Annotated in this window: 61 protein-coding genes and 1 pseudogene (1 of these 62 running past the window's edge); 32 read left to right on the top strand and 30 right to left on the bottom strand. The window is 67.9% G+C overall.

Annotated features, from left to right (window positions below):
* Window positions 1–205: 205 nt before the first annotated feature.
* From ACZK5N_RS04745 to ACZK5N_RS04715, 7 genes are all read right to left on the bottom strand, one after another.
* On the bottom strand, window positions 206–1,114 hold the full coding sequence (locus ACZK5N_RS04745; protein ID WP_463624623.1) for a metallophosphoesterase family protein: 909 nt from the start codon (window positions 1,112–1,114) through the stop codon (window positions 206–208).
* A gap of 219 nt (window positions 1,115–1,333) precedes the next feature.
* Window positions 1,334–2,668: a transaldolase family protein gene (locus ACZK5N_RS04740; protein ID WP_463624622.1), complete on the bottom strand. Its 1,335-nt coding sequence runs from the start codon at window positions 2,666–2,668 to the stop codon at window positions 1,334–1,336.
* A 118-nt stretch (window positions 2,669–2,786) separates the two neighbouring features.
* Window positions 2,787–3,782, bottom strand: a complete 996-nt coding sequence (dhaK, locus tag ACZK5N_RS04735; RefSeq protein ID WP_459019459.1) for a dihydroxyacetone kinase subunit DhaK — start codon at window positions 3,780–3,782, stop codon at window positions 2,787–2,789.
* Window positions 3,783–3,828: 46 nt separating this feature from the next.
* Window positions 3,829–4,464 (bottom strand): dihydroxyacetone kinase subunit DhaL, encoded by a 636-nt coding sequence (gene dhaL / locus ACZK5N_RS04730; RefSeq protein ID WP_459019460.1) that lies wholly within the window; start codon window positions 4,462–4,464, stop codon window positions 3,829–3,831.
* Between the two features lie 2 nt (window positions 4,465–4,466).
* The gene (locus ACZK5N_RS04725; protein ID WP_459019461.1) at window positions 4,467–5,240 is read right to left on the bottom strand and encodes an HAD-IA family hydrolase; all 774 of its coding nucleotides are present in this window, start codon (window positions 5,238–5,240) and stop codon (window positions 4,467–4,469) included.
* Window positions 5,241–5,243: 3 nt separating this feature from the next.
* Window positions 5,244–6,101 (bottom strand): class II fructose-bisphosphate aldolase, encoded by an 858-nt coding sequence (locus ACZK5N_RS04720; RefSeq protein WP_459019462.1) that lies wholly within the window; start codon window positions 6,099–6,101, stop codon window positions 5,244–5,246.
* A gap of 101 nt (window positions 6,102–6,202) precedes the next feature.
* On the bottom strand, window positions 6,203–7,966 hold the full coding sequence (locus ACZK5N_RS04715; RefSeq protein ID WP_459019463.1) for a hybrid sensor histidine kinase/response regulator: 1,764 nt from the start codon (window positions 7,964–7,966) through the stop codon (window positions 6,203–6,205).
* A 286-nt stretch (window positions 7,967–8,252) separates the two neighbouring features.
* Between ACZK5N_RS04715 and ACZK5N_RS04710 the strand changes: the two genes are divergently transcribed.
* Window positions 8,253–8,483 carry a ribbon-helix-helix protein, CopG family gene (locus tag ACZK5N_RS04710; protein WP_077342021.1) on the top strand — a complete coding sequence of 77 codons (231 nt, stop codon included), beginning with the start codon at window positions 8,253–8,255 and terminating at the stop codon, window positions 8,481–8,483.
* A 68-nt stretch (window positions 8,484–8,551) separates the two neighbouring features.
* Here the strand turns inward: ACZK5N_RS04710 and ACZK5N_RS04705 are convergent, their stop codons facing one another.
* Window positions 8,552–8,680, bottom strand: coding sequence for a hypothetical protein (locus tag ACZK5N_RS04705; RefSeq protein WP_459019464.1), 129 nt, complete (start codon window positions 8,678–8,680; stop codon window positions 8,552–8,554).
* Between the two features lie 137 nt (window positions 8,681–8,817).
* On the opposite strand from ACZK5N_RS04705, the pseudogene ACZK5N_RS04700 reads away from it, so the two are divergent.
* The 3 genes and pseudogenes from ACZK5N_RS04700 to ACZK5N_RS04690 form a co-directional block, all read left to right on the top strand.
* Window positions 8,818–9,297: pseudogene (locus ACZK5N_RS04700) on the top strand (helicase); the annotation flags it as partial.
* Window positions 9,298–9,347: 50 nt separating this feature from the next.
* Window positions 9,348–11,183 (top strand): DNA/RNA helicase domain-containing protein, encoded by a 1,836-nt coding sequence (locus ACZK5N_RS04695; RefSeq protein ID WP_459019465.1) that lies wholly within the window; start codon window positions 9,348–9,350, stop codon window positions 11,181–11,183.
* A 17-nt stretch (window positions 11,184–11,200) separates the two neighbouring features.
* The gene (locus tag ACZK5N_RS04690; RefSeq protein WP_459019466.1) at window positions 11,201–11,557 is read left to right on the top strand and encodes a nucleotide pyrophosphohydrolase; all 357 of its coding nucleotides are present in this window, start codon (window positions 11,201–11,203) and stop codon (window positions 11,555–11,557) included.
* Window positions 11,558–11,790: 233 nt separating this feature from the next.
* Here ACZK5N_RS04690 and ACZK5N_RS04685 read toward each other — a convergent pair whose 3' ends face one another.
* The 3 genes from ACZK5N_RS04685 to ACZK5N_RS04675 all read right to left on the bottom strand — a co-directional run bounded on the left by ACZK5N_RS04685 (window position 11,791) and on the right by ACZK5N_RS04675 (window position 13,697).
* Window positions 11,791–12,300, bottom strand: a complete 510-nt coding sequence (locus tag ACZK5N_RS04685) for a hypothetical protein (RefSeq protein WP_459019467.1) — start codon at window positions 12,298–12,300, stop codon at window positions 11,791–11,793.
* 274 nt (window positions 12,301–12,574) lie between these two features.
* Window positions 12,575–12,877 (bottom strand): HigA family addiction module antitoxin, encoded by a 303-nt coding sequence (locus tag ACZK5N_RS04680; protein WP_459019468.1) that lies wholly within the window; start codon window positions 12,875–12,877, stop codon window positions 12,575–12,577.
* Between the two features lie 184 nt (window positions 12,878–13,061).
* The gene (locus ACZK5N_RS04675; RefSeq protein ID WP_459019469.1) at window positions 13,062–13,697 is read right to left on the bottom strand and encodes an isochorismatase family protein; all 636 of its coding nucleotides are present in this window, start codon (window positions 13,695–13,697) and stop codon (window positions 13,062–13,064) included.
* Window positions 13,698–13,801: 104 nt separating this feature from the next.
* Here ACZK5N_RS04675 and ACZK5N_RS04670 point away from each other — a divergent pair, with 104 nt between their 5' ends.
* Together ACZK5N_RS04670 and ACZK5N_RS04665 are read left to right on the top strand one after the other, a co-directional pair.
* A complete protein-coding gene (locus ACZK5N_RS04670; RefSeq protein WP_459019470.1) occupies window positions 13,802–14,755 on the top strand; it encodes a GlxA family transcriptional regulator in 954 nt (317 codons plus the stop codon).
* A gap of 60 nt (window positions 14,756–14,815) precedes the next feature.
* Window positions 14,816–15,409: a hypothetical protein gene (locus tag ACZK5N_RS04665; protein WP_459019471.1), complete on the top strand. Its 594-nt coding sequence runs from the start codon at window positions 14,816–14,818 to the stop codon at window positions 15,407–15,409.
* A 29-nt stretch (window positions 15,410–15,438) separates the two neighbouring features.
* Here ACZK5N_RS04665 and ACZK5N_RS04660 read toward each other — a convergent pair whose 3' ends face one another.
* Both ACZK5N_RS04660 and ACZK5N_RS04655 read right to left on the bottom strand, forming a co-directional pair.
* Window positions 15,439–15,666, bottom strand: coding sequence for a hypothetical protein (locus ACZK5N_RS04660; RefSeq protein WP_459019472.1), 228 nt, complete (start codon window positions 15,664–15,666; stop codon window positions 15,439–15,441).
* A 357-nt stretch (window positions 15,667–16,023) separates the two neighbouring features.
* Complete coding sequence (locus ACZK5N_RS04655; protein WP_459019473.1) at window positions 16,024–16,563, bottom strand: DUF1697 domain-containing protein; 540 nt, start codon at window positions 16,561–16,563, stop codon at window positions 16,024–16,026.
* A 114-nt stretch (window positions 16,564–16,677) separates the two neighbouring features.
* Here ACZK5N_RS04655 and ACZK5N_RS04650 point away from each other — a divergent pair, with 114 nt between their 5' ends.
* Complete coding sequence (locus tag ACZK5N_RS04650) at window positions 16,678–17,247, top strand: P-loop NTPase family protein (protein ID WP_459019474.1); 570 nt, start codon at window positions 16,678–16,680, stop codon at window positions 17,245–17,247.
* A 70-nt stretch (window positions 17,248–17,317) separates the two neighbouring features.
* Here ACZK5N_RS04650 and ACZK5N_RS04645 read toward each other — a convergent pair whose 3' ends face one another.
* From ACZK5N_RS04645 to ACZK5N_RS04635, 3 genes are all read right to left on the bottom strand, one after another.
* The gene (locus ACZK5N_RS04645) at window positions 17,318–17,713 is read right to left on the bottom strand and encodes a hypothetical protein (protein WP_459019475.1); all 396 of its coding nucleotides are present in this window, start codon (window positions 17,711–17,713) and stop codon (window positions 17,318–17,320) included.
* 40 nt (window positions 17,714–17,753) lie between these two features.
* The gene (locus tag ACZK5N_RS04640) at window positions 17,754–17,888 is read right to left on the bottom strand and encodes a hypothetical protein (RefSeq protein ID WP_459019476.1); all 135 of its coding nucleotides are present in this window, start codon (window positions 17,886–17,888) and stop codon (window positions 17,754–17,756) included.
* A 383-nt stretch (window positions 17,889–18,271) separates the two neighbouring features.
* Complete coding sequence (locus ACZK5N_RS04635; RefSeq protein ID WP_459019477.1) at window positions 18,272–19,384, bottom strand: LacI family DNA-binding transcriptional regulator; 1,113 nt, start codon at window positions 19,382–19,384, stop codon at window positions 18,272–18,274.
* Between the two features lie 171 nt (window positions 19,385–19,555).
* On the opposite strand from ACZK5N_RS04635, the gene ACZK5N_RS04630 reads away from it, so the two are divergent.
* From ACZK5N_RS04630 to ACZK5N_RS04605, 6 genes are all read left to right on the top strand, one after another.
* Window positions 19,556–20,611, top strand: a complete 1,056-nt coding sequence (locus ACZK5N_RS04630; RefSeq protein ID WP_459019478.1) for a Gfo/Idh/MocA family oxidoreductase — start codon at window positions 19,556–19,558, stop codon at window positions 20,609–20,611.
* On the top strand, window positions 20,608–21,381 hold the full coding sequence (locus ACZK5N_RS04625) for a TIM barrel protein (protein ID WP_459019479.1): 774 nt from the start codon (window positions 20,608–20,610) through the stop codon (window positions 21,379–21,381). The genes ACZK5N_RS04630 and ACZK5N_RS04625 overlap by 4 nt, the downstream gene beginning before the upstream one ends.
* A 223-nt stretch (window positions 21,382–21,604) precedes the next feature.
* Window positions 21,605–23,173, top strand: coding sequence for a sugar ABC transporter ATP-binding protein (locus tag ACZK5N_RS04620; protein ID WP_459019480.1), 1,569 nt, complete (start codon window positions 21,605–21,607; stop codon window positions 23,171–23,173).
* A 3-nt stretch (window positions 23,174–23,176) separates the two neighbouring features.
* Window positions 23,177–24,199, top strand: coding sequence for an ABC transporter permease (locus tag ACZK5N_RS04615; protein WP_459019481.1), 1,023 nt, complete (start codon window positions 23,177–23,179; stop codon window positions 24,197–24,199).
* Window positions 24,200–24,280: 81 nt separating this feature from the next.
* Window positions 24,281–25,255 carry a substrate-binding domain-containing protein gene (locus ACZK5N_RS04610; RefSeq protein WP_459019482.1) on the top strand — a complete coding sequence of 325 codons (975 nt, stop codon included), beginning with the start codon at window positions 24,281–24,283 and terminating at the stop codon, window positions 25,253–25,255.
* 106 nt (window positions 25,256–25,361) lie between these two features.
* Window positions 25,362–26,180, top strand: coding sequence for a GntR family transcriptional regulator (locus ACZK5N_RS04605; RefSeq protein WP_459019483.1), 819 nt, complete (start codon window positions 25,362–25,364; stop codon window positions 26,178–26,180).
* Between the two features lie 53 nt (window positions 26,181–26,233).
* Here ACZK5N_RS04605 and ACZK5N_RS04600 read toward each other — a convergent pair whose 3' ends face one another.
* From ACZK5N_RS04600 to ACZK5N_RS04590, 3 genes are all read right to left on the bottom strand, one after another.
* The gene (locus tag ACZK5N_RS04600; protein ID WP_459019484.1) at window positions 26,234–26,638 is read right to left on the bottom strand and encodes a type II toxin-antitoxin system VapC family toxin; all 405 of its coding nucleotides are present in this window, start codon (window positions 26,636–26,638) and stop codon (window positions 26,234–26,236) included.
* A complete protein-coding gene (locus ACZK5N_RS04595; RefSeq protein ID WP_459019485.1) occupies window positions 26,635–26,880 on the bottom strand; it encodes a type II toxin-antitoxin system Phd/YefM family antitoxin in 246 nt (81 codons plus the stop codon). Before ACZK5N_RS04595 ends, ACZK5N_RS04600 begins: the two co-directional genes overlap by 4 nt.
* Before the next feature lie 114 nt (window positions 26,881–26,994).
* On the bottom strand, window positions 26,995–27,759 hold the full coding sequence (locus ACZK5N_RS04590) for an SDR family oxidoreductase (RefSeq protein WP_459019486.1): 765 nt from the start codon (window positions 27,757–27,759) through the stop codon (window positions 26,995–26,997).
* A gap of 210 nt (window positions 27,760–27,969) precedes the next feature.
* Between ACZK5N_RS04590 and ACZK5N_RS04585 the strand changes: the two genes are divergently transcribed.
* A complete protein-coding gene (locus ACZK5N_RS04585) occupies window positions 27,970–28,569 on the top strand; it encodes a malonic semialdehyde reductase (RefSeq protein WP_459019487.1) in 600 nt (199 codons plus the stop codon).
* 451 nt (window positions 28,570–29,020) lie between these two features.
* Here ACZK5N_RS04585 and ACZK5N_RS04580 read toward each other — a convergent pair whose 3' ends face one another.
* Complete coding sequence (locus ACZK5N_RS04580) at window positions 29,021–29,440, bottom strand: winged helix-turn-helix transcriptional regulator (protein WP_459019488.1); 420 nt, start codon at window positions 29,438–29,440, stop codon at window positions 29,021–29,023.
* Between the two features lie 99 nt (window positions 29,441–29,539).
* Here ACZK5N_RS04580 and ACZK5N_RS04575 point away from each other — a divergent pair, with 99 nt between their 5' ends.
* The 3 genes from ACZK5N_RS04575 (at window position 29,540) to ACZK5N_RS04565 (ending at window position 32,134) form a co-directional block, all read left to right on the top strand.
* On the top strand, window positions 29,540–30,544 hold the full coding sequence (locus ACZK5N_RS04575; protein ID WP_459019489.1) for an NADP-dependent oxidoreductase: 1,005 nt from the start codon (window positions 29,540–29,542) through the stop codon (window positions 30,542–30,544).
* 85 nt (window positions 30,545–30,629) lie between these two features.
* Complete coding sequence (locus tag ACZK5N_RS04570; RefSeq protein ID WP_463624621.1) at window positions 30,630–31,280, top strand: GNAT family N-acetyltransferase; 651 nt, start codon at window positions 30,630–30,632, stop codon at window positions 31,278–31,280.
* A 218-nt stretch (window positions 31,281–31,498) separates the two neighbouring features.
* Complete coding sequence (locus tag ACZK5N_RS04565) at window positions 31,499–32,134, top strand: dihydrofolate reductase family protein (protein WP_463624620.1); 636 nt, start codon at window positions 31,499–31,501, stop codon at window positions 32,132–32,134.
* Between the two features lie 20 nt (window positions 32,135–32,154).
* Here the strand turns inward: ACZK5N_RS04565 and ACZK5N_RS04560 are convergent, their stop codons facing one another.
* From ACZK5N_RS04560 to ACZK5N_RS04535, 6 genes are all read right to left on the bottom strand, one after another.
* The gene (locus tag ACZK5N_RS04560) at window positions 32,155–32,841 is read right to left on the bottom strand and encodes a class I SAM-dependent methyltransferase (RefSeq protein ID WP_459019493.1); all 687 of its coding nucleotides are present in this window, start codon (window positions 32,839–32,841) and stop codon (window positions 32,155–32,157) included.
* A gap of 326 nt (window positions 32,842–33,167) precedes the next feature.
* Complete coding sequence (locus tag ACZK5N_RS04555) at window positions 33,168–33,983, bottom strand: aldo/keto reductase (RefSeq protein WP_463624700.1); 816 nt, start codon at window positions 33,981–33,983, stop codon at window positions 33,168–33,170.
* 154 nt (window positions 33,984–34,137) lie between these two features.
* Window positions 34,138–35,034 carry an alpha/beta hydrolase fold domain-containing protein gene (locus ACZK5N_RS04550; RefSeq protein WP_463624619.1) on the bottom strand — a complete coding sequence of 299 codons (897 nt, stop codon included), beginning with the start codon at window positions 35,032–35,034 and terminating at the stop codon, window positions 34,138–34,140.
* 134 nt (window positions 35,035–35,168) lie between these two features.
* The gene (locus tag ACZK5N_RS04545; protein ID WP_463624618.1) at window positions 35,169–35,516 is read right to left on the bottom strand and encodes a type II toxin-antitoxin system PemK/MazF family toxin; all 348 of its coding nucleotides are present in this window, start codon (window positions 35,514–35,516) and stop codon (window positions 35,169–35,171) included.
* Window positions 35,503–35,742 (bottom strand): ribbon-helix-helix protein, CopG family, encoded by a 240-nt coding sequence (locus tag ACZK5N_RS04540; RefSeq protein WP_459019497.1) that lies wholly within the window; start codon window positions 35,740–35,742, stop codon window positions 35,503–35,505. Before ACZK5N_RS04540 ends, ACZK5N_RS04545 begins: the two co-directional genes overlap by 14 nt.
* Window positions 35,743–35,775: 33 nt before the next feature.
* Window positions 35,776–36,306 (bottom strand): dihydrofolate reductase family protein, encoded by a 531-nt coding sequence (locus tag ACZK5N_RS04535; protein WP_463624617.1) that lies wholly within the window; start codon window positions 36,304–36,306, stop codon window positions 35,776–35,778.
* Between the two features lie 138 nt (window positions 36,307–36,444).
* Between ACZK5N_RS04535 and ACZK5N_RS04530 the strand changes: the two genes are divergently transcribed.
* Entirely contained in the window at window positions 36,445–36,780 is a 336-nt protein-coding gene (locus ACZK5N_RS04530) for a YnfA family protein (RefSeq protein ID WP_459019499.1), read from the top strand.
* Between the two features lie 32 nt (window positions 36,781–36,812).
* Here the strand turns inward: ACZK5N_RS04530 and ACZK5N_RS04525 are convergent, their stop codons facing one another.
* A complete protein-coding gene (locus ACZK5N_RS04525) occupies window positions 36,813–37,985 on the bottom strand; it encodes a cysteine desulfurase family protein (protein ID WP_463624616.1) in 1,173 nt (390 codons plus the stop codon).
* 4 nt (window positions 37,986–37,989) lie between these two features.
* Window positions 37,990–38,340 carry a DsrE/DsrF/TusD sulfur relay family protein gene (locus ACZK5N_RS04520; protein WP_459019501.1) on the bottom strand — a complete coding sequence of 117 codons (351 nt, stop codon included), beginning with the start codon at window positions 38,338–38,340 and terminating at the stop codon, window positions 37,990–37,992.
* A 109-nt stretch (window positions 38,341–38,449) separates the two neighbouring features.
* Here ACZK5N_RS04520 and ACZK5N_RS04515 point away from each other — a divergent pair, with 109 nt between their 5' ends.
* Window positions 38,450–39,106, top strand: coding sequence for a metalloregulator ArsR/SmtB family transcription factor (locus ACZK5N_RS04515; protein WP_459019502.1), 657 nt, complete (start codon window positions 38,450–38,452; stop codon window positions 39,104–39,106).
* On the opposite strand, the gene ACZK5N_RS04510 is transcribed toward ACZK5N_RS04515, so the two are convergent.
* Window positions 39,103–39,489 (bottom strand): YchJ family protein, encoded by a 387-nt coding sequence (locus tag ACZK5N_RS04510; protein WP_459019503.1) that lies wholly within the window; start codon window positions 39,487–39,489, stop codon window positions 39,103–39,105. The two genes, ACZK5N_RS04515 and ACZK5N_RS04510, sit on opposite strands and share 4 nt — an antisense overlap.
* 425 nt (window positions 39,490–39,914) lie before the next feature.
* Between ACZK5N_RS04510 and ACZK5N_RS04505 the strand changes: the two genes are divergently transcribed.
* The 9 genes from ACZK5N_RS04505 (at window position 39,915) to ACZK5N_RS04465 (ending at window position 49,517) form a co-directional block, all read left to right on the top strand.
* Window positions 39,915–41,129, top strand: a complete 1,215-nt coding sequence (locus ACZK5N_RS04505; RefSeq protein WP_459019504.1) for a cytochrome P450 — start codon at window positions 39,915–39,917, stop codon at window positions 41,127–41,129.
* Between the two features lie 26 nt (window positions 41,130–41,155).
* Window positions 41,156–41,950 (top strand): lysophospholipid acyltransferase family protein, encoded by a 795-nt coding sequence (locus ACZK5N_RS04500; protein ID WP_459019505.1) that lies wholly within the window; start codon window positions 41,156–41,158, stop codon window positions 41,948–41,950.
* A gap of 31 nt (window positions 41,951–41,981) precedes the next feature.
* Complete coding sequence (locus ACZK5N_RS04495) at window positions 41,982–43,097, top strand: D-alanine--D-alanine ligase family protein (protein ID WP_459019506.1); 1,116 nt, start codon at window positions 41,982–41,984, stop codon at window positions 43,095–43,097.
* 1 nt (window position 43,098) lies between these two features.
* Complete coding sequence (locus ACZK5N_RS04490) at window positions 43,099–44,022, top strand: thiamine-phosphate kinase (protein ID WP_459019507.1); 924 nt, start codon at window positions 43,099–43,101, stop codon at window positions 44,020–44,022.
* A gap of 66 nt (window positions 44,023–44,088) precedes the next feature.
* The gene (locus ACZK5N_RS04485) at window positions 44,089–46,599 is read left to right on the top strand and encodes an FtsK/SpoIIIE family DNA translocase (protein WP_459019508.1); all 2,511 of its coding nucleotides are present in this window, start codon (window positions 44,089–44,091) and stop codon (window positions 46,597–46,599) included.
* Between the two features lie 16 nt (window positions 46,600–46,615).
* Window positions 46,616–48,031, top strand: a complete 1,416-nt coding sequence (rimO, locus tag ACZK5N_RS04480) for a 30S ribosomal protein S12 methylthiotransferase RimO (RefSeq protein WP_459019509.1) — start codon at window positions 46,616–46,618, stop codon at window positions 48,029–48,031.
* Entirely contained in the window at window positions 48,028–48,645 is a 618-nt protein-coding gene (gene pgsA / locus ACZK5N_RS04475; RefSeq protein WP_459019510.1) for a CDP-diacylglycerol--glycerol-3-phosphate 3-phosphatidyltransferase, read from the top strand. The genes rimO and pgsA overlap by 4 nt, the downstream gene beginning before the upstream one ends.
* A 29-nt stretch (window positions 48,646–48,674) precedes the next feature.
* Entirely contained in the window at window positions 48,675–49,154 is a 480-nt protein-coding gene (locus tag ACZK5N_RS04470) for a CinA family protein (protein ID WP_459019511.1), read from the top strand.
* 87 nt (window positions 49,155–49,241) lie between these two features.
* Window positions 49,242–49,517: a helix-turn-helix domain-containing protein gene (locus ACZK5N_RS04465; protein WP_459019512.1), complete on the top strand. Its 276-nt coding sequence runs from the start codon at window positions 49,242–49,244 to the stop codon at window positions 49,515–49,517.
* A 29-nt stretch (window positions 49,518–49,546) separates the two neighbouring features.
* Here ACZK5N_RS04465 and ACZK5N_RS04460 read toward each other — a convergent pair whose 3' ends face one another.
* Window positions 49,547–50,305 (bottom strand): DeoR/GlpR family DNA-binding transcription regulator, encoded by a 759-nt coding sequence (locus ACZK5N_RS04460; RefSeq protein WP_459020376.1) that lies wholly within the window; start codon window positions 50,303–50,305, stop codon window positions 49,547–49,549.
* 164 nt (window positions 50,306–50,469) lie between these two features.
* Here ACZK5N_RS04460 and ACZK5N_RS04455 point away from each other — a divergent pair, with 164 nt between their 5' ends.
* The 4 genes from ACZK5N_RS04455 to rny all read left to right on the top strand — a co-directional run.
* Window positions 50,470–50,664: a DUF3046 domain-containing protein gene (locus tag ACZK5N_RS04455; protein WP_459019513.1), complete on the top strand. Its 195-nt coding sequence runs from the start codon at window positions 50,470–50,472 to the stop codon at window positions 50,662–50,664.
* 157 nt (window positions 50,665–50,821) lie between these two features.
* Window positions 50,822–51,865 (top strand): recombinase RecA, encoded by a 1,044-nt coding sequence (gene recA / locus ACZK5N_RS04450; RefSeq protein ID WP_459019514.1) that lies wholly within the window; start codon window positions 50,822–50,824, stop codon window positions 51,863–51,865.
* On the top strand, window positions 51,849–52,373 hold the full coding sequence (locus ACZK5N_RS04445) for a regulatory protein RecX (RefSeq protein WP_459019515.1): 525 nt from the start codon (window positions 51,849–51,851) through the stop codon (window positions 52,371–52,373). Before recA ends, ACZK5N_RS04445 begins: the two co-directional genes overlap by 17 nt.
* A 252-nt stretch (window positions 52,374–52,625) precedes the next feature.
* Window positions 52,626–53,686, top strand: the 5' portion of a protein-coding gene (gene rny / locus ACZK5N_RS04440; protein ID WP_459019516.1) for a ribonuclease Y. The gene runs 547 nt beyond the window's last position; only the first 1,061 of its 1,608 coding nucleotides appear in the window; its start codon is at window positions 52,626–52,628; the stop codon falls past the right edge of the window.

Raw genomic sequence — 53,686 nt, 5'->3', positions numbered from 1 at the left:
CCCGGGAAGGGCGTCCTCGGGCCATCGTCTCTCCTGACTTTGTTCACTCGAATGAACAGCAAAATGAACTAAACAAAGTCGAGCCTCCAGGCACCTTGTTCAGCGGTTGCCGCGGCGAATAGAACTAAACGTTCTCGTGGTCGGCGACGTTCGGTATCAAGCCGTGCCGTCGGAGCAGTCGAGCGCGTAGCGAATAAGTACCGGGTCAGTGGCTCGTCGACGAGCGGCGAAGATCGTATGTGGACAGCGGCTCCGGTCCCGCCATCACTCGGCGGGTGACCTGCAGGATCGCGTCCTCGTTGGGGTCGACACGCCATCGGACGAGAGAGATGGCGCCGTTCTCGATCTCCAGTGCGGTGATGTGCGACGGGTAGACGCAGCTGCCGGAGTTGAAGTAGGGCATCTGGTTGGCGCGCGGGAACTTCTCGCGGTGGGTGTGGCCGCAGATCAGTGCGATGCCGTTGTTGCGGATCCACTTCACGTAGTTGCGCTCCACCTTGTGCCGCTTGTCGGAGTTGGCCACGGGGCTCGTGGGGCTGTGGAACCCGAACGCGTGCGCATACCTCCAGAACGCGCGCATCATGAACCGGCTGAACCTCCAGGCCTGGTCGTTGGGGAAGTCGCCCTGGTGCCCGTGCACGAGCAGGATGTCCTGCCCGGTCTTCCGGTGCCGGAACACGACCGCCTCCACCGCCTCCAATCCGTGGAAGAACGGCTCGATCTCGCCGGTCACCGCGTCCTTCGCGGTCCACAGGTGCTCACGGACGTACCCGGGCTCTCTCAAGACCAGGTCATGGTTGCCCCACATCCGGATCAGTCTGCCCGCGTGGTGGAACTGGAGCAGCTGCTCCCACACGGCGCGGTTGGCCCTGATGATGTGCTTGTAGTCGTGCTCCCAGAGCTCGTCGCCGTCGCCGGCCTCCACGTAGGTGAAGCCGTTCTTCCAGTAGTAGTTCATCGCGGCCGTGAACGAGTTCTTGTTCTTGAGGAACTCGTCGGACTTGGAGCCGTCCCCGCGATGGCAGTCGCTCATGATGACGTAGCGGGAGGTGTCGTCGATGAGCTCGACGCGGGCGTCCCTGTAGGCCTCCGTCAGCCGTGTCATCGTCTTCACAGCAATCACCGCCATGCTCGGTCGTGTGCCTCCGATCATAGGTCGGTGGCGACGGGGGCGTCCGCCAATCGCCGAGGTGGCTGCGAGCCGCGACTCCTGGACTCCCGCGCCCCCCACGATGAGTAGCACCGACACCTTCGCACCCGGCAACGTCAGACCAGACCGCAACGCGCAGGGCCTCGGCCGCTGGTGGAGGCCGGCGGCCCGCGTCGCGTCGGGTCAACCGGTGGGCGCGCTTCGGGCGGCCTTCATGAAGCGGCGCTGGTAACTGACCACCAGGCTCGCGGAGGCGAAGCGGGCGAGGTAGCGGGGCTCCGCAGTGACCACCACCTGCCCGGTCATGTCGGTGAACTCCGGTTCGGTGAGTAGGCGGTCAATGTCGGGGTACATCGAATCGCCCTCCATCGAGCAGATGATCAGCCTGGTCTCAGGCAGGTTGGCAGCGCGCAGCACCCGCAGGTTGTGTCGGACACAGTCCAGGCCGTCGGAGCCCTCAGGCTCGCGGTAGCGGCGGTAACGGACGAGCCACTCGGCGCGTTCCCGCACCTTCGACAGCTCGAACCCGTCGTCCCCCTCGGCGAGCATGTCGCTGGCGATCATGTAGTCGCGGAGCTGCTCCAGCATCGACTCGTCGCCGGAGTTGGAGTGCTCCTCCAGCAGGGCCGCCATCCGCTGCGTCTGAATCAGCCGGTGGCGCACGAAGGAATTGATGAACGCCGGCTTCGCCTGCAAGGCGAGCAGGGCCTGATGGGGTTCGAACATGAGCGTGAAGTTCACCCGGAAGCCGTGGTCGCGGAGCCTGAGCGCCAGATCGTGACCTAGGAAGGCATCCCTGGTAGCGGGCTCCCACCAGCGCTGGGTGAGCCTCGTCGAACCACCCAGAAGTTGCTCGACGTTGGCCCCGTTGACCGGGCCGGTGTGCGGGACCTTGATGACCACCCGCCAGCGTGACAGGACCTCCCGCATCGCCTCGGCCTCCGCCAACACCCGTTCGAAATCGGGATCGAAGGGATTGTTCAGCTCCACGCTGATGTCGGCGCCGGGGCCGAGGATCCTGCCGAGTTCGCCCATCACCTCGTCGCGCGTGTGGAACTTGTGTCCGACGTTGGCCGATTCGTTGTTGATGAACAGGTCGTAGATGATGCCGGGGTTGCAGGTGAGGTTGGCCACCAGAGGGGCGATCGGCGCCAGCTCGTAGGGGTTGGCCGTGTCGGCGGAGAGCAGGACCTTCGTCGGGCGCGGGACGCCGTCGACGTCTCGCGAGATGTCGCGGACCAGGTCCGCCCGCAGGACGCCGGCGGCGTGCCGCTCCAACTCCACCCGGAAGCCTGCGGGCGTGTGTCCAGCGGGGGTCCCGAAGTGGTCCACCACGGCCCGGAACTCGTCGGTGACGCCCACGTGATTGACCGTGCCGGCGAGTTCGCGGTACAGCGCCGCATCGATGGGCATGCGCGCCACGCGTGCGACGTACTCATCCTCCCCCCGCACCGGAGGTGCCCCCAGCGCCTCCAGCGTCGACCTCAGTGATGGCCTCCCGATGGCCGGGGCAGTCATGGTGGTGCTCCTGTTCTGTGAGGAGATGGCGACGTCGGGACGCCCGTTCCTCGCGTGGCTGCCTTGCTGGGCAGCCCGCGAGGAACGAGCGGCGGGTAGAGGCGCTGAGCCGAGGGGATCAGAAGATGCGGTTCACAATCTCCGCTGGTGCCTCGAGCAGGCGCTCGATCTCATCGTCGAGCTTCACCAGGGTGATCGATGCGCCGGCCATCTCCAGCGAGGTGCAGTACTCGCCGACGTAGCTGCGGGCAATGGTCAAGCCCTTGGCCTGGAGCTTCTCCGCGGCGATGCCGTAGAGCAGGTACAGCTCGCTGATCGGGGTGCCGCCCAGGCCGTTGACCATCAACGCGACGCGGTCGCCGGACTCGTAGGGCAGGTCGGGCACGATCGCATCCAGCATCTCCTCGACGATCTCATCGGCAGAGACCATCTTCGCGCGACGACGGCCCGGCTCGCCGTGGATGCCGACGCCGAGTTCCATCTCGTCGTCTCCGAGCTGGAAGAGCGGCTCACCCTTGGCCGGCGGGGTGCACGCGGTGAGCGCCACGCCCATGGTGCGTGCCACGGAGTTGACCTTCTCGCCGATCGCCTTGACCTCGGCCAGGCTCGCGCCCTCCTCGGCCAGCGCGCCGCACGCCTTCATGACGAAGAAGTTGCCGGCCACGCCGCGGCGTCCGACGGTGTAGAGCGAGTCCTGCACGGCGACGTCGTCGTCGATGAACAGGGTGTCGCAGGTCACGCCGTCGGCCTCGGCCATTTCCTGGGCCATCTCGAACGCCATCCGGTCACCGGTGTAGTTGTTGACCAGCAGCAGGACGCCCTTGTCAGAGGCGACGAGCTTGGCGGTCTCGTAGACGTAGTCCGCCGGTGGGGCGGAGAACACGTCACCGGGGCACGCGGCGTCGAGCATTCCCTTGCCCACCACCATCACGTGTGCGGGCTCGTGGCCGGAGCCGGAGCCCTGGACGATGCTGACCTTGTTGTTGTTGGGCGCATCAGCGCGCATGATCAGGTTGTACTCGGGTACGTACTTGATCGTGTCCGGGTTGGCGAGCGCGATTCCCTTGAGCATCTCGGGAACGAACTGCTTCGGATCGTTGACGAACTTCTTCATTGTCTCCCCTTTGCTGGTGGCTGCTGGTGGTGGTGTGGGTTCTGGGTCAGTCGGTGGGCCAGGTGTCGGCGAGCCGCTCGGCGAGGACGGCGATAGCCATCGCCCCCGCATCCACCGATCCGATGCTGCGTTCGCCGGTGTAGCTGGCGCGGCCACGGCGGGCCTGCAGTTGCGCGGTGGCCTCGGCCTCGCGTCGTGCGGTGTCGGCGAAGGCTCGCATCGCCGCGGCGGCCGTGGACCCCTTCTCGATCTCGGCCTCCAACGTGTCGATCGCGGGGCACAGAGCGTCGAGGAGGGTCTTCTCCCCGAGCTCGGCGTGGCCTCTGGCCTTGATCCCTTCGACGGCGGCGCGCAGCCCGCGCACCACGTCGGCGGCGGTGAACTCGTCGGAGCCCTTGAGTGCGCTTCCCATCCGGAGGAAGGCGGTACCCCAGATCGGCCCGGAGGTGCCCCCGACACGCGCCGAGAATGCCATCGCGACCTTGGTGATGAGCACTCCGGGGTCGGTGCGGTCGAACTCGTCCCACTTCTCCAGGACGATCTCGAATCCGCGGGCCAGTGAGTAGCCGAAGTCGCCGTCGCCGACGACCGCGTCCAGTTCACCGAAGTACTTCTCGTTCTCACAGATGGCTTCCGCGAGTGTGTGGACGACGCGTTCGACGTCGGCGATGTTTCCCGGCATTGCTACTCCTTCTCGGTGGTGGGGATGAGGCGGACGATGTCGGAGAGCTCGACGATGCGCCCCCCGAGATCGCCCGCCAAGTCGGTGGAGGGGACCGGGTTACCCGGATCCCCAAGGTGCTCCACCACGCGGACCGCTCCGGTGAAGTCGTCGTTGTGGGTGTAGGTGCTGACGGTGACCAACGTGGTGAGGCCGGCGGCGAGGGCCGACGCGCAGCCGATGCCGCTGTCCTCGACCACCAGGCAGTCGGCCGGGTCAAGCCCCAGGTCATCGAGGACCTTCAGGTAGATGTCCGGCGCCGGCTTCTTGTGAGCGACGATGTCGCCGGCAAAGACGTGACACTTCGCAGCTGCCTCCGCGCCGACGGCGTGCTCCAGCACGGCACGCACCGACGGCTCCGCGGAGGTGGAGGCGACGGCGACCGTCCAGCCCTCGGCGAGGGCTTCCGTGATGATGCGGTGGATCCCGGGCCGGGCGGGCAGCTCACCCGCGCGCGCCCGTTCCTGGAAGAGGGCCGACTTGCGCTTGTGGAGCTGACCGATCAGCTCAGCGCGGGCCTCCTCGTCAGCGCGGCCGTGTTCCGCGGCGAACTCGGGGGTGATCTCGCTGGCCATGCGTTCCTTGCCGCCGCCGATCTCGAGGAGTTCGCCGTAACGCTCCTGGGACCAGGTGATCGGGAGGCCGAACTCCCGGAAGGTCTGGTTGAACGCGGGTAGGTGGCCGTCGCGCTCGGTGTCGGCGAGCACGCCGTCGCAGTCGAAGATGAGGGCGGTCATCGCTCAGGCCTTCCCTGCGCTTCCGAAGATGGTGGCCATGTCGATGGCGAGCCTGCGCATGGCGTCGGCCTGCACGTCGAACAGCTTGACGGGTTCCCACTTGTCCTTGCTCTCGCACTCCTTCAGGTACTCCAGGCCGGACTTCATGAAGGCCTGCTTCAGAGCGGTGGAGATGTTCACCTTCGCGCACCCGCGCGCGATCATCTCCCGGAACTGATCATCGGAGAGCCCGCTGCCGCCGTGCAGCGCGATCGGCACCGGGTGGGCTTCGACGATGGCGCTGACGCGTTCGAAGTCCAGGACCGGGGCCGTCTTGTAGGCGCCGTGCGCATTCCCCAGCGCGGGCGCGAACACGTCCACGCCCGTCGCCTCGAGGTAGCGCAACTGCACGTCAAGGGTCTGACGTTCGCTGGGGGCGTCGCTGCCGAGCCCGTCCTCGACGCCCATGATGGCCTCGATCTCGCCTTCGACGGCGGCCCCGTGGCGCCGCGCCTCGGCCACCACCTCGATCGTCTGGCGCTGGTTCTCCTCCACCGGCAACTCGTGCGCGTCGAACAGCACCGCGTCCCAGCCCGTCTCCAGGCACTCGGTGATCACCGCGCGGTCCGGGCAGTGGTCCAGGTGCAGCGCCACCGGGATGTCGATGTTCCTGGTCAGCGACTCCCAGATCGCGAACAACACCGGCGCGCCGACCTGTTTGACCGTCTTGACCGACGTCTGCACGATCAGCGGGGAACGCGCTTCCACCGCACCGGCCAGCACGCTGGCCATGCTCAGCTCGTTGAACACGTTGATGGCGGGCACGCCGTAGCGCTCCTTGAAGGCCGGCGCGAGGATCTCCGGTAGAGGAGTGGTGGGCATCGTTGCTCCTGGGTAGAACCTGCGGTCCTTCCACCCTAGGCAGCGGCGCGGCTAGGCGATATGGGGAATTCCCCCACCCCTGTATGGGGGGCCTGGTGGGGTCAGGCCTGCACCAGCAGCTCGGTGCGGCTGTGCACGCCGTTCTTGCGCAGCACCGAACCGACGTGTTTCTCCACGGTCTTCACCGAGATCTGCAGCCGAGTGGCGATCTGCTTGTCCGCGAGACCTTCGCGCAGCAACTCCAACATCTCGTGCTCCCGCGCGGTCAGGTGGTTGGGCCTCGCCGGAGTGGGCCGCTGGTCCAGTTGCTCGAGGATGCCGCTGAACACCAGCACGTCGCCCTGCGCGGCGGCCACGACGGCCCTGCCCAGCGCGGTGCCGTCCGCGTCGCGAGGCACTATGCACTTCACCCCGACGGCGCTGAACTCGCGCATTGCCTGGTCTCCGTCGTCGTCGAGCAGCACCACCACCGGAAGTTCGGGGTCCACCTGGCGCAGCTCCGTGATCAGCCCCGCGCCGTCGGTGCGGCAGACACGGCTCCCGGCCAGCACGACGTCGGGTGCCAGCAACCTCACCGCATCCGCCGCGGCGCGGGACTCGGCGATCTCCGCCACCACTTGAACACCGGGCTCGCCGAGGTCCAGAAGCCGCACGACCCCGGCCCGGAGCGCCGGCTGGTCATGGACCACCACCACCCGCAACCTGGCGGCATCGGCTACCTCGGGGGTGGCGCGGTAGGGCAGGTCCGCCCGGACGCGGGTGCCCCAGCCGGGCGTCGAGTCCAGGTGCACGCGCCCGCCCATCTGGGTGGCCCGGGAGGCCAGCCCGGACAGGCCCATGCCGGTGGCGCTGCGGTCATTGAGGTCGAACCCCCGGCCGTCGTCCTCGACGATCACGGCCACTCCCTCGCTCAGGTAGACCAGCCCGAGCCGGACGGTGCGCGCATCGGCGTGCTGGGCGACGTTGGTGAGGCTCTCCTTGACGATCCGCACCAGCTGAGTGGCCACCTCCGGGCGCAGCGGCTGCGGGTCGCCGAAGGTGCGGAACGACGTCGCCACCCCGGCGATAGCCTCGGTCCACTCCAGCTCCAGCGCCAACGCCTCCTCGACCGAGCGGCCGTCGAACGAATCCGGCAGCCCCCAGACCGCGCGCCGACCGTCGCGCAGCACCCACTCCACCTCTCGCCGCACCGCCTTCAGGGCGGCGCCCACCGGTTGATCCGCGAGGGCCAGCTCTTCCGCGTGGGCCAATTCCAGCAGCACCGTGGCGAGCCCGCGCCCGAGGGCGTCGTGGACGTCGAGCATCGAGCGCTCCCGCTCGGCCCACACCGCGGCCGCCTTCGCGCGGTCCGCCGCCTCGGCGTGCAGCCGGGCATTGGCCATGGCGATGGCCGCGTGGGTGGCGAAGCGTTGCAGGAGCTGCGCGTCGGCTTCGCCGAAGCAGTGCTCAGCATCTGGGGCGAAGACGACGAGGGAGCCGAGCAGGTCCGATTTGAGGCGGATGGGGACGCCGATCACCGCCCTGGTGTACAGCGGGCTGTCGGGGGAGACGTGGCCCCCGGGTACGTCGGCGTAGTGGCGGAAGATGATCGGCCGTCCCGCGCGAGCGACGGCGCCCGTCACGCCCTCGTCGAGCGGGAACACCCGCCCCGCCTGGCATCCCGCCTGCATGTCGATCTGCTTGCGGTAGGTGTGGGTGTGCGGCTCCACAAGGCAGAGGGAGCCGCTCTCACATCCCAACAGCGTGACCGAACTGCGCAGGATGAGTTCCAGCAGTGGCTCCAGCCGGAACTCGCCCGCCAGGTCGTTGGCGACGCGGCTGAGGGTATCCAGCGACGCAAGGTCACGCTGCTCCGGCTGCCTCATTGCGCTCCTGGTGATCAGGGGATCGTCTCAGTCTACGCGGGCACGCTGCGCGTAGGGGCGTTCGCCAACCGGTCCTCAATCGTGGAGGCGAAATCTGTCGTCGCATGACACCAGTCGTCCGAGAGGTCGCGGCATGCCGGGCTACCCGTAGTGGTAGCGGCAAGCGGCGTGCTCAGTGGCTCGCCGACGGTAGACGCAGCTGCCGGAGTTGAAGTAGGGCATGTCGGTGGGGCGCGCGCACTTCTCCCCCTGGGCCGGATGGTAGTTTCGTCATACACTATTGCGCATGAGTGACGAGCAGATCCAGAAGTGGGCCGACGAGGCTGAGCGCGGCTACGACGTCGATCAGCTCAAGCGACGCGGGCGAGGTCGCCCTGGGCGGGGAGCGGAGCCAATGCAGGTTGTCGCGGTCAGACTGACGAGCGAGGAACTGGAGGCCTTGGATGCTGCTGCTGCCAAGAGTCACATGACTCGGTCCGAGGCCATCCGCTTTGCGCTCACCCACTTCGCCGCGTGAAGGTCCACACGAGCCCTCTGAAGCACGGAGTCTCGGCGGAGGACGCAGTCCAGGCGGCAGAGTGGGCACTATGGATTGAGCCGCTTGCCGACGACGAACCTCCCTACCGAGAGCTCCGGTTGGGGTTCGATACCCGTGCGCGCCTGCTCGAGACGGTTGTCCTCGTCCTCGTTGGCGGTGACGAGTTGGTCATCCATGCGATGCCTGCCAGGAAGCAGTACCTCGACCTCCTGCCCTAGATCGCCGACCGTCAGGCATCTCACGTGGGTGACGCCCAGACTCCTGGACTCCCGCGACCAACGTGACCAGCCCAGCCGATAGGCTCCATCTCACGATGAGTAGCACCGACACCTTCGCACCCGGCAACGTCGTCGTGGTGCGCGACGAGGACTGGCTGATCACCTCGGTGGACGAGTCGTCCGACGGACCCGTCCTCAACGCCCAGGGCCTCTCCGACCTGGTCCGCGGCCAGGACGCCGTCTTCTACCCTTCGCTGGACCAGATCAGGCTCAACGACCCCCGCGACACTCAAGTCCGCGCCGACGACTCACCCAAGTACCGACGCTCCCGCCTCTGGGTGGAGTCCACGCTCCGCAAGACCGCCGTCCCCCTCAGCGACGACTCGCTCACCGTCTCGCCCCGCATGCTCGCCCGGCAGCTCGGCTACCAGCACAAGGCCGTCGCCAAGGCCCTCGACCCCGCGACGCTGCGGCCCCGCATCCTCCTGGCCGACGCCGTCGGCCTCGGCAAGACGCTCGAGATCGGCATGATCCTCTCCGAACTCATCCGCCGCAGCCGAGGCGAACGCGCCCTCGCCTGGCACACCGCCCGAGCCCAGGTCAGCTAGAGCCCGGAGCAGTAGCCATGCCCGAATCAGATCCCCTCGGCTCCGAGTCTCCCTTTTCGCGCGCCGAGACAGCTGCCGCTTCCTCTGAGCCAAGGGTCGCTTTGGGCAGCGATACCAGGATCGAGATTCTCAGCTTCGCTCCCGACGGTGTGGGCGGATGGAAGGACATGCAGGGGCGTCACCGGAATTGGCCTGTCGTCTACACTCTCAACAACAACAAGAACGTGTATGTGGGCGAGTCGCTCAACGCTGTGGGGCGTCTCAACCAGCATCTAGAGTCCGAAGCCAAGCGCGGCCTCGAGGTGGCTCGGGTCGTAATCGACGACACATTTAACAAGTCCGCTTGCTTGGATCTTGAGTCTTTTCTCATCCGTATGTTTTCCGGTGACGGCCGCTATGAGGTCCTCAACAGGAACGACGGGGTCACGAATGCCGAATACTACCAACGAGACCGGTACCAATCCAAGTTCAGTGAGATTTTCACACGACTGCGCCAACATGGACTCTTCAACAAGAGCATTCCGGAGATCCAGAATTCGGACCTTTTCAAGCTTTCGCCATTCAAGGCACTCAACCAGGATCAGGCCGCGGTGATCGAGGATCTTGTCGAGGGGCTGTTCTATGACATGGCCAAGCAGAAGGGAAGTGTGTCGGTCGTAGAGGGAGGCCCGGGGACTGGCAAGACGATCGTCGCCATCTACCTCATCAAGCTGCTCGTAGACATCCGCGACGGAAACGATCAAGACAATCCCGACGCCGAGTCTGTCTTCAGCGACTTCTTCACGCCAGGACATCCCGAAATGCTCGCCGGAGCTCGCATAGGACTCGTTGTGCCCCAGCAGTCCCTGCGGCAGTCCATCAGGCGTGTCTTCGACAAGACGCCCGGTCTCTCGGGAGACATGGTGCTCACGCCCTACGATGTCGCCAGCGATGCGCGTGACTACGACATCTTGGTCGTGGATGAGACACACCGCCTCACGCAGTATGGGGCCCAAGCGATGGGTACGCTGACCAAAAGGTTTGGTGAGAACAGCATGAGACTTGCTCTCGGACACGAGGACTGGAAGCAACTCACGCAGATCGACTGGGTGATGCGGAGAAGCCGGCACAAGATCTTCCTGCTGGACCAGGGACAGGGCGTCCGTCCCATAGATGTGACGGCCGCATCCCTTGATCGGCTGCGAGGTATCGCCCGCGCAGAGCAGCGTGGCTACCGCCTCCTGTCGCAGATGCGGGTTCAGGCGGGTGATGACTACGTGCAGTATGTCCGCGAGGTGATGTCGGGGCGCGACCCAGCCCCACTGCGCGGCTTCGGGGACTACGATCTACGCTTCTACGACAGCTTCGTCGCGATGCGAAATGACATCATCGCTCGCGACCGTGAGCGCGGTCTGGCGAGGCTCGTGGCCGGATATGCTTGGCCGTGGGTGTCGCGCACTAAGCAACGCCTGGGTGGCGATGAGATATTTGACATCGAGATAGATGCCGTGCGGTTGTGCTGGAACAGGACGCCAACTGATTGGATAAGCAGCCGAACCTCTATTGAAGAGGTCGGATCGATACACACGGTCCAAGGATACGACCTCAACTATGCAGGTGTGATCATCGGCAAAGACCTGCGGTACGACCTTCAAGACAGGTCGATTGTCTTCGACCGAGCGAACTACTTCGACTCGAAGGGGAAGGCCCTCAATAACAATTTGCTTGGCAGGAAGTTCACGGATGCAGATATCGCTGAGATGGTCAGAAATATCTACGTGGTCCTGCTGACTCGGGGAATCCTGGGAACATATATCTACGTGTGCGACGACGCGTTGCGTGGTTACCTACGAACCTACTTCGCCAGTAGTTGACTGAAGGAATCCTTGGAATGACTGGAACTGATTCGATCACCACCCTGACAGATGCGATTCGCGATTTTGCACGAGAGAGAAACTGGGAGCAGTTCCACGATCCGAAGTCACTAATACTGGCACTCGTCGGGGAGGTCGGGGAATTGGCCGAGCTTTTTCAGTGGGTGCCTGCGGATGAAGCAGCGTCACGATTCGCTGAACCAGCGCGGAATATAAGAGCTGCGGAGGAACTCAGTGATGTGTTGATTTATCTCCTGCGACTCGCTGACGTCCTTGGTGTCGATCTTGCTGATGCGGCGGTTGCGAAGCTGGAGAGCGCCGGACGACGTTATGCTCCTAGCGAGTTCTCAGGGATCGCGCCAGACAAGCAATGAAGCCGCGCCACGTCAGAAGCAACGCAAGGCCAATAGGCCGGCCGCGCTCGGTGGGCGGCCAAGCGGTCTATCCTCTGCTGTCGCGTCGCAGTGAATACCGTCAGCAGCCAGCAGGCGGAGTCATCATCCTCGAAACTCTTGTGGGAAGGCACTGTTCCTCGCGACCAGCGGAGATGTGTTGGTGCGCGTCGTGCGAGTGTCTCTGCCCACGGCTTTGCATGATGATCGCAATGCTAACTCGCGCAGAGGGTCTGCAGTTCAGTCTGTGAGGCCTGCCAGGCAGACGTGGCGTCAGTGAACTCGCTCATGGCGCCCATGTCCTGATCCACGTACGCCTTCTCCATGGCGTCCCGCAGCGTCGCGAGATCGTCGCGGACGGCGATTGCGGCAGCCTTGACCTCCGGGTTGGTCACCGTGTCAGCGACCGAGCGATAGGCATCTACCAGGGTGGACCACGAGTCGACAGCACTCTGGGGATCACCGGTGCCCACTGACGCGATCTCTGACAGTTTCTCTCCGGCCTCCGCAATCGGCTCAGCCATGCTCATGCATGCCTCGGCGACTGACTGCTCCGTGCCAGTGTCCGCATCTGAGCTGGTCGCGGGTGCCGCGCTGGCTGCCGCCGTCGTCGTCGGCGCGTCGTCCGGTGTGGTGGAGGCGGTGTCGGCTGGGCTCCCGGAGCAGGCTGTCATGGCGAGGGAGGCCACCATGGCGACGACAGAGGAGAGGATGCTGCGGTTCATGGGCTTCCTTTCGTCAGGAGGAATGCCCCGTTGAGGGGCCCTGACCGGAGCATAACTCTCTCGTGGATCAATACGGGGGTGGGTGGCGAGGCACCGGAGGACCACGAGCATCGATCCCCATGCCTCGTTGCTGACGCTGACGGCGGAGCTGGACTTCGCCGCGGACCTGGTCGGGTCCTGGGTGGCTGGCGGTGAGGTGGTGGCGTACAGCTGGGCGCCGTCGCCGCTGCTGCCCGCCTCCGCCTGAGCGCACGGATCTGCCCTTCCGGGGAAGTCAGACAGCCTGAAGCGGTTCGATCCGGTCGAGGGCGTTGCCGAGGTGGTCCTTCTCGACCTCGAGGTCGAAGCGGGTCTGGAGGTTGAGCCAGAACCTGTCGGTGGTGCTGAAGTAGCGAGCCAGCCGGAGCGCTGTGTCGGCGGTGATCCGACGCTTGCCGTGCACGATCTCGTTGATCCGACGTGGGGGTACGCCGATCGCGACGGCCAGCCGATTCTGGCTGATCTGTAGCGGCTCCAGGAACTCGTCCATCAGGATCTCGCCCGGGTGGATCGGCGGGATCGTTGTTGCTGATGTCATGGGTGGCACCTCCTCAGTGGTGGTCGACGATTTCGACGTCAGTTCGGTTGCCGGGTCCCTGAAGGATCTGATCACGCCTCCACTATAACGCGACGCGTCATAGCTGGCGCCCGGCGTTGGATGTGGGGCGGGTGGGGCCCCCGCGCTGGGACGTGCGTGGGGACCCCATGCACTCGCGGTCAGGTCAGGCGCCGAAGGCAGCGCGACCCTGTGTGGCGGAGGCCCCCAGATCGCTCTTGGGGAGGGCGTGGCCGGCGGTGACTGCCGTAGCCCATGCCCGGGTGGAAGCCACGGCGGCGAAGTTGGAGTGCAGGAGCACGAGCAGGGTCTCGTGGAGCTGTTCCGCGGAGACCTGGCCGGCCTCGTTGGCCAAGTGGATGGCACCGGTGGCGTCGGAGAGGATCTCTGCCGCCAGGCCGAGCCCCTCGGCGCCCACGACCGTGGCGATGTCGCAGTTGTTGGTCATGTAGCCGACGATCGTGATGGTGTCGACCTCACGTGCGGCCAACCACTGGGCGACGTCGGTGCCGGCGAAGACACTGCCCTTGTCCTTGCTGACGCGCTTCCAGGACGGGTTCAGGCGCTCCTCGATCTCCGGGTGCAGCGACCAGCTGTCGCTGCCGGCGGCGAAGACGGGTGCACCCTGCGGCAGCTCGTGCTGCACGACGACAACGGGCAGTTCCTGCTGCTGTGCAACCTCGAGGGCGGCCACGATGTTGGCGAGCGTCTGGTCGCGCGGCGGGGCCTGGATCTGGAGGATCCCGGTGAAGTACTCCTGCTGGACGTCGACGACGATGAGTGCTCGGCGGGGGGCGGTCATGGTTTTCTCCTTGTGCTGGCGGAACTGACGCAATCCAGCATCGTGCCGCGCAGCGGCTATCGTGAGTGGCGCGAAAGACGTTCTTCGATGGAATCAGGCCAATCATGCGCATTGCCGTTCATGCCTTCGACGGCATCACGATGTTCCACCTGGCTGCGCCGTTGTTGGTCTTCGGTGAGGTCGGCCGTCAGAGCCTGGCCGCTGGGTGGGATCCCGTCGTGTGGACCGGGGATGGCCGCGGCATCCGGACCGCCGAAGGGCCCCGCATCGAGGACGTCAGGGGCCCCGACGCGGTGGCGGACGCGGACCTGGTGGTCCTGCCGTCCTGGCCCGCCGATCTGCCCCTGACCGACGCGCCGCTGGCGGCCAGGATCCGCGCCGCACACGCACGCGGAAGCCGGATCGCCGGCCTGTGCCTGGGGGCCTTCCCTGTGGTGGACAGCGGCCTGCTCGACGGACGCGAGGCCGTGACCCACTGGGGGTCAGCGGGGGAGCTCGCACGCCGTCGCCCCGCCGTGAAAGTCCAGCCCGCCGCGCTCTACGTCGACCACGGGGACGTCCTCACCTCGGCCGGCACCGCGTCGGCCATCGACGCCTGCCTGCACATTGTCCGGTCCCACTTGGGCTCCGCCGCCGCAGCGACGGTCGCCCGCAACCTCGTCGTCGCACCGCACCGCGACGGGGACCAAGCCCAGTACATCGATCGCCCGATGCCCCAGCACGGCGGCGTGGGGCATCTCGGACCGACCATCGACTGGGCACTGGCCCACCTCGACCACGAGCTCGCGGTCGACGACCTCGCGGCCCACGCGCGCATGAGCCGCCGCAACTTCACCCGACGGTTCGCCGAGGCCACCGGCACCACTCCCGCGCGCTGGGTCCTGGCCCGCCGCCTCGACGAGGCCCGGCGCCTCCTGGAGACGACGGCCTGGCCCGTCACGCGCATCGCCGCCGCCTGTGGCTTCACCAGCGCCGTGACGTTCAGGCAGAACTTCACCGCCACTTACGCGACCACGCCCACCTCCTATCGCCAGCGATTCTCAGCTTCCTCGAAGTGACGCGCTTCCGACCGTGGAGAACCGCATAGCATCGCTGCATCACAAGGGACGAGGTGTGCGATGAAGGTGGTGGACCGGGTAGCCGCGGCCCTGGCCCGCGGAGTGCGGGGGTGGATGGCCATAGGTGCAGTGGTGGTGTTCGCGGTGTTCACCGCCATGGTGCTGCCAGCCCAGGCAGAGGCCGGGGCTTTCTACACGGTCCGCTACCCAGCCCCGGACACATCCCTGTGGTACTCCGCGGACGACCTGTACGCAGCGGCCGAGGCGTGGGGGCCGGATGGTCGAGCGGCCTACGTCCACGCGCGCGTCACGTTCGACGTCATCTGGCCGCTGGTGTACGGGGCGTTCCTGGTGACGACGCTCGCCTGGGTCTGGGCGCGTGGGGCAGCTCCCGAGAGTCGGTGGCGAGGGGTGGCCCTGCTTCCGGTCGTCGCGGTGGCGCTGGATTATGCCGAAAACATCTGCACCGCGACGGTGATGGCACGCTATCCGGCGCGGACGCCGCTGTTGCCCGACCTGGCGCCCTTCTTCACCGCCGGCAAGTGGCTGGCCCTATCGGCGAGCTTCATGCTGCTGGCGATCGGCGTTGTCATCGCCATCGCAGCGCGGTTCCGCCGACGTAGTTCGCGCCCGCCCCGGTCGGAGTTCGGGTGAGGCGTCCAGAATGCGGTCGTGACCGATCGTCACTCGCCGGTTCCAAGGAACGCGATCGAGTCGAACACGACGCGTGCCTCTTTCGCCAGCGCCGGATTGATTGCCTCGTCGGGTAGGCCCAGCACGATCACGGCCCACTCGCCGTTCAGGTTGACCGCTCGGTAGGTGGCGCGCTCGCCCCCTTCGTAGCCCGATCCGGTGCAGTCCTGCGCGGAATCCGAGTAGATGCATAACTTGCCGCCGTCGCAGTCGGCCATGTCGACGTCTTCGTGGACTGGCCGCCGGCCTTCAGCAGCGACCTGCAGCCACGCGGCTATCCACCGCGGTAGTCAGTGGTGGTGACCGGTATCCGGAGGTCATAGGCCGCACATCCCAGCACGGTCCGCGGCAGCGGGACTCTAGTCCTGGCGTTCACGCTCGGCGGTAGACCAGAGGGTGCCGCTGTGGGCAGGTTTCCGCGCCGCGTGGTTCGGTACCTAAGACTGGCTCAGGGCCCGTGCGCGGCAACGCGCCCGTAGTGGCGGTGGCCTGTGACCCGGTTGAGCGTGGGGGGCTGCACTGGGGGCCCGTCTCCGCGGTGCAGGGCGGGTCTCAGGTGATGGTCGATCCAGGGCCTACTCAGCCTGCGCGCTGAGCGTCGTCAGCCGAGCGACGAGTCGCCGCATCGTGGGAATCCCGCGGCAGGTGACCGGGACGCCGATCAGCCGGGTCAGTACCGGTCCGGCGGAGACTCCTGCGCCGGTGGCACTCGTGACCGCGTGCCGGCAGGTGAGTGCGTGCACGACGAGCTCGCCGGTACGAGCGCGTTCGAGGTGAGGCAGCACGAGCACCGGGAGCCGGGGGGCGTCGAAGAGGGCGACCTCCCCTGCGGTCAGGCCGGGGTCAATCTGTCCGACGGTGTCGATAAGCAAGGCAGCGGAGCGGACGACGACGAGGTCGGCATAGCCGGTGGCTGTGGTGAGGCGGGTCACGACGGACTCCGCGAGTGCTGCTGGTTCATCACCGGTGAAGATCACGGTGCCGTTGGTCTGGAAGTTCACGGCGCTGGTCGCGCCGGCGGCTGCGAATGCGTCAAGGAGCTCGGAGTTGCGCGGTGATCGGCTCCGCGACTGGCCGAGGTTCATGTTCCGGAAGAACGCCACCTGGATGTCCACGTGCCCGATCGTCTCATGCGGGCACCGGTCGAACATCCGCTAATGGCGCTGACATTGTGGCCGTGGACAGAGCCAGCGCGACGTAGGAACCGGGTTGTGTGTCAAGCTGTCGGCGTGCCTGTGCTCACCTCCACCCAGTCACTTCAGGCGTGCCCGCACCGCGTGCTGGTGGCGGGGACGTCCGGATCGGGGAAGACGACCTTGGCGTTTCGAATCGCACGTCAGCTGGGCATCCCGCACGTCGAGATCGATGCGCTCTATCACGGTCCGAACTGGACTCCTCGGGAGTCGTTTCTGGCCGATGTGTCTGCGCTCGTGGCGGAGGATGAGTGGGTGACCGAATGGCAGTACAGCAGTGCCCGCGCCGCCCTCGCTGCCCGAGCCGATCTGGTGGTCTGGCTCGACTTGCCTGTCGCCACAGTGATGCGTCAGGTCACGGTGAGGACGCTGCGTCGACAGCTGCGACGCGAGGTGCTCTGGAACGGCAATCGTGAACCGTCGCTATGGACCGCGTTCACCAAGCCCGACCACATCATCCGCTGGGCGTGGAAGACCCGTCGTCGGACAGCCGAGCGAATCGTCGCTCTGATGGGCCAACGCCCCGAACTGCCCGTTGTCCGACTGCAGTCGCACCGGGAGGTGCGCGCATGGCTCGCGGGGCCGCTCGCGGCGTCGTCGCGCTGACGCAGCGGCGTACCGCCTCCAAGCACCTTGAGTCAAACGTCGGCTGCTCCAGCGCGTACTGCTGTTCGAGTCACCCCCGGGCTCGAGGGAACGCCTCGTGGAGTTCCCACTGCAGGTCGGCGATCTGGGCCTCATCCAAGGGTCCGGGCTCGGTCAACATCGCCTTGAGCTTCTTGGGCCACACCACCGCCACGTCGTTGATGGCGAACGAGCCTCCGATGAGCGGCCAGTCCGCATCGACGAAACACAGAACGCCACGCACCGGCACCTCGGGGTGATCGGCCAGCGCCGCCCGGACCAGAGCGACCTGCTTCTGCATCCCCGTCACCAGGGCGCTGCGATCACGACCCCCGACCATTAGCGACTCGACCCGAGGCCGGAGGAGGCCGCCCTCGACCCGAAGCGCTGGCCGGGCGTTGCGGTACCGCTTGGCGTCCACCACCACGATGCCGGTGGGGCAGACCACCAGGTGGTCGATGTTTGCCCGAGTGCGCGGGATCCGTCGGTCATGCAAAGACGCGCAGCGAGTGCCCTGCCATGGAGGCCAGCATCTCGCTGAGCATCCGTTCGCCCTCCGCGCCGACGGACCAGGCACGGATGGACTGTGGATCGTCGAATACGGCGAGTAGGAAGCGGCCCATGCGCGGATGGTTGTTGAGGACGCGCTCGCGGCGGGCATCGTGGCGCCGTCGGTACTCTGCCGCCGCGGAAGCCCCTCCGTGCCCGTCGACAACTCCCAGGTTTGGGGGACCCTCGGCGTCCACCGGCTGAGCTGCCGGGTCGGGCGAAGTCTCCCGGGCTGGCGAGTCGGCATTTGCATCGTGAGCGAGCGGTCCCGTCCGGCCGATTGGAGGATGCACGCATGTCACGCACGTCACAGTCTTACTGTCGCGGTGGTAGTCCGCGATGACGCTGGCGCTCAACGACGTGCCGCAGAGCGCGCAGCAGCCTGCGTACCGCAGCCGCATCCGCTTGACGTCCATGACGGCCCCCGAATCTCCCTCCATGGCGATCAACGTATCGCTCAGCGGCGAGCAGGTCGCGGTGTGCTCACTGCTCTACTCTCGGGCCCTGGGGTGACTGGAAGGTCCTTGCCTGCGTCCGGCGGCGCCTTCGTCGTGTTGCGCACGACCAGGTGGGGTTGCACCACAACCTCTCGGGGCGGCTTCCCGTGAATCTGCTCGATGGCCAACTCCACGGCTCTTGCGGCCTGCTCGTGGGTGTCCTGCGAGATGGTGGTGAGCTGCACGTGGGTCCTGCGCGACAGCCTGGAATCGTCGTAGCCCATGAGCGAAATGTCGTCGGGGACCCGCAGCCCCGAGCGGACCGCGTACTCAAGCGCGCCCGCCGCGCACCGGTCGTTGAACGCGAGGACGGCGGTGGGTGGGATCGGCCGCGACAGCAACTCTTCTAGCCCCTGCGCGCCGTCCTCCTCCGTGGGGCCGCCCGGCACCACGTCGATGTGCGCGGCCAGGCCGAGGTGCTGCATCGACTTCCGATAGCTGGCGCGGCGATCCGCGCTGCCAGGCGCTCGTGCGCCGTCGATGTGCGCGATGCGCACATGCCCGAGCTCGGCCATGTGCTTGACGGCGAGCCGCATGCCTGCCCGGTCGTCGCCGCGGATGATGCCCATGGTTGGCGTCTTGAGCCGGCGGGCGACTGTCACCACAGGGAGCGTCTCGGCGATGGCCAAGAGATGCTCGGCGTCTGGTTGCAGGCTGAGCACGATCAGTGCCTCGCATCGTTCACGAATCAGTGACTCGACGGCTCTGACCTCGTCCCTCGACGGCGAGACAGCCGACAGGGCGACGTCGTAGCCGCGCTCTGCGGCTGCGAGATAGAGCTGCTCCACGACATCGCCGTGGAACGGGTGCTGCAGTTCGAACGCGATGCCGATCAGCTTCGACGACTTCTGGCGCAGCTTGCGCGCCCGCTCATCAGGGACGTACCCCATCTCTCGGGCGATTCGCTTGACGCGTTCGCGTGTGGCGTCGCTCGCGCCGGGTGCGTCTCGCATGACCATGGAGACCAGGGGCCGTGACACACCCGCAGCCTTGGCCACATCTCCCATGGTGGGCCGATGACCGCCGGAGGGCCGGGCTGCGTCGAGGGCGGAGCCCAGGGGCGTTTCGTTCACGACATCCTCCTTCCCGGCTAACGGAGCAGCGTCTGTGCTGCACGGACAATCTATCGGCACTCGGTCCACGAGACTCCGAAAGATGTTCGGACAAATTCTTGACTCTCGGTTGCGACTGTGCCAATCTAGCACGTGTAAGTAGCACGTGTTAGCCAAGGGAGACTGCACACCATGACCACTGACAACGAAGTCACGACAACCGAAGACCCGTGGGCTGTGAGGGTGGCCCTGCTCGGGGCCGGTCGCATCGGCGCCAGCCACGCCGAGCTTCTCGCCCACCGGGTACCCGGCGTCGAACTCGCCGCCATCTACGACCCCGTCGAGGGTGCCGCGGCTCGGCTCGCGACCGCCCTGCGGGTCCCCGTCGCCACCCAGAACGTCAACGACATCTGGGACAACCCCGGCATCGACGCCGTCGTCATCGCGGCCCCGGCCCGCTCGCATACTGAGCTCGTCGTCGCTGCCGCCCAGGCGGGCAAGCACGTCTTCGTGGAGAAGCCGATGGCCGTGACGCTCGAGGACGCGGACCGGGCGATCGCCGCCGCTGAACAGGCCGGGGTGGTTCTTCAGGTGGGCTTCAACCGCCGCTTCGCACCCGCCTTCGCCGCTGCGCGGGCCGCCGTCGACGCCGGCCGGATCGGGACGCCGCAGCTGCTGCGCTCCCTCACCCGGGATCCCGGCCCCTTCACGGGGGACCCGACGAGGATCCCCCAGTGGACCATCTTCTTCGAGACTCTGATCCACGACTTCGACACCCTGTGCTGGCTCAACCCCGGTGCTGCGCCGGTCCGCGTGACGGCCCTGGCCGACGCCCTTGTGCGGCCCGACGCCAAGGAGCTCGGCCACCTGGACACTGCCGTGGTCACCATCGAGTTCGACAACGCCGCCATCGCGGTGGCGGAGGCCAACTTCTCAGCCCTGTACGGCTACGACGTCCGCGGCGAGGTGTTCGGCTCCGCCGGCATGTGCACCGCCGGTGACGTGCGCACCACCAACATGACCGCCTACACCGCCGACGGCATCTCCGTCGACACCTCCAGGATGGACTCCGACCTGCTGCGCGATGCCTACCTTGGAGAGTTCGAGGCGTTCGCCGAGGCTGTTCGGAGCGGCGGGCCGTCGCCGGTGCCGGGCGCTGCGGCACGCGTGGCGCTGGGTATCGCCCTGGCCGCGATCAAGAGCGTTGAGGAGAAGCGGGCCGTGCTCGTCGAGGAGGTCGAGCGATGAGCTACCGCCTGGCCGCCAGCGCCGAGATGATCTACCTGGATCTGCCGTTCCTCGAGCGCGTCAAGCGTATCGACGAGCGCGGTCTGCTGGTCGAGATCTGGGACTGGTCCAACAAGGACATCGATGCCCTCGCGAAGAGCGGGGCCACCATCGTGTCGATGACGGGCTACCTGACCGGAACGCTGACCGACGACGACGGCATCGAGCAATTCCTTGCCACCGCCGAGAAGTCTGTCGAAGTGGCCAAGCGCCTGGGCTGCCCGAGCCTCAACGTGCATGGCACCGGCCTCGGCGAGGGCGGGCTCCCCGTCAAGCCGGTCCAGGTGGTCACGCCCACCATGTGGCTGCGGGCGGCGGACACGCTGCGTCGCCTCGCGGACCTCGGGGCACGCCACGACAAGGTCTTCACCCTGGAGAACCTCAATCTCCCCGTCGACCATCCAGGCACCCCCTTCGCGCTGGCGGCCGACACCCGCGCCCTCGTGGCAGCCGTCGACTCCCCGCACCTGCGCATGAACCTGGACCTCTATCACGCGCAGATCGGCGAGGGGAACCTCGTCGAGCTGGTGAGGGAGTGCCAGCCGTGGATCGGCGAGATCCAGGTGGCCGACGTGCCGGGGCGCTGTGAGCCCGGGACCGGTGAGATCCGCTACGAGGCCGTCGCGGCGGCCCTCAAGGCCATCGGATACGACGGGGTCGTCGCCATGGAGGCGTTCGCCAAGAGCGACTCAGACGCAGCCCTCGACGCCTTCCAGGCCGCATTCGCCTGAGCGGATGTGCGGCGGCCGCTGCAAGCTGAATATCGAGATGGGTCGAGCCGCCGGGCTGGCGGCCCACAGAGGTGACCGCCGCACCCCCGCCCCAGAAGGGGCCCACGGCCGGGCAACGACGCCAGGCGCAGCACACACCGGGCACTCCACCGCCTCAGGGCGGTGGAGGCGCCGAACCACGGCCCCCAGTATTCAGCGGGGCATCCACACAGCAAGGAGGCTGATGATGACGAACCTCATGACAGAGGTGAGGGCGGTCCCGCCCACCGGGCCAGGCGAGATCCTGCTCGAGGCACGGGGGGTTGGCAAGGTGTTTCCCGGTGTCCGGGCCCTGCACAACGTCGATTTCACCCTGCGCGGCGGTGAGGTTCACGCCCTGGTGGGCGAGAACGGCGCCGGCAAGTCGACCATGATGAAGATCTTCGCAGGCCTGTATCAGCCGGATTCCGGCGAGATCCGGCTCCGCGGGGAGAAGGTGACCCTGCCCACGCCGCTGTCCGCGCACCACTCGGGCATCAGCGTCATCCACCAGGAGTTCTTCCTGATGAACCACCTCACTGTGGCGCAGAACATCTTCATCGGCCGTGAGCCGAAGCTGCCCGGTGGAGTGATCAACGACGACCGTGCCCTCAACCGGAGGGCCGCCGAGCTGTTGGACCGGCTCGGCGTCGACATCGACCCGAAGGTCCCCGTCGGGCTGCTGACCGTGGCCCAGCAGCAGATGGTCGAGATTGCCAAGGCTCTGTCGTTCAACTCCTCCATCCTGATCATGGACGAGCCCACCGCGGCCCTGACCGACGCCGAAGTGGAGACGCTGTTCCGCATCATCGACAACTTCATCACCCCGTCGACCGCGGTTGTCTACATTTCCCACCGCATGGAGGAGATCCGCCGGCTCGCCACGCAGGTCACGGTGCTCCGCGATGGTGAGCTCGTCGGCACCAGGCCGGCGGCCGAGCTCACCATCCACGAGATCATCCAGCTGATGGTGGGCCGCACGATCGCCACGGACATCCGACCCAGCCCGCGGACCCCCACTGCCCCGGTCCTGGAGGTGGAGCACCTGTCCACGGCCGAGCTGTTGAAGGACGTCAGCTTCACCCTGGAGAAGGGTGAGATCCTCGGCTTCGCCGGGCTCATGGGCGCTGGCCGCACCGAGACGGCCCGTGCGCTCATCGGCGCCGACCGCAAGACGGCCGGAACCGTGAAGATCAACGGGCGGGTCGCCCGCATCGGTCACCCTGGCGACGCGGTGCGCCTAGGCATCGGCTACCTCTCGGAGGACCGCAAGCGGTACGGGCTGATCCTCCAGCAGAGCGTCGCCGCCAACACCGTCCTGGCGTCCATCGGCAAGTTCAGCCGGTTCGGCCTGCTGCAGGACGGAGCCATGCGCAAGGCGGGGGAGAAGTGGGCGGCCGCCCTGTCGACGAAGACCCCCACCGTCCGCCAACTGGTGCGCAACCTCTCCGGTGGCAACCAGCAGAAGGTGGTCCTCGCCAAGTGGCTGCTCAGGGACTGCGACGTCCTCATCTTCGACGAGCCCACGCGCGGGATCGACGTGGGCGCCAAGCAGGAGATCTACGAGCTGCTCGACCGCCTGACCAAGCAGGAGGGCAAGTCGATCATCATGATCTCCTCCGAGATGGAGGAAGTCCTGCGCATGTCAGACCGCGTCGTCGTCATGTGCGACGGACGCATCACCGGCGTCCTCACCAACGCCGAGGCCACCCAGGAAAAGATCATGGAGCTGGCCACGCGATTCAACCCGACCCAACACCAGATTGAGGCGTGAGCCATGAGCATCGACACCACCCTTCCCACAGTCCCCACCGCCACCACCGCAGCACCGAAGTGGGCGGTTCCCGACAGATACAAGGTGTTCATCCAGCAGGGCATGGTGCTGCTCGTCGTGGTGGGGCTGGGCGTGTTCTTCACGATCATGCAGCCCAACTTCGCCAGCTGGGCGAACATCTCCTCCCTGCTGCTGGCCTCCGTCGTCACCGGCGTCCAGGCGATCGGGCTGTGCTTCGTCATCGCCACCGGCGGCATCGACCTCACACCAGGCCTCGGCATGGCGTTCACCTCCGTCATCACCGCCCTCCTCATCGCTGAGAGCGGGCTGCAGCTGCCCATGTGGGCGGGCATTCTCGGTGGTCTGGCTGCCGGCGCACTTCTGGGCCTCATCAACGGCTCGTTGGTGGCCTACGTGAAGATGCAGCCGATGATCGCCACGCTGGCCATGATGATGGTGTGCGCCGGGGCCGCCCTGGTGCTGGCCGATGGCAAGACCGTCTCGCTGCGCTCCGTGGAGGGCTACGACCAGATCGCCATGGGCCAGGCCATCCCCGGCATCCCCAACGGTGTGGTGATCCTGATCCTGCTGGCCATCGTTGCCGGCGTGGTCATGAACAAGACCGTGGTGGGCAGGTACGCGCTCTCCATCGGCTCCAACAAGGAGGCCACGCGCATCTCGGGCGTCAACACCAAGCGCTACGAGGTGCTGGCGTACGTGATCTGCGGCGTCTTCACCGGCATCTCCGGCGTGCTGATGTCGTCGCGCCTCTCCGCAGCCCAGCCCACGCTGGGGCAGGGCTACGAGATGTACGCGATCGCCGCGGCCGTCATCGGCGGCACCTCGCTGCGTGGTGGACGCGCATCCATCTTCGGCGCTGTGATCGGCGCCGTCACCATCCAGACCATCTTCAACGGACTCACCGTCATGGGCGTCCCCGACCAATGGCAGAAGGTGGTCCTCGGCGTCGTCGTCCTCATCGCCGTCATCGTCGACATCATGCGCCGCGGCGGCAAAGAAGAGTGACCCATCCCCCCCATCGTGATCGGACAAGCGCCGATCCCGGAAACTCACCGTCCCTCAGGGACATCAAGAAGGAGAACTTCAATGAAGAAGCTGTTCACGTACTGCGCGGCCACCGCGCTCATGGCGACCGCCCTGGCCGGATGCGCCGACTCCACCGCATCCACTGGCGTGGCCGACTCGGGCGAAGCCAAGATCCGCATCTCGATCGTCGGCAAGGGCATCTCGGACTTCGGAACGCTGATCAAGAACGGGGCACTGGCCGCCGGCGAGGAATTCGGCGCTGACGTGACGTGGAACGCCCCCGACACCGAAAGCGAAGGCGACCGCCAGCTCAACATGCTGCAGACCGCCGTCAACGACAAGGTCGACGGCATCGGGTTCGCCCCCCAGGACGGGGCCCAGGACGGCGCTCCAACTATTCTCGAACAGGCTGAGGAGGCCGGCATTCCGATCGCCGTCTACGACACGCCTCTGTCGTCGTCTGAACTCCCGATCGTGACGATCGCGTCGGACAACACCGCGATCGGCGCCCTGGCGGCCGAGGAGACCGCAGCCCTCATCGGCAACAAGGGCAAGGTCGCTCTCGTCGTCAACGGCGTCGTCGGCACGGCAGCCCTCCGTCGCGACGGATTCGTCGAGTGGATGGAGGCCAACGCACCCGACATCGAGATCGTCGACATCCAGAACGGGGAGGCGGATCCGGCAAAGGCCCGCGACAAGGCCCAGGGCATCCTTCAGGCGAACCCGGACCTGGACGCACTCGTCGGCACCGGTGAGTACCCCACCATCGCGATCGCCGATCAGGTCGCCGCCATGGGCATGGACACCAGGGTGGTCGGAGTGGACTCGAATCCGGACGTCCTCACTCTCATCGCTGAGGGGAAGATCGACGGTGTGGTGACGCAGAACCCCTACAACATGGGCTACCAGACGGTGAAGTCACTCATCGAGGCCATCGAAGGAACCACGCCGTCGTCGGACAAGATCGTGTCTCCTTCGGCCTGGGTCACCGCGGAGAACATGGACGACCCGGAGATCAAGCAGATCACCGGCTGACCCGAATCCACCCCGCGTGAGGCCCGGCCAGAGTCAGCTCAGGACGGGCCTCACGCCATCCGAGAGGCGGTCCGTCGTGAGTGTCGCGTCGAATCATTCGAACCAAGTGCTCCGGATCCAGCCGCTCGAGGTTCCGGTATCGCTGGACCGGGAGAGCCCCATCCCTCTCTACCAACAGCTCTACGACCAGCTGGCCGCCGCCATCCTCGACGGCAGGCTGAGCCCCGGGGAACGGGTCGAGGCCGAGCTGTCCATGGCCGAACGCCTGGGCCTGTCCAGGCTCACCATCCGCCGCACCCTGGCCGAGCTCGTCAACCACGGCCTGCTGCTCAGGGGACGGGGGCTGGGCACCGTCGTGGCCCATCGTGAGCAGGAGCGCCCCGGGGGGCTGACCAGCCTCCACAGCGACCTCACGGCCGCCGGACACACCCCGACCACCACGCTGCTGGCCATGCACTACCCCGTCACGCGCGCCGACATAGCTCGGCGCATGGGGATGGGAAGCAAGACTCCGCTGCTCTACCTCGAGCGGCTCCGGCTTGCCGACGGCGCCCCGCTCGCCATCCTCCGCAACTGGCTGCCGCCGTCGAGTTCCTCGATGAGGTTCCTGGACCTGGAGAACCAGGGCCTGTACGCCTCGCTGCAACGCCATGGGATCGAACCGCACGTGGCGACCCAGACGATCGGGTCCCGGCACCCCACTCCGGTCGAGCGCGACCTGTTGAACATCGGCGCACTGGACCCGGTGCTGACCCTGATGCGGATGAGCGTCGACAGGATCGGCCGCGCCGTCGAATGCGGGGAACACACGTACCGGGCGGACCGCCACGAGTTCGACCTGACCGTTTGGGCTGGGCAAGGCGACGGCGGGTCCGGCCGGCCTGATGAGGGTCCACTTCGGGGGCCGTTCCGAAAGCCGCTCTGACTAGAGTCGTAGCCCTGACGTTCGACGTGTACAACCGCGCTCTCTCCGACTCGTCAGAGGGCGACGATGTCGACGAGATCCTCGAGCCCTGCGAAGTCCTCGATGTTGCGGGTGTAGAGGCGAGCGTCGTGGGCATGTGCGGTGGCTGCGATGAGCAGGTCCATCACCCGTCTGCGTGGTTGGCGGCCGGCATCGACGACGGCCGCCGCGAGTCGGCCATAGCTGACCGCTACTGCTTCGTCGACCGGCAGTGCGTCGAAATGTGTCTGCAGGATGCTGAGGCGGCGGAGTCGTTCAGCGCGAATGCCAGCTGTCTTGGCGACGAGCACGCCGAACTGCAACTCGGCCAGTGTGATCGTGCTGATGGCGAGAACGCCAGGGATGGGCGCAATAGCGCCGGCAATGATCACGCTGGTGTCGAGGATGCCTCGGTCGGGCGAATCGTTCTTGCCGTTCACCGGTGGGCCCAGGGGTCGCGCAGGTCGCCGTCGAGAAGTTCCCGATCCTGCTCCCAGTCACTGTCAGTGCCGCGGAACAGTTCGGCGATGTCGCTCCAGGATCGCCACTGTGTGGCGTGTGCTGGGACGAGCCGGGCGCTGGGCCGGCCGGACACCGTGATGGTGATCTCTTCGCCGGTCTGGACGCGGCGTACCAGGTCGGACGCGTCTTGGCGGAGTTCCCGCAAGCCCACTCTCGTCATGGAACCAGGGTAGCACTTGTGCTACTTCCGGGCGGTGGGCAGCCCGAAGCGTTCGCGGCGCGGCTCCGGGAGGTCCTGGACGCACAGGCCCGCTGACTGCGCCGACACCATGGGCTACTTTGCGGCGAAGCCTCCGTTGCTGTGCAGCAACTGCCCGGTGAGCCAGCCCCCAGCAGGGGAGAGCAGGAACCCCACGAAGTCGGCGGTATCCTGCGGCGTGCCCAGGCGGCCTGCCGGTGTCTGCCGGGTGAGGAGGTCGCGCAGCTCGTCGTCCATCCATCCGGTGTCGATGGGGCCGGGGTTGAGGGCGTTCGCGGAGATCCCGCGGTCGGCGAGCTCGATGGCCGCGGCGATGACGACGCGGTCAAGGGCGCCCTTGCTTGAGCCGTAGGGCAGATTGTGGGCGGTGTGGTCGCTGGTCAACGCGACGACGCGTCCGGCCCGGGCGGCGCGGACCTGCTCGGGGAGCTGCTCGGCGAACGCCTTGATGAGGAGCCACGACGCCCGGGCGTTGACCGCGTAGTGCCGGTCCCAGCTCGCGACGCTCGTGTCGAGGATGGAGGAGTCGACACTCTCGGTGTGGGAGAGCATGAGGGCGGTCAGGTCGTCGCGGCGGTTGGCCGCGGTGATGAGGTGAGCGGGCACGTCCGGGTCGGCCAGGTCCGCCGGCAGCAGGTCGACGGTGGCGCCGGCCGCACGGCAACGTTCGGCGATGTCGTGCGGGTCCTGGGGGTCGTGCTCGAGTCCGACGCGGTCGTCGTAGTCGGAGAGGTATCCCAGCGCGAGGTCCCAGCCCTGCTCGGCGAGGTGCAGCGCGATGCCGGCCCCGATCCCTCGCGCCCGGCCGACACCGGTCACCAGTACTGTGCCCTTGGCCATGTGGCCCACCCCTCCGACCCTGTACGACGTCTGTGCCATTCCATTATCACCGGGCCCCTGGTGAACCGCGATGACCGGCTCTTGTGCCCGTTCTCGGAAGGCGGGTAGAGGGCAATGGCAAGTCGCGCCCGTGCGTCGACTGCGATGGGGGACTCGTAGCCTGGTCCTGATATAGTAGAAACGTCAACTACTTTAAGGATCGAATCCCTGATGACTCCGCTGGCTGCCTCCGAGCACCTCACCGCCGACCGCATCTTCACCGACATGCACACCGCATACCGGTTCACCTCCGAGCCGGTCACCGACGAGGAGTTGGCCCGTGTGTACGACTTGGCGAAGTACACGCCGACAGCGATGAACAGCCAGCCTCTGCGGGTGACGTTCGTGCGGTCGGCGGAGGCCAAGGAGCGGCTGCTGCCGTTGATCGCCGAAGGGAATCGGGCCAAGTCGGCCTCGGCGCCCGTGGTGGCGATCCTTGCCGCGGACACCGACTTCCACGAGCACCTGGCCCTCGTCGCGCCGCAGCACTCGGGCGCCCGGGAGCGCTTCGCTGCGAACGTCGATCAGCGGCATGCCATGGCGGTGAACAACGCGTGGCTTCAGGCGGGCGGCTTCATCCTCGCCGTGCGCGCGGCCGGCCTCGACGCGGGACCCATGGGTGGGGTGGACCTCGCCGGCATCGATCGGGCGTTCTTCGCGGGCTCGTCTCTTCGCGCGATCATGGTGGTCAACATCGGCCACGCGGCCGAGGACGGAACCTATCCCCGCAACCCTCGGCTGACCTTTGACCAGGCGGTTGCTCTGGCCTGAGCCCCTGGCTCGGCCCGCGACGCACCCATTCGCGACTCCCGTCGGTGGTAGCGGGTGCCACGTTGTTGTCGGCGCAGTTGGACGCGTTGATGCCGGCAGGGCGGGGCAACGTGCCTAGCCAACGGCGTTTTGCTGTGTCCCTTCCATTATCGGTTGGTTGAGCCGGATCCGTTGCAGTCGGAGGAGTCGCAGTGGCGGGTGCACCTCGACGAGGTGACTGGGTTGCCGTGGTTCACCCCGCCGCGTCACATCGATCCTGCCCGCCGGCCGAGGCGGCATCAACGCCACCGGCTCCAGCAACTCGCACCCCGTGTCGGGGCACCACTCTGCCCACATGATCCCGACCCCCAGGCTGGGATGATCCGGACGCCCGCGGCGCCCGCGACAAGTACGCGGAGCACAGCCTCGACGAGCTGATCGAGCGCAGCGCCGCCATCTGGGCGCGCGCCGGCTAGCCGGCGGTTGCATTCTCAAGGTGGGCTTGGCGCAGCGCGTCGAGACGGGCCTGTCTCTCCTCGCCAGTGTCTCCGAGGTTGGGTGCAAAGCGACTGGTGGTGCGGTCGATGCGGGCGCCCAGGTGGCCGAGCTCCACCAGGAGCGGCACCGTCGACAGCCCGAGCTCGGTGAGGGAGTAGCGGCCCTGCTTGCCGCGCGCAACCGCCGTCTTGGTCAGGAACCCCGATGCGACCAGGTCGGCCAGTCGCCGCGACAGTACGGGGGCGCTGATGCCCTCGCCGCTGCCAGTGAGCAGGTCCCGGAACGAGCGACGGTCGTGCACGGCGATGTCGCGCAGGATCAGCAGGCTCCACTGGTCGCCAAGCATCTCGAGGCTGCGGTTGATGGGGCAGTCCGAGCGTGGATCGGGGATCATCGCACCTCCAGTTCAGTAGTTGCGTTCTGTTATCAGTGAGTCTACGCTGTCGAAGTAGTAACAAACAAGAACTACTTGGTTCGCAACGAGGAGCAGATCGTGAAGGCATTCGTCCTGGAGAAGTACGGCGCGCCCATGCGGGAGGTGTCGATCCCAGTGCCTGCTCCGGGCCCCCGGCAGGCGCTGGTGCGGATGGTTGCATCGGGCGTCAACCATGCGGACGAGCGGACCCGTGCGGGGGAGTTCAAGGCCGTGTTCCGGCTCGCGCTGCCCCAGGTGATGGGTGGGGAACTGTCCGGTGAGGTGGTCGCGGTCGGTGAGCAGGTGACGGAGGTCACCGTCGGGGACGAGGTCTACGCCTATACCGGCGTGATCGCGATGGGCACGTTCGCTGAGGTTGTTGCCGTCGATGTCGACGCCTTGGCCCCGAAGCCGGCGTCCACTGATCTGGTTGAGGCGGCGTCGCTGCCGGTGGTGGCGTTGACCGCCTGGCAGGCTCTGGTCGAGATCGGGCACCTGCAGCCTGGACAGCGGGTGCTGGTGCACGGCGGATCCGGCGGTGTCGGATCGGTGGCTATCCAACTGGCCAAGCACCTCGGCGCAACCGTGATCACCACCGCCTCGGCGGGCAATGCCGGGTTCGTGCGCGAACTGGGCGCTGATGAGGTGATCGACTACCGCACCGAAGACTTTGTCGCCCGCCTCGCGGGCAACCCCGTGGACCTCGTCCTGGACACCCAGGGCGGCGACACCACCGCCAAGTCGCTTCGGGTGCTGCGCCCCGGCGGCACCGTCATCGGGATCGCCGGCACCCCCGATCCCCACCTGGCCGACCAAGCCGGCGCGGGCAAGCTCGTCAAGCTGGTCCTGGCCGCCTTGAGCCTGCCGCTTCGCCGACGGGCCAGGAAACTCGGCGTCTCCTACCGCTTCCTGTTCATCCGGCCGGACGGCCAGGCGCTGCGCACGATCGCCGGCATGGTCGACGAGGGCGTCCTGCGGCCCATCGTCGACCGCGTCCTGCCGTTCGACGAGACACCCGAGGCGCTGAGGCAGGTCCTGGCGGGCGGAACCAGAGGGAAGGTCGTCGTCACGACCCGGCTCTGATGGGCGCTGGGCGGTCAGGCTGCCGTCGTCTGAAGTTGCGGCGCCCTTCCTCCGCGATCGGCACGCCAGGCGCCAGACTGGGGGCATGTCTCGTTTGTCGCTTGAACAGATCTGGCCACCGTTCGCGCTCGGGATCACTGCCGGGGACCTTCAGCTCACCGTCGTCCGCGAGGGTGATCTGCCAGAGCTCCTTGAACTCGTCCTGGACGGCGTCCATGACCCAACACAGATGCCGTTCCTGTTCCCGTGGACAGACGCACCGGCAGACGAGTTGCCCGCCAACTACGTGCGCTACTTCGGGCGCACTCTGGCCGGGCAGTCACGCGAGACCATCAGCCTTCAGCTGGTGGTCCGACGGTCGGGCCGGGTAGTCGGGATCCAGGCGCTCGAAGGACAGGGTTTTCCGGTGACCCGGACTCTGGAAACCGGTTCGTGGCTCGGCCGCCGCTTCCATGGCCAAGGCATCGGCACCCGGATGCGTCAGGCTGTGTGCGCCGTCGCGTTCGACCACCTCGGGGCTGAGCACATCACGTCCTCCGCCTTCCTCGACAACCCGGCGTCCCTGGCCGTCAGCCGCAAGGTGGGCTACCGGCCCAACGGGCGCCAGTGGGTGTCGCGGCGCGGGAAGGCCGCCGAGCAGGAACGGCTGCTGCTCACGCCCAGCACCTTCGTGCGTGGAGAGCCGGTCCACGTCGATGGCGCCGCCGCACTTAGGGTCTTCTGCGGCATCGCCTGAGGTGACAACCAGGCAGTCGGGGTCCACCGGGTACCTACGAGCGGCTGAGAATCGATGGGCTCCGAAGCCTCGCGAGAGTGGGCTTGTCAGCTGACGTTTCTTAGAGGCTTCGAGGCCGCTGGCGCGGCACCTCAGCCAGCGGTGGGGGACGCTGCATGCCGGAGCGAGCGACGGGTAGAGTTCTGGGCCTACAGGGCGATCACCACTGGAGGCGCGAGATGTCCCTGACGAGAGTGCACAACCTGTCTATCTCCCTGGACGGATTCGCCACCGGCGAGCCACAGTCGGCCGAGGCTCCCTTCGGCCATGCGGGCCAGCGGCTGCACACATGGATGATCGCTACGCGGTTCTGGGACCCCGCCGGGACCGCAGGGGTCGATGACGCTTTCGCTCAGCGACACAGCGTGGGCATCGGCGCCGAGATCATGGGGGCAAACAAGTTCGGGCCGCCGGGCTGGCAGGACTACCCTGAGTGGAGGGGCTGGTGGGGCCCCAACCCGCCGTTCCACACGCCGACGTTCGTGCTAACGCACCGCCCACAGCCGCCGATGTCGATGGAGGGCGGCACCACCTTCCACTTCCTCGACGCCGCCCCCGCCGTCGCGCTGCAGATGGCGCGCGAGGCGGCCGGCGGACTGGACGTGCGCATCGGCGGCGGCCCCACCGTCGTGCGCGACTTCCTCGCGGCAGGCCTGATCGACCACATGCACGTCGTCCAGGTGCCCGTCGTTCTGGGCCGCGGCGTCCGCCTCTGGGACGGGTTGGAGGGACTGGAGGAGTCCTTCGACATCGAGGCCGTCTCCTCACCCAGCGGGGTCACCCATCTCACGTTCACGCGCAGGGTCGACGCGTAGAAGGCGCGGCGTCGGCTGCATCACGTGCGGCTCTCCATGACGAGGAAGAGGAAGCTGATGAATCGCCTCGTTCCGGAGGGCGGCAGGAGTTCCTGGGGGGTGTCGTCGGCCACGGCCGGTTCATGGAGCGAGGCGATGCGCAGCCCGGACGCGTTGACTGCCTGATAGATGTCGTCGAGCGTGCGATGCCACATGAACAGGCTCGCCTCACGGCCGGCGAACGTGTGCGTGAACTCGTACTGCTCGATCCCGAAATACCTGTTCTCAGTCATGGCGAAGGCGAGAGGATGATTGACCGAGGCCACCAACCTTCCTCCAGGCCGAAGCACCCGTCGGATCTCGGACAGCGGGGGCACCCAGTCCCGCAGGTAGTGCAGCACCAGGGATGCGCACGCCACGTCGAAGCTGTCGTCGTCGTAGGGGAGGGGATCCGCCAGGTCCGCCACCCGCAGGTCGACGGCGTCTCCCAGCCTCCTGCGGGCGATCTCGACCATCGCTGCGCTCTGGTCGAACCCCGACACCCGAGCGCCGCGCTGCACGAACTTCTCCGATAATGGGCCTGCGCCGCAGCCGATGTCGAGCACATCCCTGTCGGCCACGTCCCCGGCGAGGTCCAGCATGGCCGGGCGCTCGTAGTAGGCGTTGAGGAGACTGCGCTCGTTCTCCTCGTTGTAGTGCGCGGCGAAGGCGTCATAGTCGGTCTGCATCGGTTCAGGCTCCAGTCTGATCGTCTGCGTCGAGCGTAACGCGCAAACGCGGCCGTCAGGCCGGTGTTGGCCCCACCTTCGGGGGGCCTTCAGTGACTCATCTGCCGATTGGCTCGGAAGGTTCGGCGGCGCCATGCTGACGGTCAATCGGCGCCACCGGGAGCACTTCTGGGGATCGAGACGTCACACTTGGATGCCGCCGAGCACTGCCCGCACGAGGGACTCGGCCTATGACTGTGTAGCCGGTCGTGAGGTCGCGACGGCCGCAGCAGGGTGGTTCTCATGCGTGCGCCCCAGCCTGCGGAGTCGTCGCAGGAGGGGCCGGGTCAGCCCTCGGCGCGGCCGTTGAGCCAGGCGACCATGGCCGGGTCGCGGTGGTCGAAGAAAAGCGAGGCGCCGGTGTCGAGCGCCGCGATCGCCTGCATCTGCTCGTCGGTGAGGTCGAAGCCGAAGATGTCGAGGTTCTGCGCCATCCGTTCCGGCCGGACCGACTTGGGGATCACCACCACCTCGCGTTGCACCAGCCACCGCAGCACAACCTGCGCGACCGACTTGCCGTGGGCGTCGCCGATCTCGGCCAGGGTCGGGTTGGTGAACAGATCGTTCCTGCCTTCCGCGAACGGGCCCCAGGACTCGATCTGCACGTCGCGTTCCCGCATCAGTTCCTGGTCGGCGAAGCGGGCATGGAAGGGGTGGGTCTCCACCTGGTTGACGGCCGGGGTGACCTCGTTGCGCTCGATCAGGTCGACGAGCCGGTCGCCGTGGAAGTTCGACACCCCGATGGCGCGGATGGCGCCCTCGCGGTTCAGGTCCTGCATCGCGCGCCACGCGCTGTAGTAGTCGCCGTAGGGCTGGTGGATCAGGTAGAGGTCGAGCTGACCGAGGCCCAGGCGTCGCATGGAGGCGTCGAAGGCGCGCTTGACCACGTCCTCGCCGGGCTTGGCCTGGATCCACAGTTTCGTGGTCACGAACAGGTCATCGCGGGCCAGGCCGCTGGCCTTGATGGCGAGGCCGACCGCCTCCTCGTTGCCGTACGAGGCCGCGGTGTCGAGGTGACGGTAGCCGGCGGCGAGGGCCTGCTCGACGGCCTGCTGCGTCTGCTCGGCCGGGATCTGGAAGACGCCGAAGCCGATGATCGGCATCTGCACGCCGTTGTTCAGTCTCACGGTCGGGATGGGTGTGTTCGTCAAGGTGCGCCCCTTTGTTTGCGGTGTGACCCCATCAAACCCGACGTTCGCCGCGCCTGGGAGTGCCTGCTGGAACAGGTACCGGGAGAACACCCTTCACTAGGCGGAGTCAGATTGTGACGGAGGATTCTGAGGCCGGGCTCAGGCTCGCGGCGAGGAAATCGTCGACCACATCGGCGAGGTCGTCGGTGAAGAACGACGGCCACACGCCGTGGCCGCCACCCTCGACCACCACGAGTTGGACCCGCTGGCCCGCCTCGGAAAGGGCCCGTGCGTACTCGACGCTCTGCTCAACCGGGACCACATCGTCGTCACTACCGTGGACCAGCAGCACGGGACTCAGGACTCGGCCAGGCGTCAGGTAGTGCGCGGGGCTGGCGGTGCGTGCCAGGTCTGGCACCTCGCTTGGACTGCGTCCACCGAACAGGAGGCGGACCGCCTCATCGTTCCCGATCTGCTCAAGATCGGTCGGCGCGTAGAACGCCACGGCGGCGCGCACGTCTGCCGGATCAGCGTCCGGGGCGTCGTCGAGCTCGGGAATGCCGTCCGTCGCGTGGACCAGCAGCGCCACGTGGCCACCCGAGGAGTCGCCGGAGATGGCGAGAAGGTGCGGATCGATCGAGTACGCGTCGGCGTTGCGTCGAAGCCAACGCACCGCGGCCTTGGCGTCGTGCACTTGAGCCGGATGAACGGCCACGCGGGAGGGTCGGTACTCGACGAGGGCAACCACATATCCGCGCTCGGCGAACCGGCTCCAGAAGGCGATGGCGCTGCCCATGGGTTGGTCCCGCCATCCGGAGCCCTGGACGAAGACCACGCACGGATAGCGGCGCGCGAAGGCGTCCTCCCAGCCCAGCAGCGCAGCGTCACCGCTGGGCTGGATGATGTGCAGACGCAGATCACGGTCCGCGCGCGAGGCGTATGTCACATCGAGATGCACGTAGACGTTGGTGCGGTCGGGTGCCGCCTGGATCACTCGGGTGCCGGCAGGCCAAGGTGCGCTCACCCACTCATCCCACCACAACGGGCGGCTCACCATCGCGCGGCCGGCGCAGCACGCGCGGGCGTCCCCGTCCCGGCACCTCAACCTGGTGTGGGGCGTCGTGTTGTCCTCAGTCACGTTGGCGAGGCTTGACCGACCTAAAGGTGGAGGTGCAGCCTGAGCGCCTCGTCGAGCTCGGCCATGAGGTGCAGGGGGACTCGTCCGATCGCAGGACCGAGCCTCTCGATCGAGACGGATCGCACCTGCTCGGCCTGCGCCTTGGAGTCGATGCTCGTTCCCGTGTCATCGGCCGGCAGTAGCACCTGGAATGGATACACGCGAGCGACGTTGCTTGTCAGGGGGACAACGGTGACGACTCCGCGGCCCAGTCGTGCGGCGACGGCGTTGGCGTGGTCATTGCTCACCACAACGGAGGGGCGGCGCTTGTTGGCCTCACCCGCCCAGGCCGGGTCGAGGTCCGTGAGACGGATCTCACCGCGCAGCATCGGTCAACCCGTCCGACGATGCGGGCTCCCAGTCCCGCGCGTCGCCCGACTCCTCCCATTCGCGCCATGCGGCTGCGTAGGCCTCTTCGAGTTCCTGGTCGCCCAACAACCTGATCGCCTGCTGGATAGCAGCGGAGCGTGACTTCAATCCAGCCCTCACGCTGTACTTGTCGAGGGCGGCGACGTCGTCCGCGGAGAGGCTGATACTCAACTTGACCTGCGTCATGCTACCACGGTAGCACTGTTGGTGGCTTCGCCCTCAGGCCGGCACGTAGCTCAGCCGGAGGATGTCGTCGTCCCTTCCGTCGGCACTCAGCAGGCGTAGCGGAGGACGAGGGCCGGCGAAGTACGGATCGCCGTGACCCAGCACGACGGGGTGGAGGTAGATCCGGTACTCGTCGATGAGGCCCAGACCGGTCAGGGCGTTCGCCAGGCGGGGGCCGGCGACGGCGATCTCGCCGTCGTACTCGGACTTCAGGCGGCGTACGGCGCTCTCCAGGTCCCCGTCGATGAGCTTGGCGTTTGGGCCTACCGAGGTCAACGTGTGGGAGGCTACCCACTTGGGCTGGCTTCTGTAGGCCATGGCGAAATCCCGCTCGTCGTCGTCCCAGGCCTGATCGTCCTCGTCCCAGTAGTTCATGATCTCGTAGATGCGCCGGCCGTAGATCGAGGCGGCCTGGGTCCTCGCCTCCTCGATGAAGTGGCGGAAGAGGGCGGGGGCGGGTGCGAACGCCTCGTGGTCGACGTAGCCGTCCAGCGACTGGTTCATCCCGAAGACAAGCTTGCCCATGCTCGGATCCTTCCCTGGTGTGCCCCTGTGGCGCCCACACCACAACTATGGCTGGGCATCGGTGCGCGGAACAGACCCACCTTCATCCACCTGCCGAGTGGGATGCGGCTGAGGCTGGCTGCATGGCAGCATCAGCGCATGATCACCCTGAGGTCCGTCGTGCTGTTCGTCCTCGCCGCCGTCGCCGAGATCGGCGGCGCGTGGCTGATCTGGCAAGGAGTCCGGGAACACAAGGGCTGGGTGTGGATGGGGGCCGGGGTGGTCGCCCTCGGCCTGTACGGCTTCGTTGCGACCCTCCAACCCGACGCGAACTTCGGCCGCATCCTCGCCGCGTACGGCGGGGTGTTCGTCGCCGGTTCTCTGGCCTGGGGAATGGTGGTCGACGGGTTCCGGCCGGACCGCTACGACGTTACGGGGGCGCTCGTGTGCCTCTTGGGAGTGGCCGTCATCATGTACGCGCCAAGGGCCGCCTGACTCGGGTCACCCGCCGGCGGGGCGCGTAGCGGTCACCGCGAACGCTGGGTGGCGGCCTCGATGGCTGCGGCAGCGTGGTCGACGTCGGCAAGGCTGGTCCAGCGGCCCAGGGAGAGCCGGATCGCGCTCAGCGCGCGGCCGGTCTCGATCCCCATGGCGCTGAGGACCGGCGACGGCGTGTCGTGCCCGGCGTGACACGCCGAGCCGGCGGAGGCCGCGATCCCCGTCGCCTCGCTGAGCACGGTGAGGGCTCGGGCGTCGTCGATGCTGACGTTGACCGTGTTCGGGAGCCGCAGGGTGCGGTGCCCGTTGAGCTGCACGCGGCCCGGGAGGAGCTGCTCGAGCGCGCGCTGGAGGTGGTCGCGGAGACCGGTCAGGCGCTCGGTCTCGCCGTCGCCGAGGGCCCGGCCCGCGAGGAGTGCGGCGTGCCCGAGTCCGGCGATGTAGGCGACGTTCTCAGTCCCGGCACGCAGGCCTCCCTCCTGGCCGCCACCGCCGACGAGGGGACGCAGCCTGACGCCGTCGCGGACCCACAGCGCGGCCACGCCCTTGGGGGCGTACATCTTGTGGCCGACGACGGTGAGGAGGTCGACGCCCAGCTCCTTGACGTCGACCCGCACCTTGCCCGCAGACTGCGCGGCGTCGCTGTGGACCAGGACCCCGCGTGCGTGGGCCACGCGGGCGATGTCTGCGACCGGCTGGATGGTGCCGGTCTCGTTGTTGGCGTGCATGACGGTGACCAGCACGGTGGCCTCGGTGATCGCGGCGGCGACGGCCTCGGGGTCGACGAGCCCGTGCCCGTCGACCCCGAGGATGGTCACATCGGCGTCGTGGAGCTCCGCGAGGTCGGCGCAGGCCGCGAGCACGGCGGGGTGCTCGGTGGCCTGGGTGATGACGTGCGGGCGCTGACCCGGGCGTCGGTTGGCCAGGACAGCGCCCTTGATGGCCATGGCGTCGGCCTCAGAGCCGCTCCCGGTGAACACCATCCGGCCGTGGCGCCCGCCGATGAGGTCGCTGACCTGCGCCCGTGCCACCTCGACCGCCGCACGTGCGGCCTGGCCGTAGGCGTGGCTGCTCGACGGGTTGCCGAATTCCCGGGACAGAAACGGCAGCATGACCTCGAGCACGTCCGGGTCGATGGGCGTGGTGCCGTTGTAGTCCAGGTAGACCGGGCGGCCCTCCGTGGCCGGGTGGACTGTGTTCATGGTTCTAGAACACCAGCACCTTGTCGGCCGCGAGGGTGTTGTCGGTGAGTTCCTCCATCGTGGAACGACGGGCGCCGTCGACCAGCATCTCGGTGGTGATGCCGCGGGCATCCATGCAGGTGCCGCAGCACAGGATCTCGCCGCCGTTGCGGGTGAGCGAACCCAGCATTCGGTCCAGCTTGTAGTACCCGTCGGGGGTCTTCTGACCCGCCATGGCGGCGGTCACGCCGTCACCCATGAGGAAGACGGTGGTGTCGACGCCGTCGCGCTTGGCCATGGAGGCGGCCAGCCGGATGGCGTTGTAGGTGGAGTCCAGCCCGTAGGCCGAGCCGTTGATGATGATGAGGGCCTTCATGGTGTCCTTTGAGGTCGGAGATATTCAAGGATCCGCTTGAATACGGAGGCTAGCAGGTCTGGCCCCGAGTTGCTCTACTATTCGCAGGAATCGTTGAGGAGGTGGGTAGATGGACGGTCGCGAGTTCAAGGACGAGGTGTTCGGCCACTTCGCCCGCATGGGGGCCGCCTTCGGGCACGCGAAGCGCGTCGAGATCATCGACGTGCTCTCGCAGGGGGAGCGCAACGTCGAATCACTGGCAGAGCAGATCTCCGCGAGCGTGGCCAACACGTCGCGCCACCTGCAGATCCTGTCGGCCGCCGGTCTGGTGTCGCGGCGGGTCGAGGGCACCGCACGGGTCTATCGGCTCGCCGATCCTGGTGTCGACACCGCCTACCGCACCCTGGTCTCACTGGCCGAGGACCGCGTGGCGGAGGTCGCCTCCCTGAGCGAGGCCTTCTTCAACGCCGCCGACGGCACGCGCCCCGTCGCGTTCGACGAGTTCGAGACGCTCTCCCGGTCCGGCGACGTGGTCCTCGTCGACGTCCGGCCCGCCAGCGAGTTCGCCACCGGCCACGTCGACGGCGCCCTCAACATTCCGCTGGCCGACCTGTCCGCGCGGATGTCCGAGTTGCCTGACGACGCCACCGTCGTGGCCTACTGTCGCGGCCCGTACTGCGTCATGGCCGCCACCGCCGTGACCCGGCTTCGCGAGGGTGGACGGGCCGCCGTGCGGCTGGAGGGCGGCTACCCCCAGTGGCGGGACGCTGGGCTCCCTGTTCGCTAGGGGTAGGTGTCGCCGTCGACATACATCCACCGGCCGGCACGGCGTTCGAACCGCGACCGCTCGCGCAGGCTGCCGCGGCGTCTGCCGTCCTGGAAGCGGGCCGCGAACTCGACGATCCCCTCGCGGTCGTGTTCGTCGCCGTCTACCACCTCGAGGATCTCCAGCCCCGTCCAGGTGGATGATCCGTCAAGGGTGATCCCCTCCGGCCGCGTGCGGGGATGCCAGGTGCGCCACAGGTAGAGCTCGAGCCCCAGCGCGAACGCCGAATACCGCGAGCGCATGAGGGCCTCCGCTGTAGGCGCCTCCGCCCGGCCGTGATGGAATGGTCCGCAGCACCGCGCGTATGGTCCGCTCCCACAGGGGCACTGATCCGGATCTGTCATCGTGGTTCCCTCCGTCGGGCGACGCTAGCACCAGGCGGCTCGGCTGACCGGCTGGGCGGACCTGGGCCCACGTCGCGGCAGATCTGGGACCGGGCAGCCTGAGCACCTCGTCGAGATGCTCGACGACGTGGCGGACTTTCGTGACCCGCACCCGCCGGGCGTCCTGAGCCGCGACCCTCAGTGATGCATGTCTCGCGAATCGGCTTCACCCCGCAGGGTGGTGGATCGGGTGGGCGCTAGGCCACGAGATCCTCCAGTAGTCTCATGCAGAAGAAGCTATGCAAGATTTCGCTGCAAAGGTGCCTCTGCGTCATGTGCGAGCGCAAGACCCATTCCCGTCCCGCGACGGCCCGGCAGATCAAGGCGTTTCCGCACCCCTGCGCCTGCAGCTCGCTGCCGGGGCGCTCCGCCGATGGAGAGGCCCGATGACCGACCAGGCCCCGACGGCAGGTCAGCCCGCGCCCACCCGTCGCATCGTCCGCGCCGGCGAGGCCGACGGGCCCCGCGTCGAGCGCGAGGGCACGCTGTGGCGGATCAGGTCACTCGGCGCGGCACAGCAGGTGCTCCGCGCCCGCCACGCCACCACCCAGGCCGGATTCACCGCCGAGGCCATCCCCAAGGGGCGCCTCACGCACCACCCCATCCTCATGTCGGACGGGCCGATGCACGACGAGCAGCGCAAGAAGGTTGCCCGCTTCTTCGCCCCGGTGGTGGTCACCAGGCGCTACGAGACGCAGATGGAGGAGTGTGCGGACAGGCTTCTCGACGAGGCGGGCCCGGAGATCACGCTCGACGAGCTCGCGCTCCACTACACAGTCGAGGTGACGGCCGAGGTGGTGGGGCTCACGGCGGCGCCACCGAAGAAGATGGCCAAACGGCTGGTGAGTTTCTTCAACCAGCCGCCGTTCGATATCACCAAGCCCGGCCTGGGACGCACCAACCTGCAGTGGGCGAAGGCGGCCTTCAACGGGCTGCTGCCCATCGCGCGCTTCCATCTCAGGGACGCCCGACCCGCCATCCGCGCGCGACGACGCGAGCCGCAGGACGACATCATCAGCCACCTCATCGCCGAGGGCTACTCCGACGTCGAGATCCTCATCGAGTGCGTCACCTACGGCACGGCCGGCATGGTGACCACGCGCGAGTTCATCTGCATGGCCGCCCTGCACCTGCTCAACCACGAGCCGTTGCGCGAGCGCTACCTGGCGGCCGGGCGCGCCGAGCGCCACGCCATCCTCAACGAGATCATCCGCCTCGAGCCCGTCGTCGGACACCTCTACCGGCGGGTGCAGGAGGAGATCGAGGTCACCGACCGCGGCCAGGCCTGCACCATGGCGCCCGGGGACCTGGTGGACATCCACGTGCGCCACGCCAACGCGGACCCCGACGCGGTGGGCGAGGACCCGCTCAGCCTGTGCCCGGGCCGCAGCACCGCCACCGGCGTCAACGAGGCAGGGCTCAGCTTCGGCGACGGCGCCCACAAGTGCCCCGGTCAGCCGCTGGCCATCCTGGAGTCCGACGTGCTCCTCACCCGCCTGCTCCGACGCGACCCCCGCATCCTGCGGGAGCCCGAAGTGGGCTGGGACGACCTCATCGCCGGATATTTCCTGCGCGGCTTCCGCGTGCGTGTCGACGGCTGAGGGCGGCCACCTGTCATGATGACCCAATGACGACACCGGTCACCGTCGAGAAGCCCTGGCGCCGCCCGCTGCGCGAGGTCAACCATGAGCCCGCACCGTGGGTCTACCACCTGATCGGCCGCCTCGCGCGGGCCGGCGTGCCGCTCTTCGCACGCCAGAAGTGGGGTGGGCAGGAGCACATCCCGCGCAGTGGAGCCGTCATCATCGTGGCCAACCACATCTCCAACTTCGACCCCATCATCCTGGGCAAGTACCTCATTTGGAGCGGCCGGTGGCCGCGGTTCCTGGGCAAGTCCGACATCTTCAAGACGCCGGTGCTGGGCTGGGTGGCCCGGCAGTGCGAACAGATCCCCGTCTACCGCAACACCTACCGGGCGGGGGACTCGCTCACCTACGCGGCCGAGGCGCTGGACAAGGGCAAGGCCGTGGCGATCTACCCGGAGGGCACCATCACGGGGGACCCGGACGCCTGGCCGATGACCGGGCGCCGCGGCGCCGCCAGGCTCGCCCTGACCTCGGGCGCCACCGTCGTCCCCGTCGCGCAGGTGGGGGCCAATCACATCCTCGGCCAGAAGAAGATCGAACTGGGCCGCATCTTCGGCCGCCGCAAGGACGTGGCGATCACCGCCGGCCCACCCATCGATCTGAGCCGCTACATGGGCATGAAGCCCACGCCGGACGTCCTCGACGCGGTCACCGACGAGATCCTCGACGTGCTGACCGGCATGGTGGGAACGCTGCGCGGAGAGACGCCCCCGGAGGACCGCTACGACATCAGGGTGCGCAGGCGCGTGCCGAAGAAGCCCCGGCCCGCCCAGTAGACTCGCGCACGCATCATCCCTAGGAGGACCCGTGAGCGAACGCATCCGCGTTGCCCTGATCTTCGGCGGCCAGTCATCGGAGCACGGCATCTCGTGCCTGACCGCCGCCAGCGTGCTCAACGCCATCGACCGCGCTCGCTTCGACGTGGTGGGCGTGGGTATCAGCAGGACGGGCCGCTGGACGCAGGTGCCCCTGGAGGTCATCGCGGGCTACCAGATCGCCGACGGCCAGGTCCCCGAGGTGCGGGACCCGGACCACGATGCCGTGTGGATGGTGGGTGAGCACGGCTGCGAGGTGGCCACCCGCACCGGTGAGAAGCTGGTGGACATCAACGGCGTCGACGTCGCGTTCGCGCTGCTGCACGGACCCTTCGGCGAGGACGGCACCATCCAGGGCATGTTCGAGCTCATGGGCATCAGGTACGTGGGCAGCGGAGTCACGGCGTCGGCCGTCGGCATGGACAAGCACTTCATGAAGGTGGCGTTCGAAGCGGCCGGGCTGCCGGTGTGGCCGTACGTGGCCGCGTCCGGGCACCGCCTCCGGCACGACAGGGCGGCAGTGATCCGAGAGATCAACGAGAAGCTGCGCTACCCGCTGTTCGTGAAGCCCGCCCGCGGCGGCTCGTCGCTCGGCATCGTCCGCGTCACGGACCCGGCGCACCTCGACGCCGCGATCGACGAGGCCCAGCGCTTCGACCCCAAGCTCGTGGTGGAGCAGGGCTTCGTGGGGGCGCGGGAGCTCGAGGTCGCGGTATTGGGCAACCCGGACTCCCCGGAGGGCTGCGACGCCTCTGGCGTCGGCGAGATCCGGGTCCAGGCCGACGACGGCTTCTACGACTTCGAGGCCAAGTACATCGACGAGGCCGGGGCGGCCCTCGACGCCTCGGCGGACGTCACCCCGGAGCTCGCCACCCGGCTTCAGGAACTGGCGCGCCGGGCCTACGCAGCCGTCGACGCCGAGGCCCTGGTGCGCGCGGACTTCTTCGTCACCGACGAGGGGGAGTGGATCAATGAAGTCAACACCATGCCGGGCTTCACCCGGATCTCCATGTACCCCACGCTATGGCAGGAGGCCGGCATGACCTACCCCGAGTTGGTGGGCCGGCTCATCGACCTGGCGCTCACGCGCCCGGTGGGGCTGCGCTGACGTGGCGGGAGAGTTCGAGCTCATCGAACGGATCACGGCAGACCTCGACGTCGGCGACGACGTGGTGCTCTCGGTAGGCGACGACGCCGCGGTCCTGGCGCTGTCTGGCCACGTGGTGGTCACCACCGACATGCTGATCGAGAACGTGCACTTCAGGCGGCAGTGGTCGCCCCCCCGGGCGGTGGGCCGCAAGGCGGTGGCGGTCAACATCTCCGACGTGGAGGCCATGGGCGCGCGCCCCAGCGCCATCGTGGTGGCGCTCGGCTTCCCGAAGGATCTGGATCAGCAGTGGGTGGTCGAGTTCGAGGCGGGCGCCAAGGACGAGTGCGCCAGGGCGGGCGTGAGCCTGGTGGGCGGGGACCTGTCGTCGTCGGCCCACATCGCCATCGCCGTGACGGCCCTCGGGGACCTGGGTGGCAGGGTCGCGGTGACCAGGGCAGGGGCGCGCCCGGGCGACGTCGTCGCGGTCTGCGGACGCCTCGGCTGGGCGGGCGCGGGCCTGGCGGTGCTGCAGCGCGGCTTCGGGTCACCCAAGGAACTGGTGGCGGAGCAGCTGACGCCCAGCGTGCCCTACGGCCAAGGCGTGGTGGCCGCGCGCGCCGGTGCCACCGCCATGCTGGACGTCTCGGACGGGCTCCTGGCGGACCTCGGCCACATCGCGGATCAGAGCGGAGTGCTCATCGACGTCGACACGTCCCGGATCGAGGTCCCCGACGCCATCGCCCGGGTGGCCGCCGCCACCGGAAAGCCCGCGCTGGGCTACATCCTGGCCGGCGGGGAGGACCACGCCCTCGCCGCGACCTTCCCGGCGGGCGCACGCCTGCCGGACGGCTGGTACCGGGTCGGTGAGGTGCGCGAGGGGCACGGAATTCTCGTCGACGGCGCCCCCTTCGACGGCGCCATGGGCTGGGACCACTTCGCCTGACGGGCGGATCGCAGAACGGCCGGGCCAAATACGGGCCATCCGCCCGCCCTGGGATAAGTTGGGCCCATGGCGTCCCGCGGTTCTTCCCCCACGCGGAGCGCCAGCACGAAGTCGACATCGTCGGCCACTGCTGCGCGTTCCAGCAAGACAACGGCTACCAAGAGGCCGGCCTCCCCGTCGAGGTCCGGCACGTCGTCGCGCCGTCCCGCAGCCGCCAAGGCGGCGCCCGCGAGGAGACCGGGCGGCTTCGGCCGGGCCGTGAGCGGCCTGCTCCGCGGTATCGGATCCGCGTTTCGCGGCCTGGCGGCCGGCGTCGGCTGGGTGGCGCGCAGCTTCGGCGGCGCGGCCCAGGAGGTGGATCCCAAGCTCCGCCGCGACGGGTGGGGCCTGCTGCTGCTGGCCCTCGGCATCGTCGTGGCCGCGCGATTCTGGTTCGTCTTGCCCGGGACGGTCGGCGAGGCACTCGATGCCGGCATCTCCACCGTCTTCGGATCGGTCTCCGTCGTCATCCCCGCAGTCCTGCTCTACGGCGCGTGGCGGGTGCTGCGCCACCCGCGTGACGTCGACGCGGCCCCGCGCACCGGGCTCGGCTGGGTGCTCATCACCGTGGGTGCCCTCGGCCTCATCCACATCAGCAAGGACATGCCCGCCCCCAGCGACATGGCTGCTCTGCGGGAGGCAGGCGGCATCATCGGTCACGTGGCCTCAAGCGTCCTGGTGGACCTGCTGACGGTCTGGGTGACCGTGCCGATCCTCACCCTGGTCACTTTGTTCGGCATCGTGGTGGTCATCGGGCGCCCCCTGCACGAACTGGCGGCCGGGGCGAAGGGCCTGCTGGGCGCGCTCGTCGAGCCCGACGGTGGCGCGCCGTCGAGGCAGCCCAGGCTGAAGCTCGGCGTCGACGTGCCCTACGACACCCCGATCATCGAGGACCCGGTGGACGACGTGTCCGAGGCCTACGACGTGGACGCCGCCGACGACTATCTGCTGCCCGCGGCCCCCCAGCCCGAGCGCGCCCCCGGCAAGCCCAAGGGCGAGAAGTCCCGCGAGCTCGACCCGCCGCCGCACACCCCCCCGCCAGTCAGGGCCGAGCAGCTGCAGCTGAGCGGAGACGTGGTCTACACGCTGCCGGACGACGGCACCCTCGCGGTGGGGTCGAAGCCCAAGGCGCGCACCGAGGCATCGGACAAGGTGGTGCGCCAACTCGGCGACGTGTTGCGCGAGTTCGAGATCGACGCCCGCGTCACCGGCTACACCCGCGGCCCCACCGTCACCCGCTACGAGGTGGAGCTCGGCTCGGCCATCAAGGTGAGCAAGGTCACGGGCCTGGCGGACAACATCGCCTACGCGGTGGGCTCCAACGAAATTCGCATCCTCACCCCCATCCCGGGCAAGTCCGCCATCGGCATCGAGATCCCCAACCTGGACAAGGAGGTGGTCTCCCTCGGCGACGTGCTGCGCTCCCCGAAGGCCAAGAACGACCACCACCCCCTCACGGTCGCGCTCGGCAAGGACGTCGAAGGCGGCTTCGTCGTGGCCAACATGGCCAAGATGCCGCACCTCCTCGTGGCCGGCGCAACCGGCTCCGGCAAGTCCAGCTTCATCAACTCGCTCATCACCTCCATCATGATGCGGGCCACGCCGGACGAGGTGCGCCTCCTGCTGGTGGACCCCAAGCGCGTGGAGCTCAACCACTACGAGGGCATCCCCCACCTCGTCACGCCCATCATCACCAACCCCAAGAAGGCCGCCGAGGCGCTCGCCTGGGCGGTGCGGGAGATGGATCTCCGCTACGACGACCTCGCGGCCTTCGGCTTCCGGCACGTCGACGACTTCAACAAGGCCGTGCGGGCCGGGCAGGTGAAGCTGCCCGAGGGCTCCGAACGTGTCCTGGCGCCCTACCCCTACCTGCTGATCGTCGTCGACGAGCTCGCCGACCTCATGATGGTGGCGCCGCGGGACGTGGAGGAGTCGGTGGTGCGGATCACCCAGCTGGCGCGCGCCGCCGGCATCCACCTGGTCCTCGCCACGCAGCGCCCGTCCACGGACGTGGTCACCGGCCTGATCAAGGCCAACGTGCCGTCCCGGCTGGCGTTCGCCACGTCGTCGATGACGGACTCCCGGGTCATCCTGGACCAGCCCGGCGCGGAGAAGCTCGTCGGCAAGGGCGACGGGCTCTTCCTTCCGATGGGCGCCGGCAAACCGATCCGCGTCCAGGGCGCCTGGGTCAACGAATCCGAGATCCGCGACGTGGTGACGTTCGTCTCCACGCAGCTGCAGCCCAACTACCGCGACGACGTCACGGTGGCCGGCGGGGGCGAGAAGAAGGTGGTCGACGACATCGGCGACGACCTGGACCTCGTGCTCGACGCGTGCCGCCTCGTCGTGGAGCTGCAGCTCGGCTCCACCTCCATGTTGCAGCGCAAGCTGCGTGTGGGCTTCGCCAAGGCCGGGCGGCTCATGGACATCCTGGAGAGCAGGGGTGTGGTCGGCCCCTCAGAGGGCTCCAAGGCGCGCGACGTGCTGGTCAAGCCCGAGGACCTGGACGAGGTATTGGCCAATCTCGCCGCTGCGTAGGGATAATGGGCGGGACATGACTGCCACACACTCCGTCCACATCGCCTCCCTCGGATGCGCCCGCAACGACGTCGACTCCGAGGAGCTCGCCGCCCGGCTCGAGGTGGGGGGGTTCGTCCTCGTCGACGACCCGGAGGCCGCGGAGACGGTGGTGGTCAACACCTGCGGGTTCGTCGAGCAGGCCAAGCAGGACTCCATCAACACGCTGCTGGAGGCGGCCGAGCTCAAGGGCGGTGGCACCGTCCGCTCCGTCGTCGCGGTGGGCTGCATGGCCGAGCGGTACGGCGTCCAACTGGCCGACGAGCTGCCCGAGGCGGACGCCGTCCTCGGGTTCGACGACTACGCCGACATCGCGGACCGGCTGCGTGGCATCCTCGACGGCGAGCGCCACATCTCTCACGTGCCGCGGGACCGCCGCACGCTGCTGCCGCTCACCCCGTCGGCCCGGCCGGCCGCCTCGGGTGGGGTCGCGGTCCCCGGGCACGCACCGCTGCCCGACGGCGTGGCGCCGTCGACCGGACCCCGCACGCTGCGGCGCCGCCTGGCCGGGGGACCCTCGGCGTCGCTGAAGATCGCCTCCGGCTGCGACCGTCGCTGCGCGTTCTGCGCCATCCCCGCGTTTCGCGGGAGCTACCTCTCCCGCCCCGCCGACGAGCTCGAGGCCGAGGCGCGGTGGCTCGTCGAACAGGGCGTCAAGGAAATCTTCCTCGTGTCGGAGAACACCTCCTCCTACGGCAAGGACCTGGGCGCTGAGCAGCGGCTCGAGTCACTGTTGTCGCGGCTGTCGCGGGTTGACGGGCTGGAGTGGATCCGGGTGTCCTACCTGCAGCCGGCAGAGATCCGGCCGGGGATGCTGGAGGCCATGCTGACCACGGACAAGGTGGTGCCGTACTTCGACCTCAGCTTCCAGCACGCGTCGCGCTCCGTACTGCGGGCCATGCGACGGTTCGGGGACCCGGACAGCTTCCTGGACCTCATCGGCCGCATCCGGGCGCACGCGCCGGCGGCCGGGATCCGCAGCAACGTGATCGCCGGGTTCCCCGGCGAGACGCAGGCGGACGTCGAGACCCTGCGCAGCTTCATCATCGACGCGAACCTGGACGTCATGGGCGTGTTCGGCTACTCCGACGAAGAGGGCACCGAGGGCGTCACCCTCGCGGACCATCTACCGGAGGACGAGATCGAGGCCAGACGGGCGATGTTGGCTGATCTCGCCCTGGAAGTCTGCGAGGCGCGCGCCGCGGACCGCATCGGTGAGGATATCGTCGTACTTGTGGAGAGCGTCGACGACGAGATCGTCGGCCGCGCGATGCACCAGGGCCCCGAGACCGACGGTGTGGTCACGCTCGATCATGACGCGTCTGTCGGTGATCTTGTGGCCGCGCGGGTGGTCGACTCGGCCGGAATCGATCTGATCGCGGAGGCGAAGTGAGCGAACCCAAGCGGGCCCTCGACAGGCCCAGCAACTTCAACGTGCCCAATGTCCTGACCGTGATCCGGATCCTGCTCGTCCCGGTGTACGTGGTGGTGCTGTTCGTCGCCCCGGCGGACTCCGGCTGGCGGCTGGCCGCGACGGCGATCTTCGTCGTGGCGATGCTGACGGACCTGGCAGACGGCTACATCGCCCGGAGATTCAACCTCATCACGGACTTCGGGAAGCTGTGGGACCCCGTCGCGGACAAGGCGCTCACGGGGGCGGCCTTCGTCTCGCTCAGCGTCCTGGACGGATTCTCCGGCCAGGTGGGCCTTCCGTGGTTCTTCACCATCATCATCCTCGTGCGCGAGTGGGGCATCACCTGGGTGCGGGCCGCCATCGCCAAGTACGGGATCATGGCCGCCAACAAGGGGGGCAAGGCGAAGACCCTCACCCAGACCGTGGCGCTCATCGCGTTCAGCCTCGGGTTGCAGTTCCTCCCCGGCGCGGTGCAGGTGGCGGCCTGGATCGTGATGTGGGCGGCGCTGATCCTCACCGTCGTGACCGGCGCCGACTACCTGCGACATGCCTGGAACATCCGGCGCCAGGCGAGGGCGGGCCAGGTAGGCTGACGGGACGTAACGGACGAGGAGGAGCCGCGATGACGCTGGCCGCCGATGTGATCAAGAAGATGACCCACCGCTCGGTGACGCTCGCCACGGCAGAGTCCCTCACCGGCGGGGGCATCGGTGCCGCCCTGACCTCCGTGCCCGGGGCATCGGCGGTGTACCGCGGTGGCCTCATCACCTATGCCCGTGACCTCAAGACCCGCCTCGCGGGGGTGGACCCCCAGCTGATCGACTCGGAGGGGGTCGTCAACGAACTCACCGCCCTCCAGATGGCCGTCGGGGCCAAGGCGCGGTGCGATTCCGACTGGGCGGTGGCCACCACGGGAGTGGCCGGGCCCACCGAGACCGACGGCGCCAAGGTGGGCACCGTCTGGTTCGCGGTGGTCGGGCCGCGGGTGGGCATGTCGCCCGCACCCCAGTACACCGAGCTCAGGCAGTTCGAGGGAGATCGGGAGGCGGTGCGCGCGGCTGCCGTCGAGCACGCCTTCGAGATGCTGCTGCGAGTTCTGTGAATTGTCCTGATTCGGGAACAAACGGCTACCAGTAACGGTTGACACCACCGAGGGCGGGCATACAGTTCGCCGGTTGGGTAGGTAGCCGTGAAGACGATTCTGATTCGCAAGGTGATGGGCGAGACGCTCCGGGAGTCCCGGATGTCTGCGGGCATGACCCTGCGTGAGGTCTCGATGGCCAGCATGGTCTCACTGGGGTACCTCTCCGAGATCGAACGAGGCCACAAGGAGGCCTCCAGCGAGGTGCTGTTCGCCATCGCCTCGGCCCTTGACTTGTCGCTGTCCGAGTTGATGATCGCGATCAGCGGGAAGCTGGCGGCGCTCGAGGCGCAGCGGATGCCGCGCGTGGCGGTGGCTGCCTGACCTGATCCCCGTCGGACGGCCCTGGCCGCTCAGCGGCTGGGCGGGCCGTCCACGACATGAACCTCGACGCCGGCGTCGCGGATGTGCTGCAGTTCGGCCTCCGGGGCGCCGGCGTCGGTGACGAGTGCGTGGATCTCGGAGATGTCGGCCATCTTGGCCAGGGTGGTGTGCCCGATCTTCGTGGAGTCGACGGCCACCACGACGCGTTCTGCGCGCTCGATCATCGCGTAGTTGGTGCGCGCCTCGATCTCGTCGTGCGTGGTGAGGCCGCCCGTGGCGCTCACCCCGTCGGCGCCCACCACGGCGGTGCCCACGTTGACCAGCTTCATGGTGGACTCGGCCAGGGAACCCACCAACTCCAGGGAACTCGGCCTGAGCACGCCTCCCGCGATGAGCACGCGCGCCTGCCCCTGCTCGGCGGCCTCCAGCCCGATGCTGATCGAGTTGGTGATGATCGTCAGGTCGCGGCGGTGGTGGAGGGCGCGCAGCACCTCGGCGGTGGTGGTGCCGCCGGTCAGCCCGATGGCGTGGCGCCCCTCGGGAATCAGGGCGGCGACGGCGAGCGCGATGCGCCGCTTGGCGTCCTGATTGCGCCCGTCCCGGAGCCGCACGGGCAGCTCCCTGCCGGTGACCGGACGCGCCCCGCCGTGCGTCCGCTCAAGTAGCCCCTGGGCCGCGAGCAGCGCGACGTCGCGCCGGATGGTGGCGGCCGAGGCGCCGAGGGACTGCGCAAGCTGGGAGAGCGGGAGAGGGCCGCGCTCGCTCAACATGGCCAGGAGCGCGACCATGCGATCCGCGCGCCCGTGGGAGGGCATGCCGGGCAGGTTCATTTTCTGGGGACTCCTTCGTCCGGTGGGTGAGCGATGTGCTCAGCCACTTGAGCGAGTCTACAAGGTTCGCTCACGCCCCGTGCGGTGCGTGGACCGGTTGCGTTCCGGGGTACCGTGGCGCTGTGCGTGAGGTCGAGCTGTGGCAGAGGATGGGCACCGTGCTGCCCGGAGGCTATGCGCCCGTCTGGGCGGACCAGGTGGTGCTGGCGGATCTCGGCGGACGCACCGTGCGCGAGGCGCTGGGCGCCGGCATGCCGTGTAAACGGATCTGGCGCGCAGTGTGGGCGCAACTCGAGCTTCCCGACGCTTACCGCTGAGCGTGTCGCGGTGCAATAGAACGCCTGTTCGCCTAGACTTGTGCGCAGCAGTTCTCCACAGGTGCCGCCACGGATGAGAAACCGTCAGTGGGGTTTCCTACAGTGATCCTGACACCACCACTGGCCGTTCGCGGTCCACTCCCGAGAGGAACATTTCATGGCCGTTGCGGACCGCAATAAGGCACTCGAGGCAGCCCTCGCCCAAATTGAGAAGGCCCATGGCAAGGGCTCCGTCATGCGCCTGGGTGAAGACAACCGTCAACCCATCGACGTGATTCCCACGGGCTCGGTCGCGCTGGACGTGGCCCTCGGCATCGGCGGCCTGCCCCGCGGGCGCGTCGTCGAGATCTACGGCCCGGAGTCGAGCGGCAAGACCACCGTGGCCCTGCACGCCATCGCCAACGCGCAACGCGAGGGCGGCATCTGCGCCTTCATCGACGCCGAGCATGCCCTGGATCCTGACTACGCGCAGCGGTTGGGCGTCAATACCGACGAGTTGCTGGTCTCCCAGCCGGACAACGGGGAGCAGGCCCTGGAGATCGCGGACACGCTGGTGCGCTCCGGCGCTCTGGCCCTCGTCGTCATCGACTCGGTGGCCGCGTTGACGCCCCGCGCGGAGATCGAGGGCGAGATGGGTGATTCGCACGTGGGGCTGCAGGCCCGCCTCATGTCGCAGGCGCTTCGCAAGATGACCGGCGCCCTGAAGACCACCAACACCACCGCGATCTTCATCAACCAGCTCCGCGAGAAGATCGGCGTGATGTTCGGCAGCCCGGAGACCACCACGGGCGGCCGGGCGTTGAAGTTCTACTCCTCCATCCGCCTCGACGTCCGTCGCATCGAGACACTGAAGGACGGCACGGAGATGGTGGGTAACCGCACCCGCGTGAAGGTGGTCAAGAACAAGGTGGCCCCGCCCTTCAAGCAGGCGGAATTCGACATCATCTACGGCGAGGGCATCTCCCGCGAAGGAAGCCTCATCGACATGGGTGTGGAGGCGGGCGTGATCCGGAAGGCCGGCGCCTGGTTCACCTACGAGGCGGACCAGCTGGGCCAGGGCAAGGAGAATGCCCGGACCTTCCTCAAGAACCACCCGGACGTGGCCGCAGAGATCGAGCGGCGCATCCGCCTGCATCTGGGCGTGGACAAGGAAGCGGTGCCGGAGGGGGTCAACCCGGAGACCGGTGAAGTTGACTTCTGACCCGTCTGCGGAGCGCGCCACCCAGGTGGAGGTGGCCCGCAAGATCGCTCTTGATCAGCTGGCGGTGCGTCAGCGTTCCGCCCATGAGTTGCGCGCGGCCATGGCCAAGCGCAACGTTCCGGAGGAGGTGGCCGACGAGATCCTCGAACGCTTCTCCGACGTCGGCCTCGTCGACGACGCAGCCTTCGCTGCCGCCCTCACCGCGTCACGTTCCGGCTTCGGGTTGCGGGGGAGAAGGAGAATCCAGCAGGAACTCTCGTCCAAGGGCATCGACCGTGAGACGGCCGAGGAGGCGCTGTCGGGCCTGAGCCGCGAGGACGAGCGGGAGGCCGCGCTCACCCTCGCGAAGCGGCGGATGCGCTCCCTGTCAGGGCTGGATCCGGTCGTCGGCAAGCGTCGCCTGTTCGGCGTGCTCGCCAGGCGTGGGTTTGCCAGCGGTGTGGTGGTCTCCGTCGTCGAGGAGGTCTTCGCAGACCATCCGGAACCGGACGCCGGCGATGAGCGTTGATCGTGCCAACTGTTGAGTTTTCCACAGGTCAGGCATAGGCTCGGGTCAAGGTTTTCGGACCCCGCATGAATCTCGCCGGTGACCCCGGCGAACCTGAACTGACATTCCACGGCGGCTCTGCCGCCGATTGACACCATCCGTGGATGGCGCTGGCGCCCTCCACGTCTTGCCGTCCTGTCTGGACGGTCGTGTCCGCCTGCAGCTCGTGCGGTGTCCGCAGACCACTGGTTTGTCTAGTGTGAAGGAGGCGCCGTGCCCCAGCTCGGTTGGATCATCGCAGGGCTTCTCCTGGTCGGCGTCCTGGTTCTGATGTGGCTCCTGTGGCGCGTCTCGCAGCAGTCCAAGGACGAGCGGGACTCCTGGGAGCTGCGTTCCCGCGCCGACATGGCGTCCATTCGGGAGTCCGCCCAGGTGGCGGCGAACTCGATCCGCGAGGACGCCGAACGCCTCCTGGCTCAGGCACAGGACCGTGCCCGCGAGGCCATGGAGGATGTCGAGCGCCGACGGGCCGAGATGGAGGCATCTCTGGTGGCTCAACGCACGGAGCTCCGCGAGGCCCGAGCGGCGCAGGAGCGCCGGGAATCCAGGCTGCATGAGCGTGAGGATCGCGTGTCGGCGGACGCCGAGGGTCTGGAGGCCCGCTCGCAGCGGATGGAGGCGCAGCGCGCCCAGCTCCGTGAGCACCGCGAACAGCTCCGGGCCGAGCGCGAGCAGGTCGACGCCGAGCTGGAACGCGTCGCCGGGCTGTCGGTGGCTGAGGCCCGGGCGGAGGTCGTCGCGGAGGCGGAGCGTCAGGCGAAGCTGACCGCCACGTCGCTCGCCCGCGACATCGAGGCCACGGCCAAGCGTGAGGCGGACAGGCTGGCCCGAACCATCATCGTCACCGCCATCCAGCGGGTGGCATCGGAGCAGACCAGCGAGTCGGTGGTCTCCACTGTGGACCTCCCCAGCGACGACATGAAGGGCCGGATCATCGGCCGCGAGGGGCGCAACATCCGGGCCTTCGAACAGATCACGGGTGTCAACGTCCTCATCGACGACACCCCCGAATCGGTGCTGTTGAGCAGCTTCGACCCGGTGCGCAGGGAGACGGCGCGCCTCACGCTGACCGATCTGGTGGCGGATGGCCGCATCCATCCGGCGCGCATCGAGGAGGTGTTCGAGCGCAGCCAACGCCGGATCCATGAGCGGATCGAGCGGGAGGCGGAGGACGCGCTCGCCGAGGTGGGGATCGTCGACCTGCACCCGGACCTCATCCCCGTGCTCGGCTCGCTGGCGTACCGGACGTCCTACGGACAGAACGTGCTGCGCCA

The sequence above is a fragment of the Tessaracoccus pujii genome (genome assembly GCF_055326215.1).
Note: the sequence above shows the minus strand (reverse complement) of the source record. Positions and strands in the feature narration are given on the sequence as shown.

What these genes read in the sequence shown, in the direction of transcription:
- ACZK5N_RS04740 (WP_463624622.1), bottom strand. Translation starts at nt 2,668, where the DNA reads ATGACTGCCCCGGCCATCGGGAGGCCATCACTGAGGTCGACGCTGGAG.
- dhaK (WP_459019459.1), bottom strand. Translation starts at nt 3,782, where the DNA reads ATGAAGAAGTTCGTCAACGATCCGAAGCAGTTCGTTCCCGAGATGCTC.
- dhaL (WP_459019460.1), bottom strand. Translation starts at nt 4,464, where the DNA reads ATGCCGGGAAACATCGCCGACGTCGAACGCGTCGTCCACACACTCGCG.
- ACZK5N_RS04725 (WP_459019461.1), bottom strand. Translation starts at nt 5,240, where the DNA reads ATGACCGCCCTCATCTTCGACTGCGACGGCGTGCTCGCCGACACCGAG.
- ACZK5N_RS04720 (WP_459019462.1), bottom strand. Translation starts at nt 6,101, where the DNA reads ATGCCCACCACTCCTCTACCGGAGATCCTCGCGCCGGCCTTCAAGGAG.
- ACZK5N_RS04715 (WP_459019463.1), bottom strand. Translation starts at nt 7,966, where the DNA reads ATGAGGCAGCCGGAGCAGCGTGACCTTGCGTCGCTGGATACCCTCAGC.
- ACZK5N_RS04710 (WP_077342021.1), top strand. Translation starts at nt 8,253, where the DNA reads ATGAGTGACGAGCAGATCCAGAAGTGGGCCGACGAGGCTGAGCGCGGC.
- ACZK5N_RS04705 (WP_459019464.1), bottom strand. Translation starts at nt 8,680, where the DNA reads ATGGATGACCAACTCGTCACCGCCAACGAGGACGAGGACAACCGTCTC.
- ACZK5N_RS04695 (WP_459019465.1), top strand. Translation starts at nt 9,348, where the DNA reads ATGCCCGAATCAGATCCCCTCGGCTCCGAGTCTCCCTTTTCGCGCGCC.
- ACZK5N_RS04690 (WP_459019466.1), top strand. Translation starts at nt 11,201, where the DNA reads ATGACTGGAACTGATTCGATCACCACCCTGACAGATGCGATTCGCGAT.
- ACZK5N_RS04685 (WP_459019467.1), bottom strand. Translation starts at nt 12,300, where the DNA reads ATGAACCGCAGCATCCTCTCCTCTGTCGTCGCCATGGTGGCCTCCCTC.
- ACZK5N_RS04680 (WP_459019468.1), bottom strand. Translation starts at nt 12,877, where the DNA reads ATGACATCAGCAACAACGATCCCGCCGATCCACCCGGGCGAGATCCTG.
- ACZK5N_RS04675 (WP_459019469.1), bottom strand. Translation starts at nt 13,697, where the DNA reads ATGACCGCCCCCCGCCGAGCACTCATCGTCGTCGACGTCCAGCAGGAG.
- ACZK5N_RS04670 (WP_459019470.1), top strand. Translation starts at nt 13,802, where the DNA reads ATGCGCATTGCCGTTCATGCCTTCGACGGCATCACGATGTTCCACCTG.
- ACZK5N_RS04665 (WP_459019471.1), top strand. Translation starts at nt 14,816, where the DNA reads ATGAAGGTGGTGGACCGGGTAGCCGCGGCCCTGGCCCGCGGAGTGCGG.
- ACZK5N_RS04660 (WP_459019472.1), bottom strand. Translation starts at nt 15,666, where the DNA reads ATGGCCGACTGCGACGGCGGCAAGTTATGCATCTACTCGGATTCCGCG.
- ACZK5N_RS04640 (WP_459019476.1), bottom strand. Translation starts at nt 17,888, where the DNA reads ATGGGCCGCTTCCTACTCGCCGTATTCGACGATCCACAGTCCATCCGT.
- ACZK5N_RS04630 (WP_459019478.1), top strand. Translation starts at nt 19,556, where the DNA reads ATGACCACTGACAACGAAGTCACGACAACCGAAGACCCGTGGGCTGTG.
- ACZK5N_RS04625 (WP_459019479.1), top strand. Translation starts at nt 20,608, where the DNA reads ATGAGCTACCGCCTGGCCGCCAGCGCCGAGATGATCTACCTGGATCTG.
- ACZK5N_RS04620 (WP_459019480.1), top strand. Translation starts at nt 21,605, where the DNA reads ATGATGACGAACCTCATGACAGAGGTGAGGGCGGTCCCGCCCACCGGG.
- ACZK5N_RS04615 (WP_459019481.1), top strand. Translation starts at nt 23,177, where the DNA reads ATGAGCATCGACACCACCCTTCCCACAGTCCCCACCGCCACCACCGCA.
- ACZK5N_RS04610 (WP_459019482.1), top strand. Translation starts at nt 24,281, where the DNA reads ATGAAGAAGCTGTTCACGTACTGCGCGGCCACCGCGCTCATGGCGACC.
- ACZK5N_RS04595 (WP_459019485.1), bottom strand. Translation starts at nt 26,880, where the DNA reads ATGACGAGAGTGGGCTTGCGGGAACTCCGCCAAGACGCGTCCGACCTG.
- ACZK5N_RS04590 (WP_459019486.1), bottom strand. Translation starts at nt 27,759, where the DNA reads ATGGCCAAGGGCACAGTACTGGTGACCGGTGTCGGCCGGGCGCGAGGG.
- ACZK5N_RS04585 (WP_459019487.1), top strand. Translation starts at nt 27,970, where the DNA reads ATGACTCCGCTGGCTGCCTCCGAGCACCTCACCGCCGACCGCATCTTC.
- ACZK5N_RS04580 (WP_459019488.1), bottom strand. Translation starts at nt 29,440, where the DNA reads ATGATCCCCGATCCACGCTCGGACTGCCCCATCAACCGCAGCCTCGAG.
- ACZK5N_RS04570 (WP_463624621.1), top strand. Translation starts at nt 30,630, where the DNA reads ATGTCTCGTTTGTCGCTTGAACAGATCTGGCCACCGTTCGCGCTCGGG.
- ACZK5N_RS04565 (WP_463624620.1), top strand. Translation starts at nt 31,499, where the DNA reads ATGTCCCTGACGAGAGTGCACAACCTGTCTATCTCCCTGGACGGATTC.
- ACZK5N_RS04560 (WP_459019493.1), bottom strand. Translation starts at nt 32,841, where the DNA reads ATGCAGACCGACTATGACGCCTTCGCCGCGCACTACAACGAGGAGAAC.
- ACZK5N_RS04555 (WP_463624700.1), bottom strand. Translation starts at nt 33,983, where the DNA reads ATGCCGATCATCGGCTTCGGCGTCTTCCAGATCCCGGCCGAGCAGACG.
- ACZK5N_RS04545 (WP_463624618.1), bottom strand. Translation starts at nt 35,516, where the DNA reads ATGCTGCGCGGTGAGATCCGTCTCACGGACCTCGACCCGGCCTGGGCG.
- ACZK5N_RS04540 (WP_459019497.1), bottom strand. Translation starts at nt 35,742, where the DNA reads ATGACGCAGGTCAAGTTGAGTATCAGCCTCTCCGCGGACGACGTCGCC.
- ACZK5N_RS04535 (WP_463624617.1), bottom strand. Translation starts at nt 36,306, where the DNA reads ATGGGCAAGCTTGTCTTCGGGATGAACCAGTCGCTGGACGGCTACGTC.
- ACZK5N_RS04530 (WP_459019499.1), top strand. Translation starts at nt 36,445, where the DNA reads ATGATCACCCTGAGGTCCGTCGTGCTGTTCGTCCTCGCCGCCGTCGCC.
- ACZK5N_RS04525 (WP_463624616.1), bottom strand. Translation starts at nt 37,985, where the DNA reads ATGAACACAGTCCACCCGGCCACGGAGGGCCGCCCGGTCTACCTGGAC.
- ACZK5N_RS04520 (WP_459019501.1), bottom strand. Translation starts at nt 38,340, where the DNA reads ATGAAGGCCCTCATCATCATCAACGGCTCGGCCTACGGGCTGGACTCC.
- ACZK5N_RS04515 (WP_459019502.1), top strand. Translation starts at nt 38,450, where the DNA reads ATGGACGGTCGCGAGTTCAAGGACGAGGTGTTCGGCCACTTCGCCCGC.
- ACZK5N_RS04510 (WP_459019503.1), bottom strand. Translation starts at nt 39,489, where the DNA reads ATGACAGATCCGGATCAGTGCCCCTGTGGGAGCGGACCATACGCGCGG.
- ACZK5N_RS04505 (WP_459019504.1), top strand. Translation starts at nt 39,915, where the DNA reads ATGACCGACCAGGCCCCGACGGCAGGTCAGCCCGCGCCCACCCGTCGC.
- ACZK5N_RS04500 (WP_459019505.1), top strand. Translation starts at nt 41,156, where the DNA reads ATGACGACACCGGTCACCGTCGAGAAGCCCTGGCGCCGCCCGCTGCGC.
- ACZK5N_RS04485 (WP_459019508.1), top strand. Translation starts at nt 44,089, where the DNA reads ATGGCGTCCCGCGGTTCTTCCCCCACGCGGAGCGCCAGCACGAAGTCG.
- rimO (WP_459019509.1), top strand. Translation starts at nt 46,616, where the DNA reads ATGACTGCCACACACTCCGTCCACATCGCCTCCCTCGGATGCGCCCGC.
- ACZK5N_RS04470 (WP_459019511.1), top strand. Translation starts at nt 48,675, where the DNA reads ATGACGCTGGCCGCCGATGTGATCAAGAAGATGACCCACCGCTCGGTG.
- ACZK5N_RS04460 (WP_459020376.1), bottom strand. Translation starts at nt 50,305, where the DNA reads ATGGTCGCGCTCCTGGCCATGTTGAGCGAGCGCGGCCCTCTCCCGCTC.
- recA (WP_459019514.1), top strand. Translation starts at nt 50,822, where the DNA reads ATGGCCGTTGCGGACCGCAATAAGGCACTCGAGGCAGCCCTCGCCCAA.